This window comes from Pseudomonas sp. RW407, assembly GCF_003176655.1.
Lineage (GTDB): Bacteria > Pseudomonadota > Gammaproteobacteria > Pseudomonadales > Pseudomonadaceae > Pseudomonas > Pseudomonas delhiensis.
On record NZ_QGSL01000029.1, the window covers coordinates 254,956 to 303,016 of the forward strand.

Sequence of the window (48,061 nt, forward strand, 5' to 3'; positions counted from 1 at the left end):
TCCCCGGCGCCGCTTCCATCGGCGGGTGCTCGGCGTTGCCCAGTTCGAAGCTCACCGGCCGGCGTTCGCCCGAGCGCTCCTGGATCCACGCCAGCCACAGCGGCCACCAGCTGCCTTCCTGGCGCTGGGTGTCGTAGTACCAGGCGCGCGGGTCGGAGCTGAGCTTGCCGTTCTCGAAGTAGCAGGCCTTGGGGTTGCCCGGCGGGTTGAGGATGCTCTGGATGTGCCCGCTGTTGGACAGCACGAAGCGGCTGTCGCCGCCCAGCAGCAGGGCCGAGCGGTAGACCGCGTCCCAGGGGGTGATGTGGTCGGTGATGCCGGCGACGTGGAAGTTGTCCACCGCCACCTTCTTCAGGTCGATGGAGGTGCCGCACACCTCCATGGCGCCCGGGCGGGCCAGCGGGTTGTGCTTGAAGAAGTCGAGGAAGTCGCCGTGCAGGGCGGCCGGCAGGCGGGTGTTGTCGTTGTTCCAGTAGAGGATGTCGAAGGCCGGCGGCAGCTTGCCCAGCAGGTAGTTGTTGACCCAGTAGTTCCACACCAGGTCGTTGGGGCGCATCCAGGCGAACACCTTGGCCATGTCCTTGCCCTCCAGCACGCCGTGCTGGTAGGAGCGGCGCTTGGTGCTTTCCAGCGTCTGCTCGTCGGCGAACAGCGCTGCCGGGGTTTCCACCTGGCTGTCCAGCAGGCTCACCAGGTAGGTGGCGCTGGCGATCTTGCGCAGCTGCCGGCGGGCCTGCAGGTGGCCCTGCAGCGCGGCGATGGTCAGGCCGCCGGAGCAGGCGCCCATCAGGTTGACGCTGCGGCTGCCGCTGATCGAGCGGGCCACCTCGATGGCTTCGTCGAGGGCCTTCACGTAGGTCGACAGGCCCCATTCGCGGTGGCGCGCGTCGGGGTTGCGCCAGCTGACCATGAACAGCTGCAGGTTGTTCTTCAGGGCGTACTGGACGAAGCTCTTCTCCGGGCTCAGGTCGAAGATGTAGTACTTGTTGATCTGCGGCGGGATGATCAGCAGCGGCTTGGCGTGCAGGTGCTCGCCCAGGGGCTTGTACTGGATGAGTTCGAGCACCTCGCTGCGGAACACCACGGCGCCCGGCGTGGTGGCCAGGTTGCGGCCGACCTCGAAGGCGTGCTTGTTGACCTGGCTGGGCATGCCGCCGTTGTGCAGCAGGTCGTCGAGCAGGTGGCGGCCGCCCTTGAGCAGGCTCTGCCCGCCGGTGTTGAACAGCTCCTTGACCGCCTGCGGGTTGATCAGGCTGTTGGTCGGCGCCATGGCGTCGGCGAACAACGACAGCAGGAAGCGCGCGCGGGTGCGGTCGTCGCCGTCCAGGTCGCTTTCGTCGACCCATGCCAGCAACTGCTGCTGCCAGGCCAGGTAGGCCTGCAGGGTGCGCCGGTAGAAGGGGTTGAGGCGCCAGGACGGGTCCTGGAAGCGGGCATCCTGGGGGTTGGGCTGCAGCGGCGAGTCGCCCAGCAGCACGTGGCCCATCTGCTTGCCGAAGGCCGCCAGGTGGCGGGCGCTGTGCAGTGGCCGGCGCATGCCCTGGAAGGCCAGTTGGCGCAGGGTGGACAGCATGTCCTTGCCGCGCAGGCCGACCATGGCGCTCTGGGCGTTCATGAAGTCGGCGGGGGCCGGCAGCCTGCCGGTGCTGGAGTTCTCTCGCATGTGCAGCGCTCCCTGGGAAAAGAACCGTCGTGAGTCGGGCGCAGCAAGGCCCGTACCAGAATCGGCGCAGGCGCGTTCCTGACGCGCGCAAGAGCTGAAGCATAGGCACGAATCGACGCGCCTGCCGGCCATCGACGATGAACGTGCACTGTTACGAGGCGATGATCCAGGCCGGGGGTCAGCCGGCCTTGGGGGCGAACGGCCGCGGGTGCATGACCGCGCGCTGCCGTTCCTCGGCGAGGAACTTCATGATGATCGGCGCCACCGTCTCGGCGCGGGTCACCAGGAACAGGTGGCCATCGTCGATCACGTGCAGCTCCGCGTTGGGGATGCGCCAGGCCAGCAGGCGCATGTTCACCAGCGGGATGATCGGGTCGTCGTCGCCGGCCAGCACCAGGGTCGGCTGGCGGATGTGGTGCAGCCAGTGGATGCTGGTCCAGCCCAGGCCGGCGAACAGCTGCCAGTAGTAGCCCAGCTTGCCCGAGGAACGCACCTTGGCGGCGAAGGCCATGGCCAGCTTCGGGTCGCGGCGGAAGGCGCCGCCGTAGATGTCGGGGGCGATGTGCGCGCCGTAGGACGGCTGGATGTAGCGCCGCGGGCTGGCCATGCGCCAGAGCACCTTGGGCTTGCCCGGGACCATCACCGCCCCGGCGGCGGTGGCCGCCAGGATCAGCTTCTTGCAGCGCTCGGGGTAGTCGTGGGCGAACTGCTGGGCCAGGGCGCCGCCCCAGGACACGCCGATGGCGGTGACCTGGCCGTAGTCCAGGTAGTCGAGCATACGCGCCGCCAGCTTGGCCAGGCCGGGGAAACGGTAGGGCGTGCTCGGCGTGGACGAGCCGCCGACGCCGGGCACGTCGAAGGCGATCACCTCCAGGTCCGGGTCCAGCGCGGCGACGAAGGGGAACACCAGCTCCAGGTTGGCGCCGATGCCGTTGAAGATCAGCAGCGGCGTCATGTGGCCCTTGCCCGGCCGCACGGCGGTGCGGATGGTCTGCCCGTCCAGGTCGATGGTGCGGAATATGAAGGGCTGCGGCGCGAGCACGCGTGCGCGGGCCTCGGCCGGTTGCTGCGCTTCGGCTTCCGGGGCGGAGGCGCGTGCCTTGCGGCGACGCGCGGCCGGCGGCGCCGGCTCGGGTTGCGCTGGCACCTGCCGTTCCGGCGTGGCTTCGGGTAGGTTTTCTGTCTTCATCGTTCGTGTACGTAGGTGCCGGGGGATGCTTCGCCAGCCGGGTGGGCCTTGTTGCCCAGGGCGGTCGGCGCCTTTTTCAGCTTGCCCGCGCGCTCGGCCAGCCACTGTTGCCAGTGCAGCCACCAGGAGTCGGCGTGCTTGCTGGAATTCTCCTGCCAGGTCTTGGGATCGACGCTCAGGTCCGGGCCGGTCATGAAGCGTGCCTTGGGGTTGCCCGGCGGGTTGAGGATGCTCTGGATGTGCCCGCTGTTGGAGAGGATGAACTCGCACTTGCCGCCGAGCAGGCGCGCCGAGCGGTAGCAGGCTTCCCAGGGGGTGATGTGGTCGTTGAGGCCGGCCAGGCAGTAGAAGTCGCAGGTGACCTGCTTGAGGTCGATGGGCGTGCCGCCCACTTCCAGCGCACCGGGGCGGGCCAGCGGGTTGGTCTTGAACATCTCCACCAGTTCGCCGTGCAGCGCGGCCGGCAGGCGCGTGGTGTCGTTGTTCCAGAACAGGATGTCGAAGGCCGGCGGCTCGTTGCCCAGCAGGTAGTTGTTGACCCAGTAGTTCCAGATCAGGTCGTTGGGGCGCATCCAGGCGAACACCTTGGCCATGTCCTTGCCTTCCAGCACGCCGGACTGGTAGGAGCGGCGCTTGGCGGCCTCGAGGGTCTTCTCGTCGGCGAACAGGGCGACGGTGGTGTCCAGTTCGAAGTCGAGCACGCTGACCATCTGGGTGAAGGCGTGCACCTTCTCCTCGCCCAGGGCCGCGTAGTGGCCGAGCAGGGTGACGGTGGTGATGCCGCCGGAGCAGGCGCCGAGCATGTTCAGGTCCTTGCTGCCGGTGATGGCCAGGACCACGTCGATGGCTTCCTTGAGCGCCTCGATGTAGGTGGTCAGGCCCCATTCGCGCTGGGCCTTGGTCGGGTTGCGCCAGCTGACGATGAAGGTCTGCACCTGGTTGCGCAGGCAGAAGCGCGCCAGGCTCTTCTCCGGCGACAGGTCGAAGACGTAGAACTTGTTGATCTGCGGCGGCACCACCAGCAGCGGGCGCTCGTGCACGCTCTCGGTGATCGGGCGGTACTGGATCAGCTCCAGCACGTCGTTGCGGAACACCACCGCGCCTTCGGTGGTGGCCAGGTTCTTGCCGACCTCGAAGGCGCCCATGTTGACCTGGCTGGGCATGCCGCCGTTGTTCACCAGGTCCTTGGCCAGGTGGCTGAGGCCGTCGAGCAGGCTCTTGCCGCCGGTCTCGAAGAAGCGCTTGACCGCGGCCGGGTTGCTCAGGGTGTTGGTCGGCGCCATGGCTTCGGTCATGAGGCTGATGACGAACTGGCCGCGGTTGATGTCCTGGGGCGACAGGTCGCTGTTGCCGATCCACTGGTGCAGCTCCTTGCGCCAGGCCAGGTAGGTCTGCAGGTAGCGGCGGTACAGCGGGTTCTGGCTCCAGGCCGGGTCGTTGAAGCGGCGGTCGTCGTCGGCCGGGCGCAGGTCCGAGGTACCGAGCAGGACATTCTTCAGCTCCAGGCCGAAATGGCCGACGTGCTTGACGCTGTGGAAGGGCTGCCTGAGGGCCTGCAGCAGCACCATGCGGGCAGTGGACAACAAATCCTTGCCGCGAATGCCTATCACCGGGTTGAGGTTCAGGGTGTTTTCCGCGGCTTGCTGGGACAGATCGTTGTTCTTCTTTTCGGTCATCGGCGACGCTCCATTGTCCTGAGACGAATACTGGCGGGGCTGCACCTAGGTGACGGGCCAAGTACTGCTCGGGTTAGCGGAACGTGGAGCAGGCTCCACGCATGTCAACACTTGGCGGCATCGCTGGGGGTCCGGGGCCCGCGTCTGCAACGGCGTTGCACTGACTTGGTTACCCGAGATTCTCCCGCCGCGCAAGCTGGTGCAGCGTGGTTCCCTGCGCCCGAGTATGTCGCGAAAGATTAGAAAACGCGCCCTAGAGCGCTCGCTCGTCCGCAGCCCGGACACAGGAAACACGCGGTTTCCAGTGTGCAGGGCGAATGTTGCAAATGACGTGCCCTGATCGGGGGCAGGAGGATGCTGGCGCGGCGGCGGCCGGTAAACCGGCGCAAAGGTGGGTTCAGAGCATCAGCTTGACCACCGACTCGTCGGGGTCGCGGGACTTGCCGGCGGCGGCCAGCTCGGCGAGGTACTCGGCCCACAGCTGGTCCTTGCGGGTGCACAGCTGGTAGAGGTAGTCCCAGCTGTACAGGCCGCTGTCGTGGCCGTCGTCGAAGGTCAGCTTGAGCGCGTACTGCCCGGCCGGCTCCAAACCGACCAGGGCGACGTTCAGCTTGCCGACCTGGAGGATCGGGTTGCCATGGCCCTGCACCTCGGCCGAGGGCGAATGCACGCGCAGGAATTCGGCGGAGAGGTCATAGGACTGCTCGCCGTACTTCAGCGTGAGCGTGCGCGAGGCCTTGTGCAGCTGGATGGCAGAGGGAATGTGCATGGGAAACTCCGGCTACAGGCTACAGGCTACAGGCTACAGGCTACAGGCTACAGGCTACAGGCTAAGAGCGTGGCGAGGCTCTTCGTAGGAGCGAGCTTGCTCGCAAACCGGGTTGGCACGGAGCCGGATTGGGTTCGCGAGCAAGCTCGCTCCTACAGGGGGATCAGCTCGTCGCTCTTGCCTGCAGCGGTGGTGATGGGTATCGCTGCGCTCAACGCCATCCTACGACGGCGAGGGCCACCGGCTCTTGCTTGCAGCTTGTAGCCTGCAGCTTGCCGCCGCTCTTAAAGAATATACCGCGACAGATCCTCATCCTGCGCCAGCTCGCCCAGGTGGCCGTTGACGTAGGCGGCGTCGATCACGATCGGCTTGTCGCTGTGCTCGCTGGCCAGGTCGGCCGCGTCGAAGGAGACTTCCTCCAGCAGGCGTTCCAGCAGGGTGTGCAGGCGGCGGGCGCCGATGTTCTCGGTCTTCTCGTTGACCTGCCAGGCGATTTCCGCCAGGCGCTGGATGCCGTCGTCGGCGAAGGCGATATCCAGGCCCTCGGTCTTCAGCAGCGCGGTGTACTGCTCGGTGAGCGAGGCGTGCGGCTCGCGCAGGATGCGCTTGAAGTCGTCCGGGGTCAGGGCCTTGAGCTCGACGCGGATCGGCAGGCGGCCCTGCAGTTCCGGCACCAGGTCGCTGGGCTTGGACAGGTGGAAGGCGCCCGAGGCGATGAACAGGATGTGGTCGGTCTTGACCATGCCCAGCTTGGTATTGACGGTACAGCCCTCGATCAGCGGCAGCAGGTCGCGCTGCACGCCCTCGCGGGAAACGTCGGCACCGCCGACGTTGCCGCGCTTGGCGATCTTGTCGATCTCGTCGATGAAGACGATGCCGTTCTGCTCCACCGCCTCCAGGGCGCGGGCCTTTAGGTCCTCTTCGTTGACCAGGCGCTGGGCTTCCTCGTCGCGGATCAGCTTCATGGCCTCGGCGACCTTCAGCTTGCGCGTCTTGCGCTTGCCCTTGCCCATGTTGGAGAACAGGTTCTGCAACTGGTTGGTCATCTCCTCCATGCCGGGCGGCGCCATGATTTCCACGCCGGCCGGGACGTCGGCCACTTCCACGTCGATTTCCTTGTCGTCCAGCTGGCCCTCGCGCAGGCGCTTGCGGAACAGCTGGCGGGTGTTGGAGTCCTCGCGCGCCGGCTCGTCGCCGAAGCCCGCGGTGCGCGCCGGCGGCAGCAGGGCGTCGAGGATGCGTTCCTCGGCGGCGTCCTCGGCGCGGTACTTGACCTTCTGCACTTCCTGCTCGCGGAGCATCTTGATCGCGGCATCGGCCAGGTCGCGGATGATCGACTCGACGTCGCGGCCGACGTAGCCCACCTCGGTGAACTTGGTCGCTTCCACCTTGATGAAGGGGGCATTGGCCAGCTTGGCCAGGCGCCGGGCGATCTCGGTCTTGCCGACGCCGGTGGGGCCGATCATCAGGATGTTCTTCGGCGTCACCTCGGCGCGCAGCTCGGCCGGCAGCTGCATGCGCCGCCAGCGGTTGCGCAGGGCGATGGCCACGGCGCGCTTGGCGTCGTCCTGGCCGATGATGTGGCGGTTGAGTTCGTGGACGATCTCGCGGGGAGTCATGGACATTTGTTCGGCTACTCCGGAGCGACAGGGCCTCAGACGGCGCTGTCGAGCTCCTCGATGGTGAGGTTCTGGTTGGTGAACACGCAGATGGAGCCGGCGATGTTCAGCGCGGTCTCGGCGATCTCGCGGGCGCCCATGCTCTCGTCGGTCTTCTGTAGCAGGGCCATGGCCGCGGCCTGGGCGAAGCCGCCTCCGGAGCCCATGGCGATCAGCCCGTGCTCGGGTTCGACCACGTCGCCGTTGCCGGTGATGATCAGCGAGGCGTCCTTGTTGGCCACCGCCAGCATGGCTTCCAGGCGGCTCAGGGAGCGGTCGGTGCGCCAGTCCTTGGCCAGTTCGACGGCGGCGCGGACCAGGTGGCCCTGGTGTTTTTCAAGCTGCTGCTCGAAACGCTCGAAAAGGGTGAAGGCGTCGGCGGTGGCGCCGGCGAAACCGGCCAGCACCTGGCCGTGGTAGAGGCGGCGGACCTTCTTCGCGTTGCCTTTCATGACGGTGTTGCCAAGGGAAACCTGGCCGTCGCCGCCCATGACGACTTTGCCGTTGCGGCGGACAGAAACGATAGTGGTCAAGGGGGAGTTCTCCACACAGCGGGGCATTGGTGCCCGAATGCGGAGTCATATGGGGATGAAGGACGCGGCCTTCAAGGCGGGGTGACGGACGTACCTTTCCGGCGCTGCCCGGCGAGTGCCGCGCGAACCCGCCGGGGGGCGGGCCCGCGCGGGGCTTCAGCGGGTCTGGCGCTGCTGTAACAGCAGGTTGCTGAAACCGTTGGCCGACAGCTGCTTCTGCGCCGCCGAGACCTGGGCGCGGTCGCTGTAGGGGCCGACCATCACCCGGTACCAGGTCTCGTCGCGCACCGCGCCGGATTCCACCCGCGCGCTCTGGCCGAGGAGGATCACCTGGGCGCGTACGCGGTCGGCGTCGGCCTGCTTGCGGAACGAGCCGGCCTGCAGGAAGAACTGGGTGGCGGCCACCGCCGGCGGGGCGATCGGCTTGCTCGCCGGGGCCGTGGCTGTCGCCGGGGGCGTGGCCTTGGCCTGGGTGGCGGGCTGCTGCGCCGTTGCCGCTTGCTGCGGCTGCGCCGGCGGCGTGGCTGGCTTGACCACCGCGGGCGGCGGCGGGACCTGGCCGTTGAGCGCGGCCTGGGCGCGGGCGGCGTCGATCTTCGCCGCTTCCTCCGGGGTGCTGACCACCGTCGGCGTCTGCGGCTTCTCCGGCACGGCTTCCGGCGGCACCACCACTTCCGAGCCCGGCAGCAGGGTGTAGAAGTCGTACTTGGGCTTCACCGCCACCGCCGAGGGCTGCTGCGCCGGGGTGGCCGGCTTGGTGCCCTGGGCGATGCCCGGCTTCTGCTGCTCGGGTTTTTCCCGGCGGACTTCGTTGCGGCCCGGTTCCAGCTTCATCAGGAACATGATGAAGCCGCCGATGGCCAGGCCTGCGACCAGCCAGACCCAGCCGGGGACCGAGGTCTTCTTGGCCGGGGCCTGGTAGCGGCTGGCGCCGCGCTTGGGAGCGGGTTTCTTCTTCGCCATGGAGGGTTACATGCGTTCCAGGGTTTCCAGGCCCAGCAACTCCAGGCCCTGCTTGAGGGTGCGGCCCGTCAGTGCGGCCAGTTTCAGGCGGCTTTCCTGCTGCTCCGGGGTCTGTGCGGTGAGGATCGGGCAGTGCTCGTAGAAGCTGGAGAACAGCCCGGCCAGTTCGTACAGGTAGGCGCAGAGGATGTGCGGCACGCCCTTGAGCGCCACATTGTTGAGCAGGTCGCCGAACTGCGCCAGCTGCGCGGCCAGGGCCTGTTCCTGCGGGGCTTCCAGGACGATCTGGCCGCCGACTTCGTCATAGCCCTTGCCCAGCTTGCGGAAGATGCTGGCCACGCGGGTGTAGGCGTAGAGCAGGTAGGGCGCGGTATTGCCCTCGAAGCTGAGCATCTGCTCGAAGTTGAAGCTGTAGTCGCTGGTGCGGTGCTTGGACAGGTCGGCGTACTTCACCGCGCCGATGCCCACGGCATGGGCGATGTGGCGCAGCTCGTCGTCGCCCAGCTCGGGGTTCTTGGCCTTGACCAGGGTGTAGGCGCGCTCTTCGGCTTCGTCGAGCAGGTCGATCAGCTTCACGGTGCCGCCGTCGCGGGTCTTGAAGGGCTTGCCGTCGGCGCCGTTCATGGTGCCGAAGCCCATGTGCTCCAGGTCCATGCTGGCCGGGACGAAGCCAGCGCGGCGGGCCACCTCGAACACCTGCTGGAAGTGCAGGGCCTGGCGCTGGTCGACGAAGTACAGCACGCGGTCGCAGTGCAGCACCTTGTGGCGGTAGCGCATGGCGGCCAGGTCGGTGGTGGCGTACAGGTAGCCGCCGCCGGCCTTCTGCACGATCACCGGCAGCGGGTTGCCCTCGGCGTTCTTGAACTCGTCGAGGAACACGCACAGGGCGCCGTCGTCCTCGGTCAGCAGGCCCTTGGCCTTGAGCTCGTCGACCACGTTGGCGAGGTCGTCGTTGTAGGCGCTCTCGCCCTTGACGTCGGCCATGGTCAGCTTCACGCCGAGCTGGTCGTAGACCTTCTGGCAGTGCGACAGGGAGATTTCGTTGAAGCGCGTCCACAGGCGCAGGCACTCGGCGTCGCCGGCCTGCAGCTTGACCACCAGCTCGCGGGCGCGGTCGGCGAACTCGGCTGACTCGTCGAAGCGCTTCTTGGCGGCGCGGTAGAAGACTTCCAGGTCATGCAGCTCGGCCTGGGCGTCCACCGGCTGCTCTTCCAGGTAGGCCAGCAGCATGCCGAACTGGGTGCCCCAGTCGCCGACGTGGTTCTGGCGGATCACGGTGTCGCCGAGGAACTCCAGCACGCGGGCCACGGCGTCGCCGATGATGGTCGAGCGCAGGTGGCCGACGTGCATCTCCTTGGCCAGGTTCGGCGAGGACAGGTCGACGGCCACGCGCTGCGCCGGGCCGGCCTTGCGCACGCCCAGGTGGTCGTCGCGCAGGGCGGCGTCGAGGCTGGCGGCCAGCCAGGCCTGGTCCTGGAAGAAGTTGAGGAAGCCGGGGCCGGCGATGTCCACCTTGGCCACCTGCGGGTTGGCCGGCAGCGCGGCGACCAGCTTGGTGGCCAGGTCGCGCGGCTTCATGCCGGCGGGCTTGGCCAGCATCATGGCGATGTTGCTGGCGTAGTCGCCGTGGCTGCGGTCCTTGGTGGTCTCGACCTGGATGTCCGGGGTCAGCCCGGCCGGCAGGGTACCGTCCTCGACGAGGCTGGCGAGGGCGTGCTGGATCAGCTGGCGGATGGTGTCTTTCATGGCTTTTCTCCGTGCTCGCGCGCAACTCGGGGCGGCGACCGCATATCTGGCTCAGAACCGCGCATTATCGGCGCCCGGGGGGCGCAGCGGCAAGCTTCAAGCAGCAAGCTACAAGCAAAAGCCCTTCCGGGCCTTGATTTCCGCCATGCCCACACGCTTTTCGCTTGCAGCCTGTCGCTTGCAGCCTGCAGCCGCTTTCTAAAATAAATCGATCGGGTCGACGTCCAGCGACCAGCGCACCTGGCGCCCGCCGGGCATGGTTTCGAGGATCGGCAGCCAGCACGACAGCAGGCGGTGCAGCGGTACGCGGGCGCTGCTCATCAGCAGCAGCTGGGCGCGGAAGCGGCCGGCGCGGCGTTCCATGGGCGCCGGCACCGGGCCGAGCAGCTCGACCTCGCTGCCCAGCTGCGCCTGCAGGCGCTCGGCCTCGGCGCAGGCTTCTTCGAGGAAGCCTTCGGCCTGGCCCGGCTTGTGCGCCTCGGCGCGCAGCAGGGCCAGGTGGCAGAAGGGCGGCAGGCCGGCGGCGCGGCGTTCGGCGAGGGCCTGGTCGGCGAAGGCGAAGTAGCCCTGCTCGGTGAGCTGCACCAGCAGCGGGTGGTCGGCCAGGTGCGTCTGGATCAGCACCCGCCCGGGCTCCTCGGCGCGCCCGGCGCGGCCGGCGACCTGGACGATCTGCTGGGCCATGCGCTCGCTGGCGCGGAAGTCGGCGGAGAACAGCCCGCCGTCGGCGTCGAGGATGGCCACCAGGGTCACCCGCGGGAAGTGGTGGCCCTTGGCGAGCATCTGGGTGCCCACCAGGATGCACGGCTCGCCCTTGTTGATGGTGGCGAACAGGTCGCGCATGGCGTGCTTGCGCGAGGTGCTGTCGCGGTCGATGCGCAGCACCGGGTAGTCGGGGAAGAGGATGCGCAGGCGTTCCTCGGCGCGCTCGGTGCCGGCGCCCACCGGGCGCAGGTCCAGCTGGTTGCACTTGGGGCACTGGCGCGGCGGGCGCTCGCGGTGGTCGCAGTGGTGGCAGCGCAGCTCGCCGGAGCCCTGGTGCAGCGTCATGCGCGCGTCGCAGCGCGGGCACTGGCTGATCCAGCCGCAGTCGTGGCACAGCAGGGTGGGGGCGAAGCCGCGGCGGTTCAGGTACACCAGCACCTGCTGGCCGGCGCCGAGGGTCTCGCCGATGGCCCTTTGCAGCGGCATCGACAGGCCGGCGTCCAGCGGCAGGCTCTTCACGTCCAGGCGCTGGAACTTCGGCGCCTGGGCGCCGCCGGCGCGCTGCGTCAGGCGCAGCAGGCCATAGCGGCCGCTGGCGGCGTTGTGCAGGCTTTCCAGCGAGGGCGTGGCCGAGCCGAGCAGGATCGGCACCTTCTCCAGGCGCGCGCGCACCAGGGCCAGGTCGCGGGCGTGGTAGCGCAGGCCTTCCTGCTGTTTATAGGAGGCGTCGTGCTCCTCGTCGATGATGATCAGCCCCGGGTTCTTCAGCGGGGTGAACAGCGCCGAGCGGGTGCCGATGACGATGTCCGCCTCGCCGTCGCGGGCCGCCAGCCAGGCGTCCAGGCGCTCGCGGTCGGTCAGCGCCGAGTGCAGCAGGGCGATGCGCGCGTTGAAGCGGCGCTCGAAGCGGCTGAGGGTCTGCGGGCCGAGGTTGATCTCCGGGATCAGCACCAGCGCCTGCTTGCCGGCCTCCAGCACCTGGTGGATCAACTGCAGGTAGACCTCGGTCTTGCCGCTGCCGGTGACGCCGGCCAGCAGGTAGCTGTGGAAGGCGCCGAAGCCGGCGCGCACGGCCTCGCAGGCGGCGCGCTGCTCGGCGTTGAGCGGTAGCTCGGCCTGGGCGAGCCAGCCGCCGTGGTGCTCCGCCGGCACGTGGCGGCGGCTCTCCTGGGTGGCGAGGCCCTTTTCCACCAGCAGGTCGAGGCTGTCCTTGTTGATGTCCAGCTGGCCGAGCAGTTCGTGGAGCACGCCGTGGGGGTGCTGCTGCAGCGTCTGCAGGGCCTGGCGCTGGCGTGGCGCGCGGGCCAGGCGCGGGTCGTCGAGGCGCGCCCCGGGGGCGGCGAGCCAGAAGCGCTGCACCCGCGCCTCGGCCGGCTCGCCCTGGCGCAGCAGGTTGGGCAGGGCCCAGGACAGGGTGTCGCCCAGGCTGTGCTGGTAGTACTGCGCGGTCCAGCGGCACAGCTCCAGCAGGTGCGCCGGCATCGGCGGCTCGCGGTCGAGCACGGCCAGCGCCGGGCGCAGCTTGTCCTCGGGCACTTCCGAGGTGTCCGCCAGCTCCACCAGCACGCCGACGATCTCGCGGCGGCCGAAGGGCACGCGCAGGCGCACGCCGGGCTGCAGGTGCCGGGGGTCCACCCCGCGCGGCGGCAGGTAGTCGAACAGGCGGCGCAGCGGCGAGGGCAGGGCGAGGCGCAGGATGCTGGGTTGGGGCACGCGGCGGTTTCCGAGGCGGCGGGAGCGGGGATGTTAGCATTTGCCGGTGGCGGCGACGGTCGGTCGATGCGCCGGCTTGCGTTGATTCGCGTCTCTGGTATGATCCACGCCCTTAATTTGCGTGCGGTGCCCGGTAAATAGATCCCGCCTGCGGTCCTCGTCGATCGTGGCTCGGCTTCTGACAGAGACTGGGTGGCGGCACCCCTACCTGAGGAAGTTCAAGATGAAACCGGAAATCCATCCCGCTTACGAAGACATCGAAGCCACCTGCAGCTGCGGCAACGTGATCAAGACCCGTTCGACCCTGTGCAAAGGCATCCACTTGGACGTGTGCTCCGAGTGCCACCCGTTCTACACCGGCAAGCAGAAAGTGGTTGACACCGGTGGTCGTATCGACCGCTTCAACCAGCGCTTCGCCATGTTCGGTGGCAAGAAGTAATAGCGATTTCCGGAAAAGCCCGATGGCCTTTCCCGATCTGCTGAAAAAGGCGCCCCTGCGGGGCGCCTTTTTTGTGCTCGCGATTTGCCTGGGCGCGCAGGCGCAGGCGGCCTCCTGCCCGGCGCCCGGCGGTGCCGACACGGTGCGCGTGGCACGGGTGGTGGATGGCGATACGCTGAGGCTGGCAGACGGCCGCAACGTGCGCCTGATCGGCGTCAACGCCCCGGAGCTGGCCCACGGCGGGCGCAGCACCGAGCCCTTCGCCGAGGCCGCGCGGCAGCGCCTGCAGGCCCTGGTGGCGGCCAACGACGGCGAATTAGGGTTGCAGCTCGGACGCCAGGCCAAGGACCATTACGGTCGCACCCTGGCGCACCTCTACGACCGCCAGGGCAACAACATAGAGGCGCAACTGCTGGCCGAAGGCCTGGGCTACCTGGTGGCGGTGGCGCCCAACACCGAGCTGACCGCCTGCCAGCAGGCCGCCGAGCGTGAGGCCCGCAAGGCCGGCCGCGGGCTGTGGAAGCGCCCGCCGGTGCAGGATGCCCAGGCCCTGCGGCAGAGCGGCTTCGCCATCGTCCGCGGGCGCGTCGCCCAGGTGCAGCGCAACCGCGGCGGGCTGTGGCTGGAGATGGACGGCCCGCTGGTGCTGCGCATCGCGCCGCAATTGGTCAGGGCCTTCGACAAGCGCACCCTCGACGCCCTCCCGGGCCGCACCCTGGAGGCGCGCGGCTGGGTGATTGACCGCGCCGCACGGGGCGCAGTAAAACCGGGGCAGGCACGCTGGATGCTGCCCATCACCGACCCGGCCATGCTGGAGCTGCTGCCATGACCCCGACAAGGATGCTGTTGCTGACCTGCCTGTTCGCGCTGAGCGGCGTGCTGGGCGGCTGCGCGGTCAACCCCGCCACCGGCGAGACCGACTTCGTCACCATGAGCGAGCAGGACGAGCTGGCCCTCGGCCGCCAGGCCAGCCAGGAGGCGGCCAAGCAGTACCCGCGCTACGCCGACGAGAAGCTCCAGGCCTACGTGCAGCAGGTGGGCGAGCGCGTCGCCCGGGTCGGCGACCGGCCCACCCTGCAGTACCATTTCACCGTGGTCGACAGCCCCGACATCAACGCCTTCGCCCTGCCCGGCGGCTACATCTACATCCACCGCGGGCTGATGGCCTACCTGAATTCCGAAGCCGAGCTGGCCGCGGTGCTGGGCCACGAGATCGGCCACGTCACCGCCCGTCACAGCGTGCGCCAGCAGAGCCAGGCCAGCGCCTGGAACGTGCTCGGCGCGGCCGTGGCCATCGGCACCGGGGTCAGCGCCGCCGGCGACCTGACCAACGTCCTGGGCACCGCCGTGGTGCGCGGCTACGGCCGCGACATGGAGCTGCAGGCCGACGGCCTGGGTGCCAAGTACCTGGCCCGCGCCGGCTACGACCCCAAGGCGATGATCCAGGTGGTGCGGGTGCTGAAGAACCAGGAGGACTACGCCCGCCAGGTCGCCCAGGCCAAGGGCGAGGCGGTGCAGCCGGTGGGCTACCACGGCCTGTTCGACACCCACCCGGACAACGACCGGCGCCTGCAGGAGGTGCTGGGCCCGGCCCAGGCCCTGGCCGGCGGGCAGCAGGAGGTCGGCCGCGACCGCTACCTGAAGGCCATCGACGGCATGCCCTTCGGCGATTCCGCCGAGTCCGGCATCCGCCGCGGGCAAAGCTTCTACCACGGCGAACTGGGCTTCACCCTCAGCTATCCCACCGGCTGGGGCATGCTCAACCAGCCCACCGCGCTGATCGGCTACCCCGAGGACCAGCAGGCCTACATCGGCATGAAGCTGGTGCCGCGCGATGGCCAGCTGAGCCCGCTGGACTACCTGCGCAAGGGCGCCGGCGGCCGCCTGGCCGACGAGCAGGAACTGAACCAGGCCGGCCTGAAGGGCGCCGCCGCGGTGATCCCCGGTTCGCCCGCGCGGCGCGTGGCGGTGATCTACAAGGACCAGGGCGCCTACCTGTTCGTGGGTGTGGTCAAAGGCCGCGCCTCGCTGGAAAGCCGCGACGCCGAGTTCCTCTCGGTGATCCGCAGTTTCCGCCCGCTGCGCGCCGACGAACGGAAACTGGCCGAGCCGCGGCGCCTGCAACTGGTCCAGGTGAAGGCCGGGCAAGGCCTGGAACAGCTGGCAAAGGGCGGAAACGAGCCGGAATCTGACGCGATTTCTCGTATACGATTGCTCAACGATTTGTATCCAACTGGTCAGCCAAAACCCGGGGAATGGTTGAAAATCGTGCGTTAGCAGCATTGACACCACAGCCCTGAAGCTATCTTGGCAGGCGCTTTCTTCCCGCGTATGCTCGGTCGCCCGTCTGTCCAACAAAGCAATAAAGCGGAAGTGCCAAAAATGTCTGATCTCAAGACCGCTGCCCTCGAATATCACGCGCAACCCCGCCCTGGGAAACTCAGCGTCGAGCTGACCAAGCCGACCGTCACCGCCCGCGACCTGTCGCTGGCCTACAGCCCGGGCGTGGCCGAGCCGGTCCGCGAGATCGCCCGTGACGCCGAACTGGCCTACAGGTACACCGGCAAGGGCAACCTGGTCGCGGTGATCTCCGACGGCACCGCCATCCTCGGCCTGGGCAACCTCGGCCCGCTGGCCTCCAAGCCGGTCATGGAAGGCAAGGGCGTGCTGTTCAAGCGCTTCGCCGGCATCGACGTGTTCGACATCGAGGTCGACGCCGAGAGCCCGCAGGCCTTCATCGACACCGTCAAGCGCATCTCCATCACCTTCGGCGGCATCAACCTGGAAGACATCAAGGCGCCGGAGTGCTTCGAGATCGAGCGCGCGCTGATCGAGCAGTGCGACATCCCGGTGTTCCACGATGACCAGCACGGCACCGCCATCGTCACCGCCGCCGGCATGCTCAACGCCCTGGAAATCGCCGGCAAGAACCTGGAAAGCGCAAAGATCGTCTGCCTGGGCGCCGGCGCCGCCGCCATCTCCTGCATGAAGCTGCTGGTGAGCATCGGCGCCAAGGTCGAGAACATCTACATGATCGACCGCCAGGGCGTGATCCACGCCGGCCGCACCGACCTGAACCAGTACAAGGCGGTGTTCGCCACCGAGACCGACAAGCGCACCCTGGACGACGCCCTCGACGGCGCCGACGTGTTCGTCGGCCTGTCCGGCGCCAACCTGCTGAGCGCCGAAGGCCTCAAGCGCATGGCGCCGAACCCGATCGTGTTCGCCTGCTCCAACCCGGACCCGGAGATCAAGCCGGAACTGGCCCACGCCACCCGCAACGACGTGATCATGGCCACCGGCCGTTCGGACTACCCGAACCAGGTGAACAACGTGCTGGGCTTCCCCTTCATCTTCCGCGGTGCCCTGGACGTGCGCGCCACCCGCATCAACGAAGAGATGAAGATCGCCGCCGCCCTGGCCCTGCGCGACCTGGCCAAGGAGCCGGTGCCCAAGGACGTGTGCGAGGCCTACGGCGTGTCCTCCCTGGAGTTCGGCCGTGAGTACATCATCCCGAAACCCATGGACAAGCGCCTGATCACCGTGGTTTCCGATGCAGTGGCCAAGGCCGCCATCGAGAGCGGCGTGGCCACCCTGCCGTACCCGAAACACTATCCGCTGCAGTCGGTGGAAGACGTGTTCAAGGGCTGACCGGGCCGCTCTCTTCGGCCTGAGGCCGAAGGCAAAAGCGCCGTTTCTTCCGTGAGGGGGAAACGGCGTTTTCGTTTCTGGGCTCTTGTAGGAGCGAGCTTGCTCGCGAAGGGTGCAGGCCGGCAGCCATGTAGTCGGGCTGACCTCCGTACCCTCTCCCCAGCCCTCTCCCTGAAGGGAGAGGGGGCTAGTCCGTGCCGAGAGAAGGCTTGGTTTCAGCCGGTAGTCCCTGTGCTAGCCGGCTAACGCCGAAACATCAGCGCACTCCGAACGGTCCCCTCTCCCTTCAGGGAGAGGGTTAGGGAGAGGGAGCGGAGCCAAGCCAAGGCAGCGGAATCACCGGGGGGCCCCTTCGCGAGCAAGCTCGCTCCTACGAGAAGCCGGCTAGGCGTTCTCCAGCAAAACACCCTGCAACAGCCTGCCACGGGCACCGCGGGCCAGGGGACTATGCTGTAGGAAGGCGCCGTCACTTCATTCGCCGCGGCGCCGCTTCGGCCCTGGCCGGGGAGGCGTGCCATGTCCACGCTGATTCGCCGTTGCGCTTTCTGCCTGCTGCTGTTCGCGGCCGGGGCGCTGGCGGCCCCGCCGGCGGTGGTGCTGACGGTGGACGGGGCCATCGGCCCGGCGACTTCCGACTACCTGGTGCGCGGCCTGCAGCGTGCCGCGGACGAGGGGGCGCCGCTGGTGGTGCTGCGCCTGGACACCCCGGGCGGGCTGGACAGCGCCATGCGCGACATCGTCAAGGCGATCCTCACCAGCCCCATTCCCGTGGTCGGCTACGTCGCCCCCGGTGGCGCGCGGGCGGCCAGCGCCGGTACCTACATCCTCTACGCCTGCCACCTCGCCGCCATGGCCCCGGGTACCAACCTGGGCGCCGCCACCCCGGTGCAGATCGGCGGAGCACCCTCCACGCCGGATACGCCGCAGGGCAAGGATGGCAAGCAGGCCCCGCGCGAGGAAGACACCCTCAAGCGCAAGCAGATCAACGATGCGGCGGCCTACATCCGCGGCCTGGCGCAGTTGCGCGGGCGCAACGCCGAATGGGCCGAGCGCGCGGTGCGCGAGGCGGTCAGCCTGTCCGCCGAGGAAGCCGTGAAGCAGAAGGTGGTCGAGCTCCAGGCCGGCGACCTCGACCAGTTGCTGCGCGCCATCGACGGGCGCAAGGTGCAGGTGGCGGGGCAGGCGGTGACCCTCCACAGCGCCGGCCTCGCCTGGGTCGAACACCAGGCCGACTGGCGCACCCGCCTGCTGGCGGTGATCACCGACCCCAGCGTGGCGCTGCTGTTGCTGATGATCGGCGTGTACGGGCTGATCTTCGAATTCGCCAACCCGGGCCTTGCGCTGCCCGGCGTGCTCGGCGGCATCTGCCTGCTGCTCGGGCTCTACGCCATGCAGTTGCTGCCGGTGAACTACGCGGGGGTGGCGCTGATCGTCCTCGGCCTGGCCTTCATGGCCGCCGAGGCCTTCGTACCCAGCTATGGCAGCCTGGGCATCGGCGGCATCGCCGCGTTCGTGATCGGCGGGCTGATCCTGCTGGACACCGAGGCGCCGGGCTTCGGCATTCCCCTGGGGCTGATCCTCGGCGTGGCCACGGTGAGCGCGCTGTTCATCGCCGGGGTGCTGGGCGTGGCGCTGAAGAGCCGGCGGCGCCAGGTGGTGAGCGGCGCGGCGGGCCTGGTGGGCAGCCTGGCGACCGTGGATGCGGTGGCCGACGAGGATGCCCACGCCGGCTGGGTACAACTGCAGGGCGAACAGTGGCAGGTCCGCTGCGCCCGGACCCTGCGCGCCGGCCAGCGGGTGAAGGTGCTGGCGCGCGACGGCCTGCGCCTGGAGGTGGCGGCCGACGACGAATCGGGAGGTGACTGATGGGTATTCCCTTCGGACTGCTGGTGGCACTGGTCCTGCTGCTGATGCTGGTGGCCAGCGCCCTGCGCATCCTGCGCGAATACGAGCGCGGGGTGGTGTTCCAGCTCGGCCGCTTCTGGAAGGTCAAGGGCCCCGGCCTGGTGCTGGTGATCCCGGTGGTGCAGCAGATGGTCCGCGTCGACCTGCGCACCGTGGTGCTCGACGTACCGCCGCAGGACGTGATCTCCCGCGACAACGTCTCGGTGAAGGTCAACGCGGTGGTGTACTTCCGCGTGCTCGACCCGCAGAAGGCCATCATCCAGGTGGAGAACTTCCTCGCCGCCACCAGCCAGCTGGCCCAGACCACGCTGCGCGCGGTGCTCGGCAAGCACGAGCTGGACGAGATGCTGGCCGAGCGCGAGCGCCTGAACGTCGACATCCAGAAGGTGCTGGATGCGCAGACCGATGCCTGGGGCATCAAGGTGGCCAACGTCGAGATCAAGCACGTCGACCTCAACGAGTCCATGGTCCGCGCCATCGCCCGCCAGGCCGAGGCCGAGCGCGAGCGGCGGGCCAAGGTGATCCACGCCGAGGGCGAGCTGCAGGCCTCGGAGAAGCTGATGCAGGCTGCCGAGATGCTGGCCCGCCAGCCCGGCGCCATGCAGCTGCGCTACATGCAGACGCTGGGCAGCATCGCCGGCGACAAGAACTCCACCATCGTCTTCCCGATGCCCATCGACCTGCTCAAGGGGCTGCTCGAAACAAACGGACAGACTAAGAATTGACTGAAGGCATGTCGGATAGGGCTGAGGCGTCTACCCTCTAGGTTTTCTGAAAATTCGTTACCGTCCCCTTGCGGACGGGTTACGGGGGGAAACCATGAGCTACCGTACCCTCGCGGCCCTGACCCTGCTGTCATCCGCCCTCGTCGCCGGTTGCGCCGGCGCTCCTCAGATGAGCTGGTCGCGCGTCGGCGACTCCGCCCAGCGCGCCGTGCTCGACCCCGGCACCTGGGCGCCGGTGGCCGGCGCCGCGGTGATCGCCGCCGGCAACTGGGACCACAAGTGGCAGAAGTCCGCGGCCAACCACGAATGGCTGTTCGGCGGCGACGCCAACTCCGCCGCCGACCACATGCTCAACGCCAGCACCGCGCTGAGCGTGGTCACCGGCCTGCTGGCCGCGCCCAAGGGCAGCGAGGGGGAGGAGAAGTGGAGCTGGCGCGGGCGCAACCTGGCGCTGCTGGCCACCGACCGCTACGCCGTGACCGGCCTGGTGGAGGAGTGGAAGGAGGTGTCCGGGCGCGACCGCCCCGACGGCATTCCCGACGACTCCTTCCCCTCCAAGCACACGGCCGTGACCGCCGTGCACAACAGCTTCACCCGGCGCAACCTGGACTACATCGACATGGACCCGACCCTGCGCTTCACCGCCAAGGCCGGGCTCTACACGGTGGACGGGCTGACCGCCCTGGCCCGGGTGGAAGGCTCCAAGCACTACCCGACCGATACTTTGGTGGGCATGGCGGTGGGCAACCTCGCCGCCAACTTCACCTACAATCTGTTCCTTGAGGGGTCGCCAGACAGTGCCTATTCCTTCGGTGTCCTGCCTGAAGCGGGTGGAGGGATGAGCCTACGCGCGGCGATGCTGTTCTGAGTCCGCCCGCTCGCCAGCAGCGGGGCGCGGGCCTTGCAAGGAGAGCCATGCTGCTGCGTGCCCTGCTGATCGCCCTGCTCCTGCCGCTCTGCGCCCAGGCCGAGGAGCCGCTGAACCTGGTCGCCGACCGCTGGCCGCCCTACGCCGACGCGCAGATGCCCGGCCGCGGCCTGGCGGTGCATTTCGTCAGCACCGCGCTGACCCGCGCCGGCTACGCCATCCACTACGCCGAGGTGCCCTGGCCGCGCGCCCTGCACGGGGTGCGCAACGGCGAGTACGACGTGCTGGTGGACTCCTGGTACAGCGCCGAGCGCGAAGCCTTCGGGCAGTATTCCGAGCCCTACCTGGTGAACCGCCTGCGTTTTCTCAAGCGCAAGGGCTCGCCCATCGTCTTCGACCGCCTGGCCGACCTCTATCCCTTCCGCATCGCCGTGGTCCGCGGCTACAGCTACACCCCGGAGTTCAACGAGGATCGCCGGCTGAACAAGGTGCCGGTGCTGTCCTTCCCCAACGCCGCGATGATGGTGGTGGCCGGGCGTGTCGAGCTGACCCTGGAGGACGAGTGGACCGCCCGCTACATCCTCGAGCACGACCTCAGGGCCGAGCGCGACAAGCTGGAGTTCCTGCCCCAGCCGCTGGCGGAGAACCCGCTGCACATCCTGGTCAGCCGCGCCAACCCGCGCCATGCGCAGATAGTCGAGGACTTCAATCGCGAACTGCGGCTGATGCGCGAGGACGGTAGCTACGACGCCTTCATGAGCCTGCGCGGGCCCTGAGCCGGGCTCAGGCGGCCGCTTCCTGCTCGGCGCCGATTTCCTTCTTCAGCAGGTGCGCGGCCAGGCTGCGCAGCGGCGCCAGCTCGCGGCAGATCAGCGCCAGCTGGGTCTGGACCAGGCGCTGTGGGTCTTCCAGCTCTTCGGGCACCTGTTCCAGGCGCTTGGCCAGGTCTTCCTCGGCGTCGCTGTGGATGGCCACCGGGCGGCGCTGGGCGAGGCTGGCGGCGATGTCGTCGAGGCTGGCGGTGAGCTGTGCGGCCGCCTCGTCGATCAGCGCGTTGGCCGGCGACTCCGGCAGGCGGTCGCGGTGCGCGCCCAGGGCCGAGAGGTAGCTGAGCAGGGTGTGCGAGAGCACCAGGAAGCGGAAGCCCAGCTCGGCGTCCTTGCGGAAGTGGCCCGGCTCCAGAAGCATGTTCGACAGCGTGGTGGAGAGGGTGGCGTCGGCGTTGTGGGCGTTGCGCCGGGCGGTGCGGTAGGCCAGGTCGTCGCGCTTGCCGCTGGCGTACTGTTGCATGACCTCGCGCAGGTAGCGGGCGTTGCAGGCCAGGGTGTTGCCGACCAGGCTGTGCAGGCGCCGGCCCTGCCAGTCGGGGAGGATGAGGAACACCGCCAGGCCGGCGATGAAGGCCCCCAGCAGCGTATCGAACAGGCGCGGCAGGATCAGCCCGTAGCCGTTGCCCACCTGGTTGAAGCACAGCAGCACCAGCAGGGTGATGGCCGCGGTGGCCAGGGTGTAGCGGGTGCTGCGGGTGGCGAAGAAGGCCACCCCGGCGACCACCGCCAGCAGCGACTGCACCAGCGGGTTGGGGAACAGGTCGATCAGCGCCCAGCCGGCCACCAGGCCGACCAGGGTGCCGAGGATCCGCTGCACCAGGCGGATGCGCGTGGCGCCGTAGTTGGGCTGGCAGACGAACACCGTGGTCAGCAGGATCCAGTAGCCCTGGGTTGGGTGGATCAGGTGCAGCACCCCATAGCCGGCAGTCAGCGTCAGGCCCAGGCGCAGGGCGTGGCGGAACAGCAGCGAGGTGGGCGTGAGCTGCTGGCGGATGCGTTCGAAGGCGTCGCGCAGCGAGCGCGGCGAGCGGTCCAGCAGGGCGCTGTCCTGTTCCTCGGCGAGGGCGTCGGGGTTGCTCGCGCCGCTGAGCTTCTGGTCCAGGGTGGCGAGGTTGGCGGCCAGGGCGCCGAGCGAGCGCAGCAGCGAGCGCCAGGCCGGGTTGCCCTGCTGGCGCAGGTATTCCAGCGAGGCCTGCAGGTCGGCCAGGGCCTGCTCGCTGTCGTTGTAGTCGAACCGCTGGCGCAGGCGAATGGCCCGCGACAGCGCCTGGCAGGCCTTGCCCTGCTGGTTGAGCAGGCGCTGGCAGCGGAACAGCACGTCGCTGTGGAAGAAGGCCTCGGCCAGGCGGTTGTAGGGGTAGTGCGAGGAGCTGGCGCGCTCGTGGACGTCCTGGGCGATGAAGTAGAGCTTCAGGTAGCGGCTCAGCTTGGGCCCCGGGCGGCCGTGGCTGAGGCGGCTGAGGATGGTCTCCTTGGCCTGGTTGAGGGTCACCACCAGGCGGCCGTTCTGCCGCGCCAGGGCCAGGCGCCGGCCCTCGACGTCGAGCTGGCGCAGCGGCTCGAACAGCGTCGACTTGATCTTCAGGTACTCGCCCAGCTCGAAGTAGGCGCGGGCCAGCACCTGCTGCACCGGCTGGTTGGCGAAGAGCGCGTTCCACAGCACCGAGAGCGCGCCGTACCAGGCCGCGCCGGCCACCAGCAGCAGCGGTTCCTGCCACAGGTCGCCGGGGGCGCCGCCGCGCTGGTCGACGCCGATCATGGTGTAGATGGACAGGATCAGCGTGGCCGAGGCGATGGCCGCATAGCGCTCGCCCAGCGCGCCCAGCAGCGTCATGCCGAAGGCCGACAGGGCCAGGCCGCCGACGAACAGCCAGGGGTAGGGGAACAGCAGCTCCACCGCCAGCGCGGCGATGAGGAAGCACACCAGGGTCACCAGCAGCGCCTGCAGGCGGCCCAGCCAGTGGTCGTCGGTCTCGGCCAGGGCGCTGGCGATGATGCCCAGGAACAGCGGGATCACCAGCTCGGTGCGGCCCAGCAGCAGGCAGGCGGCCATGGCCCCGGCCAGGGCGATGGTCACCCGCAGGCTGTAGGCGAACTTGTCCAGCGCCCACAGGCGCCGCAGGGACTCGAACAACGGGGAGGAAAGCATGCGCGTCGGGGACTTCCGAGTGTCTCTGCGCTGAGACTAGCGGATCGCCTGGCGCGCGGCTATCGGTCGCGGGTGGGAAGCGTTTCATAGGAGCGAGGGGGACGCCTAGTTCTTGCTCGCGAATGGTGTCTGCCCCGAAGAGCGCCCTCTCCCTAACCCTCTCCCTGAAGGGAGAGGGGACCGTTGGGCAGAGCTGGGTGTTCTGGAGTTAGCCGGCAACACCGAAGGTTTCCAGCTGAAACCATCACGTCTCTCGGCACGGACTAGCCCCCTCTCCCTTCAGGGAGAGGGCTGGGGAGAGGGGACGGTGGTGACCTCATGCACCGCCATGACCGGGAAACTCCGTTCGCGAGCAAGCTCGCTCCTGCAGAAAGGCGCCGTGTCAGAACGTCGGCGGCGTGATCACCCAGAGCACCACCGCATCCACGTCTCCCGGGTTGCCGTAGCGGTGTGGCTCCTGGCTGGAGTAGCTGAAGCTGTCGCCTTCGTTCAGCTGGAAGTGGCGCTCGCCCACCCACAGCTCGAAGGTGCCGCTGAGCAGGTAGCCGGCTTCCTCGCCGTCGTGGCTGTAGCTCTGCTGGCTGTAGGTGCCCGGCGGGAAGCGCGAGTGGAGGATCTCCAGCTGGCGGCTGGGCTGCGGGCTGAGCAGTTCGTCGACGATGCCGTCCTCGTAGTGCACGCTGGTGCGGGCGTTGCGCCGCACCACATAGCCGGCGTCGGCCGGGTCGGCCTGCACTTCGCTGGCGAAGAACCACTGGATGGTCACCCCCAGGCTGCGGGCGATGTTGAACAGTGCCGGGATCGACGGGTAGGCCAGGTTGCGCTCCAGCTGGCTGATGTAGCCGGCGGTGAGCTTGCTCTGCTCGGCCAGCTCGGCCAGTGTCATGCCGCGCCGCTTGCGCAGGCCGCGGATGCGCGTGCCGAGGAATTGCGCTTCGGGGCTGGCGGGGGCTTCCTGCGGGGCTTTCGGGCTCATGCGGCAAAGGTCCTGGAGAAAAACGGCTACAGGCTACAGGCTTCAGGCGGCAGGCTGAAGCGGCTCTTGCTTTTGCCTGAAGCCTGCAGCCTGTCGCCTGCCGCCGCCCCTATATCGCCCAGGCTGCCTTGAGGCCTTCGTAGATGGCTTCTTCGGCTGTGCGCGGCGCCAGGCAGTCGCCGATGCGGCGGAATTCCACCAGGCCTTCCAGTTCCGCGGCGAGGTCGTCCACCGGCTGGTGGCCCTGGCACAGCACGAGGGTGTCGATGTCTTCGAAGATCATCGGTTCGCCGCTGGCGCTGTGCTGCAGGTAGACGCTGCTGTCGTCGCAGCCGTACAGCCGCGCGTAGGGGGTGATCTCGATGCCCAGGCGGTGCAGCTCGCCGGCCAGGTGGTCGCGCACGTACAGCGGCAGGTTCTCGCCGGCGTGTGTGCCGTTCACCGCCAGGCGCACCTGGTGGCCGGCGCGTACCAGTTGCTCGGCGATGCCGGGGGCGATCCAGTCGCAGCGCCAGTCGGTGACCAGCACCGAGCGGCCGACCTGCACTTCGCCGCGCAGCACCTGCCAGGCGTCCACCACCTGCAGTTCGCCGCCGCGCTCGAACGGCGGCCAGTAGGGCCTGGCGCCGGTGGCGACTATCACCAGGTCGGGTTTCTCGGCTTCCACCAGGGCGCGGTCGACGCGGGTGTTGCGGCGCACTTCCACGCCGGCCAGTTGCATCTCGCGCTGCAGGTTGGTGGAGGCGCCGCCGAACTCGGCGCGGCGCGGCAGCAGTTGCGCCAGGTTGACCTGGCCGCCGAGCTGCGCGCCGGCTTCGCAGAGGATCACCTCATGGCCGCGCTGGGCCGCCACCGCCGCGGCCTTCATGCCCGCCGGGCCACCGCCGGCCACCAGCACGCGCTTGCGCTGCACGGCCGGCTCGATGCGCCCGTACTGCAGCTCGCGGCCGGTTTCCGGGTGCTGGATGCAGGAGATCGGGTAGCCGCGGTGGAAGTGGCCGATGCACGCCTGGTTGCAGGCGATGCAGGCGCGCACGTCCTCGACGTGGCCGCTCTCGGTCTTGCTCGGCATCTGCGGGTCGCAGATCAGTGCGCGGGTCATGCCGCACACGTCGGCCTGGCCGCGGGCGATGATCAGCTCGGCTTCCTGCGGCTGGTTGATGCGCCCGGTGACGAACAGCGGGATGTCCAGGCGCGCCTTGAAGGTCGCGGCGTTGCTGGCCAGGTAGGCGGCCTCGATGGCCATCGGCGGGACGATGTGGATGGCGCCGCCGAGGGAGGCGGAGGTGCCGGCGACTATGTGCACGTAGTCCAGCTCGCCCTGCAGCGCCCGCACGGCCTGCAGCGATTCGTCCTCGGTGAGGCCCTCGGGGTCGCGTTCGTCGGCGGAAATGCGCAGGCCGACGATGAAGTCCTCGGCGGTGGCTGCGCGCACGGCGGCGACCACTTCGCGGGTGAAGCGCAGGCGCGCGTCGAGGTCGCCGTTGTAGCCGTCCTTGCGCTGGTTCACCCGCGGGTTGAGGAACTGCGCCGGCAGGTAGCCGTGGCTGGCCACCACTTCCACGCCGTCCAGCCCGGCCTGGTGCAGGCGCCGCGCGGCGGCGGCGTAGCCGGCGACTATCTCGTCGATCATGCGCTGGTCCAGCTCGCGCGGCATCACCCGGAAGCGCTCGTTGGGCGAGGCCGAGGCGGAGTAGGCCACCGCCAGCAGGCCGTCGCTGGACTCCATGATCTCGCGCCCGGGGTGGAAGATCTGCGACAGCACCACGGTGCCCTCGGCGTGGCAGGCCTCGGCGACGCGGCGGTAGCCGGGGATGCATTCGTCGTCGGTGGCCATCAGCACGTGGGAGGTGTAGCGGGCGCTGTCGTGCACCCCCGCCACCTGCATCACGATCAGCCCCACGCCGCCCTTGGCGCGGGCCTGGTGGTAGGCCACCAGTTGGTCGTTGACCAGGTTGTCGGTGGGCATCGAGGTGTCGTGCCCGGTGGACATGATGCGGTTCTTCAGGCGCTTGCCACGGATTTCCAGCGGGCTGAACAGGTGCGGGAAGGCATTCGTCACGGACTTCGTCCTTTCTTGTCGTTCTGCGGGAGGTCAGGCGTTGCGGGCCTGCCAGTCGACCGGGTAGAGGGCGTAGAACACGCAGGCCTTCTCGCCTTCGTAGGCCAGGGGCGTGCGCTCGGGCACCCAGATCACGTCGCCCGGCGCGGCCTCGATGACGCGCTCGCCCAGGCGCAGGCGGAAGTGGCCTTCCAGCACCACGATCAGTTCGTCGTAGAGCACCGTCCATTCGATGGAACAGCCGTCGAAGCGGGCCAGGCCGGCGCCCATGGTCTGGCTGTCGGCCGGGCCGATCAGGCGGCAGATGGCCGCGCGCTCCGGCGGCTGGCCGGCGTAGGGCTGGAACTGCAGGGCGGACTGCTGGAAGTGGATGACGTCGGGCACGGTGGGGACTCCTGGCGCTGGGTTTTGTTGTTATCCAAGTAACGCCATGGAAATTTACCTTCAGTAAAAAATCAACTTGTTTTTTTAAAAATGACTGGGTAGTTTCGTGTCCATGCCCCGTCGCCGACGGGGCATGCCCAGCGACGTACTCCACAACAACTACAAGAGGAGATGCGCATGAACCGTGCTCCACGGTGTCTTCCCGCGCCGGCTGCCCCACGCCGCAGCGCCCCTTCGCCTCTGACTGCCAGCTGCCATCCGCGAGTTGTTCCGGTACGCCCAACCCACCTCCGCCGTGCCACCGCGGTGGCCACGGTTCGCATTCACAGAGGGTCCGCTCGATGATTTCGCGCAAGAACGCTTTGCAACCCCTGCTGCTGCTCCTGGGACTCGGTCTCGGCAGCGCCCAGGCGCAGGATTCCATGGTCGTGGTCGGCTATGGCGGCACCGGGCAGAAGGCCCAGGACCTGGCCTTCTTCCAGCCCTTCGCCAAGGCCAGCGGGGCGCGCCTGACCCAGGCCGAGTACAACGGCGAGATGGCGCGCATCAAGGTGATGACCGACACCGGCCACGCCGACTGGGACGTGGTGCAGATCGAGGGCCCGGACCTGGCGCGCAACTGCGACCTGGGCATGTTCGTGCCGCTGGACTGGAAGCAACTGGGCGGCGCCGACCAACTGGTGCCCAACGCCGCCAAGGAGTGCGGTTCGGCTGCGCTGGTCTGGGGCGTGGCCATTGCCTACGACGCCGACAAGCTGAAGACCGCCCCCAGCGGCTGGCAGGACTTCTGGGACCTGCAGAAATTCCCCGGCAAGCGCGGAATGCGCAAGCGCGCGGTGTACAACCTGGAGTTCGCCCTGATGGCCGACGGCGTCGCGCCGGCGGACGTGTACAAGGTGCTCTCCACCAAGGCGGGCGTCGACCGCGCCTTCGCCAAGCTCGACCAGATCAAGCCGTCGATCCAGTGGTGGGAGGCCGGCGCCCAGCCGCCGCAGTGGCTCGCCGCCGGCGACGTGGTGATGACCACCAGCTACACCGGGCGCATCGCCGACGCCCACAAGAGCGGGCGCAACCTCGACCTGGTCTGGCCGGGCGCGCTGTACGGCATGGACTACTGGGCGATCATCAAGGGCTCGCAGCACGTCGACCTGGCCAAGCGCTTCATCGCCTTCGCCAACCAGGCCGACGCCCAGGTGGACTACGTGCACAACATCCCCTACGGCCCCACCAACAAGCAGGCCGCCGAACGCCTGCCGCAGGACCTGGCGCGCTGGGTACCGACCGCGCCGGCGAACATCAAGGTGGGCCTGGCCATGGACGACGAGTTCTGGGCCGACCATGGCGAGGAGCTGGAGGAGCGCTTCAACGCTTGGGCGGCGCAATAGGTCAGGAGCGGCTGCAAGCTACAAGCTACAAGCTGCAGGCAAGAGCGAAGAGCCGGTCCCCCTGTAGGAGCGAGCTTGCTCGCGAACCAAACCCGGCACCGTGCCTGCCCGGTTCGCGAGCAAGTTCGCTCCTACGAAGAGCTCCGCACATGCTCTTCCCTGTAGCCCGAACAACAAGAGGAACCCCGGCATGACCATCCCGATGCCCTCCCGTGAAACCTGCTCCGCCGAAGAGTGGAAGCTGCGCGAGGAGCTGGCCGCCTGCTATCGGCTGATCGCCCATTTCCGCATGAGCGACCTGATCTTCACCCACATCTCCCTGCGCCTGCCCGGGCCGCAGCATCATTTCCTGATCAATCCCTATGGGCTGATGTTCGACGAGATCACCGCCTCCAGCCTGGTGAAGATCGACCTGGACGGCAATCCGGTGGAGCCGACGCGCTACAAGGTCAACCCGGCCGGCTTCGTCATCCACAGCGCCATCCATGCCGCCCGCGAGGATGCCCGGTGCGTGCTGCACACCCACACCCGCGCCGGCTGCGCGGTGGCCTCCCAGGCCGGGGGGCTGTTGCCGCTGAACCAGATGTCGATGGAGTTCTACGGGCGCCTGGGCTACCACGACTACGAAGGCATCGCCCTGTCCTTCGACGAGCAGCAGCGCCTGGTGCGCGACCTCGGCGACCACCTGGGGATGATCCTGCGCAACCACGGCCTGCTGACCGTGGGCGAGAGCGTGAAGCAGGCGTTCCTGCGCATGTACTACCTGGAGAAGGCCTGCGACATCCAGGTCGCCGCCCAGGCTGGCGGCGAGCTGGTGATCCCGCCGGACGCGGTGTGCCGGCGCACCGAGCGCCAGTTCAACGAACCGGCGCGGCCGCAGGCCGAGGGCGAGCTGAGCGACCCGGATGGCTACGACCTGGCCTGGGAGGCGCTGCTGCGCATGCTCGAGCGCACCGCGCCGGACTACAGGAACTGACGTAGGGCGTATAACCGTTCGCGGTTATACGCCGCCTGACCGTGCCGGTGTCCACGCCAAGGTCGACCTCGAGCGGTCCGCAACCCCGCCCTGCGCCCCTGCATGGAAATGACGTGGGTGGGGCGGTGTAGGAGCGGATCTCATCCGCGATCCGCGCCGGAACCTCCGGCTATCGCGGACAAGGTCCGCTCCTACGGGGGAGGCATACCGTGCCTCCCAGCAACCTGTAGGAGCGGGCCCTGCCCGCGATTTCGCGCGCAGGGCGCGCTCCTACATGGGCACGGCGTTGGGGCATCCGGTTATCGCGGGCGGAGTCCGCTCCGCAAACAACAAGCCCGGCTTTCGCCGGGCTTGTCGTTCATTGCTGGGTCCGTGCCTTGCTGCTGCTTTCCAGCTGCTGCTCGGCGGCCTTGGCCAGGTCCGGCGGGAGGAAGTCCTTGTCCGGGTTGTAGTCGGCCTTGAGGTAGGTGCCCAGGGCCTGCAGGTCGGCCGGGCTGAGGGTGCCGGCGGTCTGCTTCAGGCGCAGGTTGTCGAGGATGTAGTCGTAGCGCGCGTTGTTGTAGTCGCGCACGGCGCTGTACAGCTGGCGCTGGGCGTCGAGCACGTCGACGATGTTGCGGGTGCCGACCTGGTAGCCGATCTCGGTGGCTTCCAGCGAGCTCTGGTTGGAGATGATCGCCTGGCGCCGCGCCTTCACCGTCTCCACGTCGGTGTTCACCGCGCGGTGCTGGTTGCGCGCGTCCTGCACCACCTGGCGGCGCTGGCTTTCGCGCAGTTGCTCGCTCTGGTTCAGGCGCTGGTACGACTCGCGCACCTGGGAGCTGGTCAGGCCGCCGCTGTAGATCGGGATGTTCAGCTGCACGCCGACGCTGGTCTGGTCCACCCACTTGCCATAGGTGGGGCCGGTACCGCTGTTGGTGAAGCCCAGGGCGTCGTTGTCGCCCTTCTGGTACTGCACCACCGCGTCCACGGTCGGCAGGTGCCCGGCCTTGCGCTGGCGCAGCGTTTCCTCGGCGGCGGTGACCGCGAAGTTGCTGGCCTGCAGGGCGATGTTCTGCTGCACCGAGGTGTCCACCCAGGCCTTGGCGTCGTTGGGCGTGGGCACCACCACCGGCAGCGAGTGGAGGATGCCCTCGATGCCGCTGTAGTCGCGGTTGGTGAGCGTCACCAGGGCCTGGAAGGCATCTTCCACGGCCTGCTCGGCGACGATGCGGTTGGCCCGCGAGGTGTCGTAGCCGGCCTGGGATTCGAGCACGTCGGTCTTGTCCGACAGGCCGACGTCGAAGCGTTCGTTGGACTGGTCGAGCTGGCGCTTGAAGGCCGCTTCCTCGGCCTTGCTGGCGGCCAGGTTGTCCTGGGCGCGGAGCACGCCGAAGTAGGTCTCGGCGGTCTGCAGTATCAGCCGCTGCTGGGTGGCGGAGAATTCCAGCTGGGCCTGTTCGCTGATGTTTTCCGCGGCCTTGAGCTGGAACCAGCGGTCGGCGCGGAACAGCGGCTGGCTGAGGCTGGCCTGGACCAGCTGGCTGCTGCGGTTGAGGGTGGCGTCCGGCGTGTCCAGCGAGGTGCGGGTGTTGCCCAGGCTGCCGCCGGCGTTGATCTGCGGCAGCAGGCCGGAGCGGGCCTGGGGCACGACTTCCTTGCGCGCCAGGTAGTCGGCCTGGGCGGCGGCGAGGTCGGCGTTGTTGTCTACGGCATCCTTGTAGACGTTGATCAGGTCGGTCTTGCTCGGCAGTGGAGCGACGCTCGACGTGGGCTGGGCTGCCCAGACGAAACCTGTGGAGGCGGCCACGGCGACAGCCAGGGAGAGTCTGCGCAGCATTCGTTCGTCCTAGAAAGTGTGCGGGTGGGGCAAGGCTACGGTCGCCCCGATTGGCGGTCAAGGCGCCATCTTGGGGCAATTCGTTGCAGGAGTGTAGTTGCCGGTGTGTGACCGCGAAGTCGCTTCGGATACTTTCGGCCCGGCGGCATTGGCCAAGCACCGAACTCTTGTTTAGACTGCGGACGTTCTTGTCGGGGTGCCCCATTGCGAGGGGCTGAGATCGGATAGTTCCGGATCCCGTTGAACCTGATCGGGTTAGCACCCGCGTAGGGAACAAGAAGTCCGCGTCCCCAGTGCCTTTCCGGCCGGCCCCAGCCCTTCCCGGACGCGTCCTTTCTCCGCAGTGCCTTGCGGCTCCCGCGTCACCCAGGTTCTCCCGACAATCAACCCAGGAGAGCCAGGATGAGCACCCAGAAGAACAACGTCACCCGCCTTGAACAGCTCGACCGCCAATCGGCGCAGCCCTTCCCCAACTCGCGCAAGGTCTACCTGACCGGCTCGCGCCCGGACATCCGCGTACCGGTGCGGGAAATTTCCCTGGCCGACACGCCCACTGCCTTCGGCGGCGAGAAGAACCCGCCGGTGTACGTCTACGACACTTCCGGCCCCTACACCGACCCGGCCGTACGCATCGACCTGCGCAAGGGCCTGCCCGACGTGCGTTCGCGCTGGATCGACGAGCGTGGCGACACCGAGATCCTCCCCGGGCTGACCTCCGAGTTCGGCAAGGCGCGCCTGGCCGACGCCAGCCTCGACGCCCTGCGCTTCGCCCACGTGCGCACCCCGCGCCGGGCCAAGGCCGGGCGCAACGTCACGCAGATGCACTACGCGCGCCAGGGCATCATCACCCCGGAGATGGAATACATCGCCATCCGCGAGAACATGAAGCTGCAGGAAGCCCGTGCCGCTGGCCTGCTCGACGCGCAGCACCCGGGGCAGAGCTTCGGCGCCAGCATCCCGCAGGAGATCACCGCCGAGTTCGTGCGTGACGAAGTGGCCCGCGGCCGCGCCATCATCCCGGCGAACATCAACCACACGGAACTCGAGCCGATGATCATCGGCCGCAACTTCCTGGTGAAGATCAACGGCAACATCGGCAACAGCGCGCTGGGCTCCTCGATCGAGGAAGAGGTGGAGAAGCTCACCTGGGGCATCCGCTGGGGCGCCGACACCGTGATGGACCTGTCCACCGGCAAGCACATCCACGAGACCCGCGAGTGGATCCTGCGCAACAGCCCGGTGCCGATCGGCACCGTGCCCATCTACCAGGCGCTGGAGAAGGTCAATGGCATCGCCGAGGACCTGACCTGGGAAATCTTCCGCGACACCCTGATCGAACAGGCCGAGCAGGGCGTGGACTACTTCACCATCCACGCCGGCGTGCTGCTGCGCTACGTGCCGCTGACTGCAAAGCGCGTCACCGGCATCGTCTCCCGCGGCGGCTCGATCATGGCCAAGTGGTGCCTGGCGCACCACCAGGAGAACTTCCTCTATACGCACTTCGAGGACATCTGCGAGATCATGAAGGCCTACGACGTCAGCTTCTCGCTGGGCGACGGCCTGCGCCCGGGCTCGGTGGCCGACGCCAACGACGCCGCCCAGTTCGGCGAACTGGAAACCCTCGGCGAGCTGACCCGCATCGCCTGGAAGCACGACGTGCAGGTGCTGATCGAGGGCCCCGGCCACGTGCCCATGCACCTGATCAAGGAGAACATGGACAAGCAGCTGGAATGCTGCGACGAGGCGCCGTTCTACACCCTCGGCCCGCTGACCACCGACATCGCCCCCGGCTACGACCACATCACCTCGGGCATAGGCGCGGCGATGATCGGCTGGTTCGGCTGCGCCATGCTCTGCTACGTCACGCCCAAGGAGCACCTGGGCCTGCCGAACAAGGACGACGTGAAGACCGGCATCATCACCTACAAGATCGCCGCGCATGCTGCCGATCTCGCAAAAGGCCACCCGGGCGCGCAGATCCGCGACAACGCCCTGTCCAAGGCGCGCTTCGAGTTCCGCTGGGAAGACCAGTTCAACCTCGGCCTGGACCCGGACACCGCCCGTGCCTTCCATGACGAGACGCTGCCGAAGGACTCGGCCAAGGTCGCGCACTTCTGCTCCATGTGCGGGCCGAAGTTCTGCTCCATGAAGATCACCCAGGAAGTCCGCGACTACGCCAAGGAGAACGGCCTGACCGACGAGCAGAAGGCCATCGAGGCCGGCTTCCAGGAACAGGCCGCGCGCTTCAAGGATGAAGGTTCGGTGATCTACAAACAGGTCTGAAGAATGGCGGCAGGCTTCAGGCGGCAGGCTGCAGGCAGGAGCGAAGCGCTCGCCTGGCACCGCCTGTGGCCTGTAGCCTGCCGCCTGTAGCCAATTTTTCCCTTGAGCCTTGCATCCATCGTGACCAGTTTCCCTACGACCAATTATTCCCCGGCCATCGCCGTTGGCGCCGCCCAGCGCGTGCTCGGCCTGCGTGACCTGTTTTCCCTGTGGTTCTCCCTCGGCATCGGCCTGATGGTGCTGCAGACCGGCGCGCTGCTGGCGCCCGGCCTGGGCCTGGCCGGCTCGCTGCTGGCGATCTTCCTCGGCACCCTGGTCGGCGTGCTGCTGCTGGCCGCCGCCGGGGTGATCGGCAGCGACACCGGGCTGGCCGCCATGGCTTCGCTCAAGCTCAGCCTCGGTGGCCACGGCGCGGCGCTGCCGGCCGTGCTCAACCTGCTGCAGCTGGTGGGCTGGGGCGCCTTCGAGGTGATCGTCATGCGCGACGCCGCCAGCCTGCTGGCCGCGCGTGCCTTCGGCGAGGGCAGCCTGTGGACCAGCCCAGCCCTGTGGACCCTGGTGTTCGGCGCCCTGGCCACCCTGCTGGCGGTCAGCGGGCCGCTGGCCTTCGTTCGCCGCGTGCTGCGCAAGTGGGGCATCTGGCTGCTGCTGGCGGCCTGCGTCTGGCTGACCTGGGACCTGCTGCGCCGTGCGGACCTCGCGGCCATCTGGGCCCGCGGCGGCGACGGCTCGCTGCCGCTGGCGGTGGGCTTCGACATCGCCATCGCCATGCCGCTGTCCTGGCTGCCGCTGATCGCCGACTACTCGCGCTTCGGCAAGCACGCCGGGCAGGTATTCGGCGGCGCCGCCCTGGGCTTCTTCATCGGCTGCTTCTGGCTGATGGGCCTGGGCGTGGCCTACACCCTGGCGTTCGCCCAGGGCAGCGACGCCAACGCCCTGCTGCTGGCCCTGGCCGGCGCCGGCATGGGCATCCCGCTGCTGCTGATCCTGCTCGACGAGTCGGAGAAGGCCTTCGCCGACATCCACTCGGCGGCGGTCTCAAGCGGCATCCTGGTGCCGCTGAAGGTCGAGCACCTGGCGTTGATCATCGGCGTGCTCTGCACCCTGATCGCCTGGTTCGCGCCGCTGGCGCAGTACCAGAACTTCCTGCTGCTGATCGGCTCGGTGTTCGCGCCGCTGTTCGGCGTGGTGCTGGTGGACCACTTCCTGCTGCGCCGCCGCGCCGCCGCCGAGATTCGCCCAGGCCTGCGCTGGGGCTCGCTGCTGGCCTGGGCCGGTGGCGTGGTCACCTACCACCTGCTGGCCAACTACGCGCCGGACCTGGGCGCCACCCTGCCGGCGCTGCTGGTGGCCGGGGTGCTGCAACTGCTGCTGGGGCGCCTCGGCGCCAGGGGCTGACCGGCCTGCCGGCCGGATCGCGGACAAGGTCCGCTCCTACAGTCTGCAATGAGGTACGGCGTTTCCCGTAGGGCGAATAACCGTTCGCGGTTATCCGCCGTTGGCCGGAGCACCGATGCCCGACGACGGCGGCGGATAACGCCTTGGGCGTTATGCGCCCTACAGGTTGACGCCGAGCTTCGCGTTCATGCCGGACTGCCCCCTCTCCCGCTTGCGGGAGAGGGTTGGGGAGAGGGGACGGCATCAACCCGAAGCACGGTGCCGCCGGTGAGCGCCGTTCGCGGACAAGGTCCTACAGTCTGCAATGAGGCACGGCGTTTCCCGTAGGGCGTATAACCGTTCGCGGTTATCCGCCGTTGGCCGGAGCGCCGGTGCCCGACGACGGCGGCGGATAACGCCTTGGGCGTTATGCGCCCTACAGGTTGACGCCGAGCTTCGTGCTCATGCCGGTGAACGCCATTCGCGTCTACCCCACCACCGTTGCCCCATCTGTAGGAGCGCGCCCTGCGCGCGATTCGCGGGCAGGGCCCGCTCCTACGGTTCCAGGGAGGCACTGCCGTAGGAGCGGACTCCGTCCGCGATTGGGCGCCCGGCTACTGCGCCCCACGCCCCGGGAAATAGTAGGGCTTCACGATCCCATTGAGCCGCGGATAGGGAATCTTCAGCTCCGGGTGCCCGACCGAGTGCGGGGCGATGCGGTCGATGTCGTACTTCAGCGTCAGCGCGCCAAAGGTCAGGGCGAAGTGCGGGGTCTTCTGGAACGGCCAGTCCCTGAGGAAGTTCGCGTCCTGCTCCACCAGCTTGTTCTGCACCACCCAGGCCTGGTGGGCCAGGCGCGCGGTGTCCCAGAACGCCTGTTCCTGGCCGGGCAGCAGCACGTCCTGCAGCGTCAGCACCTTGTGCAGGCGGCGGTCGTAGTTGATGAAGGCGCGGCCCGGGCGGCCATACTCTCCACCGGTGAAGACGTAGCTGGACAGTTCGAGGATCACCAGGCCGTCATGCTGCTCGCGTATCTTCGCCTGCAGGTAGCTGCTCCAGCCCGGCTTGGCGCTGGCCAGGAAATCCCGCTCGTAGCCGGCGAGGCTGGCCGGGCGCGGGTCGTCCGGGGTTTCCCGGGTGAGTTCGAGTAGCTGCTGCTCGATGGCGGCGTCGAGCGCGGGTTCGCCGTCGAAGCCCAGTGTGTCCAGGTTGAACAGCGGGCACTGCTCGCCCTGGCAGCCCGGCTGCAGGTGTTCGAAGGTGGTGTGGCGGGCGCTCAGCGGGTCGCCCAGGCCCGGGCCGAAGAGGCTCTGGCAGCCGCCGAGCGCCAGCAGCAGGCCCGCGGCGGCAAGGGTTTTCAGAAAATGCATGGGAGTCCTTCTTTGCGTGTCCGGCGGCGATCGGCCGCGCGGCTTGGAGCGGCGAAGCCGCGCCGGGTTCGCCGCGCCGCCGAGTGTAGCAGTGTCGCGCGGCTCCCCGCCGGGCGGTGGCGGAAAGAGGCTGCACGGGGCACGGCGTCGCGCTAGGATGGCGCGAAGTTCAACCGATCAGCGAGTGTGTGGGATGGCGGATATCTTCAAGGCGGGCCCGGACGATGTGGAGATCACTCGGCGCGAGGAATGCTTCCGCGGCTTCTATCGCATCGAGCGTCTGCACCTGCGTCATCGCCAGTTCGCCGGCGACATGGGGCCGCTGATCAGCCGCGAGCTGTTCGTCCGCCACGATGCCGTCTGCGTGCTGCCCTACGACCCGCACCGCGACGAGGTGGTGCTGATCGAGCAGTTCCGCGTCGGCGCCATGGAGGCTGGGGTCAACCCCTGGCTGCTGGAGCTGGTCGCAGGCTTGATCGACAAGGACGAGGAGCCCGAGGAAGTCGCTCGCCGCGAGGCCGTGGAAGAAGCCGGCCTGCAGCTCGGCGCGCTCTGGCCGATCAGCCAGTACCTGCCTTCGCCGGGCGGCAGCAACGAGCTGGTGCACCTGTTCGTCGGCCGTTGCGACAGCAGCCTGGCCTCGGGCATCCATGGCCTGGAGGAGGAGGGCGAGGACATCCGCGTCCACGTGCTGGCCCTGGAAGATGCCCTGCAGGCCGTGCGCGACGGGCGCGTCAACAACGCCGCGAGCATGCTCGCCCTGCAATGGCTGGCGCTGAACCGTGCCGAGGTCCGTGGGCTATGGGTGTGAACCTGCTGCGCGAGCGCTACCGCGTCGACCTCGCCGGGCTGCAGGCCACCTGCGAGGCCAACTACCTGCGCCTGATGCGGTTGCTGCCGGACATGCGCGAGGTGCAGTCGCAACGCCGCGTGGCGCTGAGCGAGGGCGAACGCCTGCTCGGCGTGCTGGCCCTGGAGGTGATCGAGGCCTGCCCCTACACCACCACCCTGCAGGTGCGCCAGGAGCTGGGCCTGCCCTGGCTGCCCGCGCCGCGCCTGGAAGTGCGCGTCTACCATGACGCGCGCATGGCCGAAGTGGTTGGTGCCGAGCAGGCGCGCCGCCTGCTGGCCATCTACCCTTATCCGAACCAGGCCATGCACCAGCCGGACGAGAAGAGCCAGCTCAACCTCTTCCTCGGCGAGTGGCTGAGCCATTGCCTGGCCTGCGGCCACGAGCTGGAGCCGGTGCTGCAGCGCTGAAACATGGGTAGTGGCACTGCGCCATGATAGAATGTCGTTCGTCTGGCCGACGGCGAGCTTACTGTGAACTGTGACTCTTTCCCGGTTTGCCCGGCACCGGGGCTGTCACCATACTTCCTTCAACGACGACGCCTCGCCTGACAGGAGAAGGCGCATTGCCTGCGAAAGAATTTTCCTCAAATGAGCCGGTGCTGCTGGTGCAGCTCTCCGACAGCCATCTGTTCGCCGAGCATGATGGCCGACTCCTTGGCATGGATACTGCGGACAGCCTGAAGCAGGTGGTGAAGCGGGTTCTCGAGGAGCAGCCGCAGGTCGACCTGGTCCTGGCGACTGGTGATATCTCGCAGGACGGTTCCGTGGAATCGTACCGACGTTTCCTGGATATCTGTTCCAGCATCCAGGCGCCGAGCCGCTGGTTCCCCGGCAACCACGACGAGCTGGCGCCCATGCGCGAAGTCTGCGCCGACAGCGACCGGCTCGACCCGGTGCTCGACCTGGGCGCCTGGCGCATCGTCCTGCTCGACTCCACCATTCCCGGCGCGGTGCCCGGGCAGGTGTCCGCCGAGCAGCTCGCCCTGCTGGACGAGGCCCTGCACGGCGCGCGCGAGCGCCACGTGCTGGTGGCCTTCCACCATCACCCGGTGAGCATCGGCAGCCAGTGGATGGACCGCATCGGCATCCGCAACCCGCAGGACCTGTTCGCCGTGCTCGACCGCCACCGCCAGGTGCGCTGCCTGCTCTGGGGCCACGTGCACCAGGAGATCGACCGCCTGCGCGGCGACGTGCGCCTGCTGGCATCGCCTTCCACCTGCGTGCAGTTCGCCCCGGGCAGCGAGGACTTCGGCGTGGACAGCCTGGCGCCGGGCTACCGCTGGCTGCGCCTGCTGCCCGATGGCGGCGTGCAGACCGGCGTGTCGCGGGTCACCGGCATCGATTTCCAGGTGGACTACAGCGTCCAGGGCTACTGACGCGTGCGGCTTGCAGGCAGCGGCTCGCTGCTTGTAGCCTCCCGCACCATGACCGACATCCTCTATATCCACGGCTTCAACAGTTCCCCGGCCTCGCAGAAGGCCCGCCAGCTGATGGCCGTCATGGGCCGCCTGGGCTTGCAGGCGCACCTGCGGGTGCCCGAGCTGCACCACCACCCGCGCCAGGCCATGGCCCAGCTCGAGGCGGCCATCGGCGAGCTCGACCGGCCCTTGCTGGTCGGCAGTTCCCTGGGCGGCTACTATGCGACCCATCTTGCCGAGCGGCATGGCCTCAAGGCCCTGCTGATCAACCCGGCGGTGCTGCCCCACGGCCGTTTCGACGGCTACCTGGGGCCGCAGAAGAACCATTACAGCGGCGAGGAGTGGGTGCTGACCCAGGAACACGTCGACGCCCTGGCGGAACTCGAAGTGCCGCCGCCGGTCGATGCGGCGCGCTACCAGGTGTGGCTGCAGACCGGCGACGAAACCCTCGACTACAAGGTGGCCGCGGTGTTCTACCGGGCCTGTGCCTTGCGCATCGAGGCCGGCGGTGACCACAGCTTCCAGGGCTTCGCTCGCTGGCTGCCGGCGCTGCTGGCCTTCGCCGGGGTGCCGGCGAGCCGCTGGCACGACCTCGATTTCTCCACTTTCGACTGAATTTGCTGACTGAAAAGGGACCCCATGGCCCAGCAGAACGCCTATACCGCAGAAGCCATCGAAGTCCTCTCCGGCCTCGATCCGGTGCGCAAGCGCCCGGGCATGTACACCGACACCACGCGGCCCAACCACCTGGCCCAGGAAGTCATCGACAACTCCGTGGACGAGGCCCTGGCCGGCCACGCGAAGAGCGTGCAGGTGATCCTCCACGAGGACAACTCGCTGGAAGTGATCGACGACGGCCGCGGCATGCCGGTGGACATCCACCCCGAAGAGGGCGTGCCGGGGGTCGAGCTGATCCTCACCAAGCTGCACGCCGGCGGCAAGTTCTCCAACAAGAACTACCAGTTCTCCGGCGGCCTGCACGGCGTGGGCATCTCGGTGGTGAACGCGCTTTCCACCCAGGTGGAAGTGCGCGTCAAGCGTGACGCCAACGAATACCGCATGACCTTCGCCGACGGCTTCAAGGCCAGCGACCTGGAAGTCGTCGGCAGCGTCGGCAAGCGCAACACCGGTACCACCGTGCGCTTCTGGCCCGACCCGAAGTATTTCGACTCGCCGAAGTTCTCCGTCAGCCGCCTGAAGCACGTGCTCAAGGCCAAGGCCGTGCTCTGCCCGGGGCTGCTGGTCAGCTTCGAGGACAAGAGCAGCGGCGAGCGCGTCGAATGGCACTACGAGGACGGCCTGCGTTCCTACCTGGCCGACTCGGTGTCCGAGCTGCCGCGCCTGCCGGAAGAGCCCTTCTGCGGCACCCTGGCCGGCAGCAAGGAGGCGGTGGACTGGGCCCTGCTGTGGCTGCCCGAGGGCGGCGAGTCGCTGCAGGAAAGCTACGTCAACCTGATCCCCACGGCCCAGGGCGGCACCCACGTCAACGGCCTGCGCCAGGGCCTGCTCGACGCCATGCGCGAGTTCTGCGAGTTCCGCAACCTGCTGCCGCGCGGCGTGAAGCTGGCGCCGGAAGACGTCTGGGAGCGCATCGCCTTCGTCCTCTCGATGAAGCTGCAGGAGCCGCAGTTCTCCGGGCAGACCAAGGAGCGCCTGTCCTCCCGCGAGGCCGCGGCCTTCGTCTCCGGGGTGGTCAAGGACGCCTTCAGCCTGTGGCTCAACGCCAACCCCGAGCTGGGCCTGCAGCTGGCCGAACTGGCCATCAGCAACGCCGGCCGCCGCCTCAAGGCGGGCAAGAAGGTCGAGCGCAAGAAAATCACCCAGGGCCCGGCGCTGCCTGGCAAGCTGGCCGACTGCGCCGGCCAGGACCCGATGCGCGCCGAACTCTTCCTGGTGGAGGGCGACTCCGCCGGCGGTTCGGCCAAGCAGGCGCGGGACAAGGAGTTCCAGGCGATCATGCCGCTGCGCGGGAAGATCCTGAACACCTGGGAAGTGGACGGCGGCGAAGTCCTGGCCAGCCAGGAAGTGCACGACATCGCCGTGGCCATCGGCGTCGACCCGGGCGCCGCCGACCTGACCCAGCTGCGCTACGGCAAGATCTGCATCCTCGCCGACGCCGACTCCGACGGCCTGCACATCGCCACCCTGCTGTGCGCGCTGTTCGTCCGCCACTTCCGCCCGCTGGTGGAAGCCGGGCACGTCTACGTGGCCATGCCGCCGCTGTACCGCATCGACCTGGGCAAGGAAGTCTTCTACGCCCTCGACGATGCCGAGCGCGACGGCATCCTCGACCGGCTGCTGGCCGAGAAGCGCCGCGGCAAGCCGCAGGTCACCCGCTTCAAGGGCCTGGGCGAGATGAACCCGCCGCAGCTGCGCGAAACCACCATGGACCCGAACACCCGGCGCCTGGTGCAGCTGACCCTGGAAGACGCCGAGGGCACCGTCGAGATCATGGACATGCTGCTGGCCAAGAAGCGCGCCGGCGACCGCAAGTCCTGGCTGGAGACCAAGGGCAACCTGGCCGAGGTCCTGGCCTGATGCGCCGCTTCCTGGCCGCCCTGGCGGCCGTGCTCGGCTGCGCCCAGGCCCTGGCGGACGCACCCGCGGTGGGGCAGGGGCCGGCCCTGCAGTTCCTTTCCGAGCACGCGGTGGAAGGCATGCCCGGCGGCAACCTGTCGGGGCTGGCGCTGTGCGGCGGCGAGCTGTGGACGGTATCCGACCGCGACGACGACCGCCTCTACGGCCTGCGCCCGGACGAAGCCCCGGGCAGCGTCTGGCACGCCCGCGCCGAGACCTTCAGCGTGCCCGGGCTGCCCGACAGCGGCCTGTCCTGGGGCGCCCGCGCGCGCACCTGGCTGTACGGCCTGGTGCGCGGTGGCGCCCTGGATTTCGAAGGCGTCAGCTGCGATGCAAAGGGCAACCGCTACCTGGTCAGCGAGGCCTATGCCGGCGTTCTGCGGGTGCCGGAGGCCGGCGCCGCGCAATGGCTGGAGCTGCCGCCGACTCTGCTGCGCCAGGCGCGCGCCAGCGGCCTGCTGATGGTCAACAACGCCTACTACGAAGGCCTGGCCATCGACGCCGACGGCAAGCGCCTGTGGCTCGCCGCCGAACGCCAGCGCCGCGGCCTGCTGCGCCTGCGCAACGACAACGGCAGCTGGAAATGCGACGGCGCCTGCGTGCTGCTCAGCGAGGGCGGCACGGCGCTGCCGCCGCCACAGCTGGAAAGCGACAAGCCGCTGGCCCTGGACTTCTCCGACCTGGCGCTGTACCAGGGCAAGCTGTTCACCCTGGAACGCCTGGTCCACCAGGTCTGCCGGCGCAACGCCGACAGCGGCGCCGCCGAGCGCTGCTGGTCGTTCGCCGACGGCGCCCTGGCCCCGCAGCGCCGCTACGCCTTGCCCTATGGCGTGGCCGAGGCCCTGGTGATCGACGACAAGGGCGCCTGGATCGGCCTGGACAACGGCGATGCGGCGCGCGCCGACGGCGATGCGCGGCCCTACGTGTTGCGCTTCGCCGCCCCGGCGGAGGGCTGGCTGGGTGGCAAATGAGCGAAGCACAACCCGGACGCCGCCTCGGCAAGGCCATGATGCTGCTCGCCTGGCTGGCCGGCATCGGCCTGGCCACGCACTTCTTCGGCCTGTGGGAAAAGCGCCAGCACAACCCCAACGTCCAGCCGCAGTCGCTGCACGGCGACGGCTACGTGGAACTGCGCCTGCTGGGCAACCGCCAGGGCCACTACGTGTTCGACGGGCTGATCGACGGTACGCCGGCGACCTTCCTGCTGGACACCGGCGCCAGCGCCGTGGCCGTGCCGGAAGCACTGGCCCTGCGCCTGCAGCTGCAGCGTGGCGCGCCCATCGACCTGGACACCGCCAACGGCCGCACCCGGGGCTGGCGCACGCGCCTGCAGCGCCTGGAGCTTGGCGACATCCTGCTGCGCGACGTGCCGGCGATCATCGCCCCGGGCATGGGCGGCAACGAGGTGCTGCTCGGCATGAGCGCCCTCAGACAACTCGAATTCTCCCAGCGCGACGGCACCCTGGTGCTGCGCCAGAACACTTCCCCGTGAGGCACGCATGAGCGAAACCCTCGATCTGAGCCTGGAAGGCGTGGAGCGCCGCTCCCTCGCCGAGTTCACCGAACAGGCCTACCTGAACTACTCCATGTACGTGATCATGGACCGCGCCCTGCCGCACATCGGCGACGGCCTCAAGCCCGTGCAGCGGCGCATCGTCTACGCCATGAGCGAGCTGGGCCTGGACGCCGACTCCAAGCACAAGAAGTCGGCGCGCACCGTCGGTGACGTGCTGGGTAAATACCACCCCCACGGCGACTCGGCCTGCTACGAGGCCATGGTGCTGATGGCCCAGCCGTTCTCCTACCGCTACCCGCTGGTGGACGGCCAGGGCAACTGGGGCGCGCCGGACGATCCCAAGTCCTTCGCCGCCATGCGCTACACCGAGGCGCGCCTGTCGCGCTACGCCGAGACCCTGCTCTCCGAGCTGGGCCAGGGCACCGCGGACTGGGTGCCGAACTTCGACGGCACCCTGGAGGAGCCGGCGGTGCTGCCGGCGCGGCTGCCCAACCTGCTGCTCAACGGCACCACCGGCATCGCCGTGGGCATGGCCACCGACGTGCCGCCGCACAACCTGCGCGAAGTGGCCGCGGCCTGCGTGCGCCTGCTCGACCAGCCGGACGCCGGCGTCGGCGAACTGCTCGAGCACGTGCAGGGCCCGGACTTCCCCACCGAGGCGGAGATCATCACCCCGCGCGCCGACCTGCAGAAGATCTACGAAACCGGCCGCGGCTCGGTGCGCATGCGCGCCGTGTACCGCGTCGAGGACGGCGACATCGTGGTCACCGCGCTGCCGCACCAGGTCTCCGGGGCCAAGGTGCTGGAGCAGATCGCCGCGCAGATGCAGGCCAAGAAGCTGCCGATGGTCGCCGACCTGCGCGACGAGTCGGACCACGAGCACCCCACCCGCATCGTCATCATCCCGCGTTCCAACCGCGTGGACGCCGACGAGCTGATGACCCACCTGTTCGCCACCACCGACCTGGAAAGCTCCTACCGGGTGAACCTCAACGTCATCGGCCTGGACGGCAAGCCGCAGGTCAAGGACCTGCGCCAGCTGCTGACCGAGTGGCTGACCTACCGCACCGACACCGTGCGCCGTCGCCTGCAGTTCCGCCTGGACAAGGTGGAGAAGCGCCTGCACCTGTTGGAAGGCCTGCTGATCGCCTTCCTCAACCTCGACGAGGTGATCCACATCATCCGCACCGAGGAGCAGCCCAAGCCGGTGCTGATGGAGCGCTTCGCCCTCACCGACGTGCAGGCCGACTACATCCTCGACACCCGCCTGCGCCAGCTGGCGCGCCTGGAAGAGATGAAGATCCGCGGCGAGCAGGAAGAGCTGGCCAAGGAACGCGCCAAGCTGCTGGCGATCCTCGGTTCCAACGCCAAGCTGCGCAAGCTGGTGCGCGACGAGCTGATCGCCGACGCCGAGGCCTATGGCGACGACCGCCGCTCGCCGATCGTCGAGCGCGCCGAGGCCAAGGCCCTCTCGGAAACCGAACTGATGCCCACCGAGCCGGTCACCGTGGTGCTCTCCGACAAGGGCTGGGTGCGCTGCGCCAAGGGCCACGACATCGACGCCGAAGGGCTTTCGTACAAGGCCGGCGACACCTTCAAGGCCGCCGCGCCCGGGCGTTCGAACCAGTACGCGGTGTTCATCGACTCCACCGGGCGCAGCTACTCGCTGGCGGCCCACAGCCTGCCGTCGGCGCGTGGCCAGGGCGAGCCGCTGACCGGCCGCCTGACGCCGCCGCCGGGCGCCAGCTTCGAGCGCGTGCTGCTGCCCGAGGACAGCGCCCTGTACGTGCTGGCCTCGGACGCCGGCTATGGCTTCGTGGTCAAGGGCGAGGACATGCAGGCCAAGAACAAGGCCGGCAAGGCCCTGCTCAGCCTGCCCAACGGCGCGCAGGTGATGGCCCCGCGGCCGGTGGCCGACGTCGAGCAGGACTGGCTGGCGGCGGTGACCACCGAGGGCCGCCTGCTGCTGTTCAAGGTCTCCGACCTGCCGCAACTGGCCAAGGGCAAGGGCAACAAGATCATCAGCGTACCGGGCGAGCGCGTGGCCAGCCGCGAGGAATACCTGACCGACCTGGCAGTTCTGCCGCCGGGGGCGACCCTCGTGCTGCAGGCCGGCAAGCGCACCCTGTCGTTGCGCGGCGACGACCTGGAGCACTACAAGGGTGAGCGCGGCCGGCGTGGCAACAAGCTGCCGCGTGGCTTCCAGCGGGTCGATGCACTGCTGGTCGAGTCGCTGTCTCAGGACTGAAACGCTCTGCGATACACTCTGCCTCTGGAGCTATGGCGCCGGTTAAGGGATGATAGGTCCCTTTGACACGGGCGCCTTGGCTCCATTGTCGTTTTGGTTAGTGGTTTTTTGTAGCAAGTGACGCCGATCTTCGGCGAATTAACGGTGATTGCACGATGAGCGCCCTGCGCGTCCTCGCATGTCTTTCCCTCGTCGGCCTCCTCGGGCTGGCGGGCTGTACGGTGAATCGACCGACCCAGCTGTACCAACTGGACGCCGGGGCGACCCCGGTGCCCACCCGCGACAACGGTATCGCCGTACTGCTCGGGCCGGTGCAACTGGCCGACTACCTGCAACGTGAGTCCATGGTCCAGCGCCAGGCCGATGGCATCCTCAACCTGTCCACCGAGGCGCGCTGGGCTGGCAGCCTGGAAACCAACGTCAGCCAGTTGCTGGTGCGCCAGTTGTCCAGCAGCCTGGACACCACCCGCCTGGCGCTGTTCCCGGAGCAGCCGGGGTTCACCCCGCAGGTGCAGGTGATGCTGACCATCAGTCGCCTGGATTCCGGTCCGAAGGAGCCGGCGGTGCTGGATGCGCGCTGGCGCCTGCTCGACCAGAAGGGCGCGCTGCGCGACAGCCGCGTGTTCCATGAAGAGGAAAAGCACGACGGCAGCCTGCAGGATCAGGTCCGCGCGCAGAGCGAACTGCTGCGCCGCCTGGCCGGGCAACTGGCCCAGGACGTGCGCCCGGTGGCGGTGGCCGCCGAGCAGCCGGCGGCGCCACGCAAGCCGGCCGCGGCCGCCGAACAGGCCGCCAAGCCCAAGGAAGAAGGGCCGAAGATGCCGTTGGTGGTGCCCATCCACAACAACGCCGAAGTCTTCCGCTTCTGATCGCCGACGGCCCGCGGGTGTCCTGCCCGCGGGCCGCTCTTCGTTGACGAATTCTTGACCATGACGGTGCTAACAAGGCTGCGGTTCTGCCGGCGCCGTTGATCGGAATCCCTTCGGTTGGCGCCCGGCGGGGGTAGGTCCTTGCCACCGTCCATCTCCTTGTCGCCCTTGCCCTCCAGGCTGGCCAGCCTGGGCCCGGCCGCCCGCGCCTGGCTGCTGGGGCTGCTCGCCCTGCTGCTGTTCTGCGCCCAGGCCAAGGGGCGGGCGATCATCGGTTTCGACTCGCGCTTCGTGCTGTTCGCCCAGGAGATGCTGCGCCACGGGCCGAGCCTGTTCCCCACCACCTACGGCGAACCCTACCCGGACTACCCGGGCACTTCGACGTTGCTGATCTACCTGCTGTCGCTGCCTTTCGGCCGCGTCGACAGCCTGGGCGCCTGGCTGCCCTCGGCGCTGGCCGCGGCGGCCGTGGTGGCCCTGGTGTACCGCCTGCTGGAGCCGACCTCGCAGCGCTGGGCGCTGTCCGCCGTGGCGCTGTTGCTGCTCACCGCGACTTTCGTCAGCGAGACCCGCGCGGTGTCGCTGGACCAGATGGTCTCGGCCCTGGCCCTGGGCGCCTTCTACCTCGCCCGGCGCGACCACGGGCGCCCGCTGCCGCCCTTGCTGGCGCGGCTGGGGGCGCTGCTGCTGGGTGGCTTCCTGGTCCGCGGCCCGCTGGGCCTGGTGATTCCCGCCGCGGCGGTCTGCGCCTTTTGGTTGGCGGCGCGGGATTGGCGCCGGCTGCTGGTCTTCGGCCCGTTCGCCGCGGCCCTGCTGGTGCTCGCCTGCCTGGCGCTGCTGGGCGCGGCCCGGCTGAGCGGCGGCCCCGGCTTCGTCCGGGAAGTGCTGCAGATGCAGGTCATCGGCCGTCTCGACGGCAGCGCCGGGGCCAGCTCGCCCTTCTACTACTTCCTTAGTGCGCCCGGCAATTACGCCCTGGCCTTCCCCCTGGCGCTGCCGGCGCTGTTGCTGCTGCCCGGCGCATGCGGGCGGGGTGAAGACGAGGGCACCCGGACCCTGCTGCTGGCCTGTGTCCTGGCTGCGCTGCTGGTGATGCTCGGCCTGTCCGTGCCCCAGGCCAAGAAGGCCCGCTACATCCTGGCGGCGGCGCCCTACCTGGCGATAGTCGCCGCCTACCCCTTCCAGGTGGCAGGCAGCCGCCTGGCTTCGGCGTTGCGCTGGGTCATGCAGGCCCTCTGGGCAATCCTGCCCGGGGTGCTGGCGCTGGCCCTGGCATTCGCCTGGCGGCGACTGGGCGGGCACTTGCAGGGCTATCACCTCGCCCTGTACGGCACCCTGGCCTTGTTGCTGGTCCTGCAGGGCTCTGCCCTGTGGATGCTGCGCCACCCGCGGCTACGGGCGCCGGGGCTGGCCGGCTGCGCCGTGCTGGCGCTGTGGGCGGCCTACATCCTCGCCTTCGAGCCCATGGAGCGCGGGCTGTACGGCACGCGCGCCTTCGCCCTGGCTGCCGACGCGGCCATGGCCGCCAGGCCGGCGCCGGTGGTTTTCGTCGGCCTGGGCAGGGACGCCAAGGCGATCAAGTACCTGGTCAACCTCGACCACGACCTGGCGCCGGGCTTCATCGACCAGGACAGCCAACTGCAGGGGCTGCAGGGTCCGCTCTACCTGGTGATGTCGGCCGCGCGCCGGGATGCCTTGCGGGCGTCGTCAGTGGCTGGCCTGAAGCCCCTGGTAGCGGCGGATTTCGACCATGAGCCCCATGTGCTGCTGTACCTGCCCGCAGCGCAGCAGGCGCACGAATGAAGGGCGGGGTGGGGTAGGGCTGGAGGGCTGCAAGGCCGGCCACCCCGCGGGGCGGCCGGCCTTCGGCTCAGGAGGTGCGCAGGGCGCGCATGCGGGTGAGCTGGCGTTCCAGCATCGACGGGTAGGGTTCCTTCAGCCATTCCACGCAACTGGCCTCGGCCGGGTTGGCGATGGCGCGGACGCGGGCGCGTTGGCGCACCTGCTCGTCCTCGGCGATGACACGCTCGATCAACAGCAGGTTGCGGCTGTGCTGGCTGAGGTTCAGGGCGTTCTGCACGGCGCTTTCCTGCAGCAGTTCGGCCTGGGCCAGTTCCGCCAGTTCGTCGCCCTGGGTCAGGCCCAGTTGCAGTTGCAGGGTGATGCCGCTGTCCACCACCTCGATCTGCAGGGCGTGGCCGAGGGCGCGCATCAGCTCGCCGCAGCACAGGGCGTGGGTGAGGTAGTCGTCGTCGTCGCGGGCGTGGAAGAGGATCAGGCTGCCGCCGTCGCTGAGGGTGAACAGCTGGCCCTTGTACAGGCGCGCGGCCTGCTCCAGGCAGTCGCGGTAGCGTTCCAGCAGGTCCACCAGGCGGCTGCGCGGCAGGCGCCGCAGCTGCTCCTGGTTGCCCAGCTGCACGGCCAGCACGGCGCAGGGGTTGGGCAGCACCGGCTCGGGTTCTTCCTCGGCGGTTTCCTCGGCCTCGTCAGCTTCTTCGGCGAAGTCCTCGGAAAATTCCTCTGCGGCCAGGGGCGCTTCTTCGTGCAGTTCGTCCTCGGCGAAGATGTTCTCGTCGAACTCATGCTCGTCGCGCGGCAGGTCGAGGCGGGGTTCGCGCTTGTCGTCCGGCTCGCCGACGGTTTCGCCCTCTGCGTCCTTCTCGACGGGGTCTTTCGCGGGCTTCGCCGGCGCCGGTGCGGCGGCCTTCGGCGCTGCCTTGCGGGGCGCGGGGGCGGGCGCAGGTTCCGGGGCCGGCGGCTTCTCCGG

General features: G+C 68.7%; 37 protein-coding genes, 1 pseudogene and 1 riboswitch. Of the genes and pseudogenes, 22 read left to right on the forward strand and 16 right to left on the reverse strand.

Annotated elements, in window-relative coordinates; all coding sequences use genetic code 11:
* From phaC (DK254_RS02065) to DK254_RS02105, 9 genes are all read right to left on the reverse strand, one after another.
* On the reverse strand, positions 1-1,663 hold a 1,663-nt coding region (phaC, locus tag DK254_RS02065; RefSeq protein WP_109932929.1), incomplete at its 3' end, for a class II poly(R)-hydroxyalkanoic acid synthase.
* 178 nt (positions 1,664-1,841) lie between these two features.
* Complete coding sequence (gene phaZ / locus DK254_RS02070; protein ID WP_256595777.1) at positions 1,842-2,852, reverse strand: poly(3-hydroxyalkanoate) depolymerase; 1,011 nt, start codon at positions 2,850-2,852, stop codon at positions 1,842-1,844.
* Positions 2,849-4,528: a class II poly(R)-hydroxyalkanoic acid synthase gene (gene phaC, locus DK254_RS02075; RefSeq protein WP_109931859.1), complete on the reverse strand. Its 1,680-nt coding sequence runs from the start codon at positions 4,526-4,528 to the stop codon at positions 2,849-2,851. Before phaC (DK254_RS02075) ends, phaZ begins: the two co-directional genes overlap by 4 nt.
* 397 nt (positions 4,529-4,925) lie before the next feature.
* A complete protein-coding gene (locus DK254_RS02080; protein WP_109931861.1) occupies positions 4,926-5,297 on the reverse strand; it encodes a gamma-butyrobetaine hydroxylase-like domain-containing protein in 372 nt (123 codons plus the stop codon).
* Between the two features lie 284 nt (positions 5,298-5,581).
* Positions 5,582-6,922: an ATP-dependent protease ATPase subunit HslU gene (hslU, locus tag DK254_RS02085; protein WP_109931863.1), complete on the reverse strand. Its 1,341-nt coding sequence runs from the start codon at positions 6,920-6,922 to the stop codon at positions 5,582-5,584.
* Positions 6,923-6,951: 29 nt separating this feature from the next.
* The gene (gene hslV, locus DK254_RS02090; protein WP_089392892.1) at positions 6,952-7,488 is read right to left on the reverse strand and encodes an ATP-dependent protease subunit HslV; all 537 of its coding nucleotides are present in this window, start codon (positions 7,486-7,488) and stop codon (positions 6,952-6,954) included.
* Between the two features lie 156 nt (positions 7,489-7,644).
* Positions 7,645-8,451, reverse strand: a complete 807-nt coding sequence (locus DK254_RS02095) for an SPOR domain-containing protein (RefSeq protein ID WP_109931865.1) — start codon at positions 8,449-8,451, stop codon at positions 7,645-7,647.
* Between the two features lie 6 nt (positions 8,452-8,457).
* Positions 8,458-10,197, reverse strand: a complete 1,740-nt coding sequence (gene argS, locus DK254_RS02100) for an arginine--tRNA ligase (RefSeq protein ID WP_109931867.1) — start codon at positions 10,195-10,197, stop codon at positions 8,458-8,460.
* A 198-nt stretch (positions 10,198-10,395) separates the two neighbouring features.
* Positions 10,396-12,615, reverse strand: a complete 2,220-nt coding sequence (locus tag DK254_RS02105; protein WP_109931869.1) for a primosomal protein N' — start codon at positions 12,613-12,615, stop codon at positions 10,396-10,398.
* Between the two features lie 223 nt (positions 12,616-12,838).
* Here DK254_RS02105 and rpmE point away from each other — a divergent pair, with 223 nt between their 5' ends.
* The 8 genes from rpmE (at position 12,839) to DK254_RS02145 (ending at position 20,979) form a co-directional block, all read left to right on the forward strand.
* Complete coding sequence (gene rpmE, locus DK254_RS02110; protein WP_109931871.1) at positions 12,839-13,054, forward strand: 50S ribosomal protein L31; 216 nt, start codon at positions 12,839-12,841, stop codon at positions 13,052-13,054.
* A gap of 22 nt (positions 13,055-13,076) precedes the next feature.
* Positions 13,077-13,883 carry a thermonuclease family protein gene (locus tag DK254_RS02115; protein ID WP_109931873.1) on the forward strand — a complete coding sequence of 269 codons (807 nt, stop codon included), beginning with the start codon at positions 13,077-13,079 and terminating at the stop codon, positions 13,881-13,883.
* Positions 13,880-15,331 carry a M48 family metalloprotease gene (locus DK254_RS02120; RefSeq protein WP_371921090.1) on the forward strand — a complete coding sequence of 484 codons (1,452 nt, stop codon included), beginning with the start codon at positions 13,880-13,882 and terminating at the stop codon, positions 15,329-15,331. The genes DK254_RS02115 and DK254_RS02120 overlap by 4 nt, the downstream gene beginning before the upstream one ends.
* 105 nt (positions 15,332-15,436) lie before the next feature.
* Positions 15,437-16,705 (forward strand): malic enzyme-like NAD(P)-binding protein, encoded by a 1,269-nt coding sequence (locus DK254_RS02125; protein WP_109931877.1) that lies wholly within the window; start codon positions 15,437-15,439, stop codon positions 16,703-16,705.
* A gap of 516 nt (positions 16,706-17,221) precedes the next feature.
* On the forward strand, positions 17,222-18,571 hold the full coding sequence (locus tag DK254_RS02130) for a nodulation protein NfeD (RefSeq protein ID WP_109931879.1): 1,350 nt from the start codon (positions 17,222-17,224) through the stop codon (positions 18,569-18,571).
* Positions 18,568-19,335: a slipin family protein gene (locus DK254_RS02135; RefSeq protein ID WP_109931881.1), complete on the forward strand. Its 768-nt coding sequence runs from the start codon at positions 18,568-18,570 to the stop codon at positions 19,333-19,335. The genes DK254_RS02130 and DK254_RS02135 overlap by 4 nt, the downstream gene beginning before the upstream one ends.
* Before the next feature lie 94 nt (positions 19,336-19,429).
* Entirely contained in the window at positions 19,430-20,203 is a 774-nt protein-coding gene (locus tag DK254_RS02140) for a phosphatase PAP2 family protein (RefSeq protein WP_109931883.1), read from the forward strand.
* 47 nt (positions 20,204-20,250) lie between these two features.
* Positions 20,251-20,979: an ABC transporter substrate-binding protein gene (locus tag DK254_RS02145; RefSeq protein WP_109931885.1), complete on the forward strand. Its 729-nt coding sequence runs from the start codon at positions 20,251-20,253 to the stop codon at positions 20,977-20,979.
* 7 nt (positions 20,980-20,986) lie between these two features.
* Here the strand turns inward: DK254_RS02145 and yccS are convergent, their stop codons facing one another.
* From yccS to DK254_RS02165, 4 genes are all read right to left on the reverse strand, one after another.
* Positions 20,987-23,182 carry a YccS family putative transporter gene (gene yccS, locus DK254_RS02150; RefSeq protein WP_109931887.1) on the reverse strand — a complete coding sequence of 732 codons (2,196 nt, stop codon included), beginning with the start codon at positions 23,180-23,182 and terminating at the stop codon, positions 20,987-20,989.
* A 382-nt stretch (positions 23,183-23,564) separates the two neighbouring features.
* On the reverse strand, positions 23,565-24,158 hold the full coding sequence (locus DK254_RS02155) for a helix-turn-helix domain-containing protein (protein WP_109931889.1): 594 nt from the start codon (positions 24,156-24,158) through the stop codon (positions 23,565-23,567).
* Positions 24,159-24,267: 109 nt separating this feature from the next.
* A complete protein-coding gene (locus DK254_RS02160; protein WP_109931891.1) occupies positions 24,268-26,220 on the reverse strand; it encodes an FAD-dependent oxidoreductase in 1,953 nt (650 codons plus the stop codon).
* Between the two features lie 33 nt (positions 26,221-26,253).
* The gene (locus DK254_RS02165) at positions 26,254-26,604 is read right to left on the reverse strand and encodes a cupin domain-containing protein (protein ID WP_089389959.1); all 351 of its coding nucleotides are present in this window, start codon (positions 26,602-26,604) and stop codon (positions 26,254-26,256) included.
* Positions 26,605-26,945: 341 nt separating this feature from the next.
* On the opposite strand from DK254_RS02165, the gene DK254_RS02170 reads away from it, so the two are divergent.
* Together DK254_RS02170 and DK254_RS02175 are read left to right on the forward strand one after the other, a co-directional pair.
* Positions 26,946-27,989 carry an ABC transporter substrate-binding protein gene (locus DK254_RS02170; protein ID WP_109931893.1) on the forward strand — a complete coding sequence of 348 codons (1,044 nt, stop codon included), beginning with the start codon at positions 26,946-26,948 and terminating at the stop codon, positions 27,987-27,989.
* A 190-nt stretch (positions 27,990-28,179) separates the two neighbouring features.
* Positions 28,180-28,965 (forward strand): class II aldolase/adducin family protein, encoded by a 786-nt coding sequence (locus DK254_RS02175; RefSeq protein WP_109931895.1) that lies wholly within the window; start codon positions 28,180-28,182, stop codon positions 28,963-28,965.
* A gap of 358 nt (positions 28,966-29,323) precedes the next feature.
* Here DK254_RS02175 and DK254_RS02180 read toward each other — a convergent pair whose 3' ends face one another.
* Positions 29,324-30,784, reverse strand: coding sequence for a TolC family outer membrane protein (locus DK254_RS02180; RefSeq protein ID WP_109931897.1), 1,461 nt, complete (start codon positions 30,782-30,784; stop codon positions 29,324-29,326).
* A 182-nt stretch (positions 30,785-30,966) separates the two neighbouring features.
* Positions 30,967-31,074, forward strand: a riboswitch (TPP riboswitch).
* A gap of 112 nt (positions 31,075-31,186) precedes the next feature.
* Here DK254_RS02180 and thiC point away from each other — a divergent pair.
* Both thiC and cytX read left to right on the forward strand, forming a co-directional pair.
* Positions 31,187-33,067, forward strand: coding sequence for a phosphomethylpyrimidine synthase ThiC (thiC, locus tag DK254_RS02185; RefSeq protein ID WP_109931899.1), 1,881 nt, complete (start codon positions 31,187-31,189; stop codon positions 33,065-33,067).
* Between the two features lie 120 nt (positions 33,068-33,187).
* Positions 33,188-34,465 (forward strand): putative hydroxymethylpyrimidine transporter CytX, encoded by a 1,278-nt coding sequence (cytX, locus tag DK254_RS02190; RefSeq protein WP_177412008.1) that lies wholly within the window; start codon positions 33,188-33,190, stop codon positions 34,463-34,465.
* Positions 34,466-35,058: 593 nt separating this feature from the next.
* On the opposite strand, the gene DK254_RS02195 is transcribed toward cytX, so the two are convergent.
* Positions 35,059-35,814, reverse strand: coding sequence for an RsiV family protein (locus tag DK254_RS02195; protein WP_109931903.1), 756 nt, complete (start codon positions 35,812-35,814; stop codon positions 35,059-35,061).
* A 193-nt stretch (positions 35,815-36,007) separates the two neighbouring features.
* Between DK254_RS02195 and DK254_RS02200 the strand changes: the two genes are divergently transcribed.
* From DK254_RS02200 to DK254_RS02245, 10 genes are all read left to right on the forward strand, one after another.
* The gene (locus DK254_RS02200; RefSeq protein WP_109931905.1) at positions 36,008-36,625 is read left to right on the forward strand and encodes an NUDIX domain-containing protein; all 618 of its coding nucleotides are present in this window, start codon (positions 36,008-36,010) and stop codon (positions 36,623-36,625) included.
* Positions 36,616-37,074, forward strand: coding sequence for a DUF1249 domain-containing protein (locus DK254_RS02205; RefSeq protein WP_009613530.1), 459 nt, complete (start codon positions 36,616-36,618; stop codon positions 37,072-37,074). The genes DK254_RS02200 and DK254_RS02205 overlap by 10 nt, the downstream gene beginning before the upstream one ends.
* 155 nt (positions 37,075-37,229) lie before the next feature.
* Positions 37,230-38,042: a 3',5'-cyclic-AMP phosphodiesterase gene (cpdA, locus tag DK254_RS02210; protein WP_089389968.1), complete on the forward strand. Its 813-nt coding sequence runs from the start codon at positions 37,230-37,232 to the stop codon at positions 38,040-38,042.
* 48 nt (positions 38,043-38,090) lie between these two features.
* Positions 38,091-38,699, forward strand: a complete 609-nt coding sequence (locus DK254_RS02215; RefSeq protein ID WP_089389969.1) for a YqiA/YcfP family alpha/beta fold hydrolase — start codon at positions 38,091-38,093, stop codon at positions 38,697-38,699.
* Between the two features lie 24 nt (positions 38,700-38,723).
* The gene (gene parE / locus DK254_RS02220; RefSeq protein ID WP_089389970.1) at positions 38,724-40,622 is read left to right on the forward strand and encodes a DNA topoisomerase IV subunit B; all 1,899 of its coding nucleotides are present in this window, start codon (positions 38,724-38,726) and stop codon (positions 40,620-40,622) included.
* Complete coding sequence (locus tag DK254_RS02225) at positions 40,622-41,632, forward strand: esterase-like activity of phytase family protein (RefSeq protein WP_109931907.1); 1,011 nt, start codon at positions 40,622-40,624, stop codon at positions 41,630-41,632. The genes parE and DK254_RS02225 overlap by 1 nt, the downstream gene beginning before the upstream one ends.
* Positions 41,629-42,153, forward strand: a complete 525-nt coding sequence (locus tag DK254_RS02230) for a TIGR02281 family clan AA aspartic protease (protein ID WP_089389972.1) — start codon at positions 41,629-41,631, stop codon at positions 42,151-42,153. Before DK254_RS02225 ends, DK254_RS02230 begins: the two co-directional genes overlap by 4 nt.
* A gap of 7 nt (positions 42,154-42,160) precedes the next feature.
* Positions 42,161-44,425: a DNA topoisomerase IV subunit A gene (gene parC, locus DK254_RS02235; RefSeq protein WP_109931909.1), complete on the forward strand. Its 2,265-nt coding sequence runs from the start codon at positions 42,161-42,163 to the stop codon at positions 44,423-44,425.
* A gap of 155 nt (positions 44,426-44,580) precedes the next feature.
* Positions 44,581-45,294, forward strand: coding sequence for a membrane integrity-associated transporter subunit PqiC (locus DK254_RS02240; protein ID WP_089389974.1), 714 nt, complete (start codon positions 44,581-44,583; stop codon positions 45,292-45,294).
* 159 nt (positions 45,295-45,453) lie between these two features.
* Positions 45,454-47,097, forward strand: a complete 1,644-nt coding sequence (locus tag DK254_RS02245) for a glycosyltransferase family 39 protein (RefSeq protein ID WP_256595778.1) — start codon at positions 45,454-45,456, stop codon at positions 47,095-47,097.
* Between the two features lie 67 nt (positions 47,098-47,164).
* On the opposite strand, the pseudogene DK254_RS02250 reads toward DK254_RS02245, so the two are convergent.
* Positions 47,165-48,061 (reverse strand): annotated as a pseudogene (locus DK254_RS02250) (histidine kinase); the annotation flags it as partial.

Bases quoted from the DNA above. Each gene is read 5' to 3' on its own strand.
- phaZ (WP_256595777.1), bottom strand. From the start codon at position 2,852: ATGAAGACAGAAAACCTACCCGAAGCCACGCCGGAACGGCAGGTGCCA.
- phaC (WP_109931859.1), bottom strand. From the start codon at position 4,528: ATGACCGAAAAGAAGAACAACGATCTGTCCCAGCAAGCCGCGGAAAAC.
- DK254_RS02080 (WP_109931861.1), bottom strand. From the start codon at position 5,297: ATGCACATTCCCTCTGCCATCCAGCTGCACAAGGCCTCGCGCACGCTC.
- hslU (WP_109931863.1), bottom strand. From the start codon at position 6,922: ATGTCCATGACTCCCCGCGAGATCGTCCACGAACTCAACCGCCACATC.
- DK254_RS02095 (WP_109931865.1), bottom strand. From the start codon at position 8,451: ATGGCGAAGAAGAAACCCGCTCCCAAGCGCGGCGCCAGCCGCTACCAG.
- argS (WP_109931867.1), bottom strand. From the start codon at position 10,197: ATGAAAGACACCATCCGCCAGCTGATCCAGCACGCCCTCGCCAGCCTC.
- rpmE (WP_109931871.1), top strand. From the start codon at position 12,839: ATGAAACCGGAAATCCATCCCGCTTACGAAGACATCGAAGCCACCTGC.
- DK254_RS02115 (WP_109931873.1), top strand. From the start codon at position 13,077: ATGGCCTTTCCCGATCTGCTGAAAAAGGCGCCCCTGCGGGGCGCCTTT.
- DK254_RS02120 (WP_371921090.1), top strand. From the start codon at position 13,880: ATGACCCCGACAAGGATGCTGTTGCTGACCTGCCTGTTCGCGCTGAGC.
- DK254_RS02125 (WP_109931877.1), top strand. From the start codon at position 15,437: ATGTCTGATCTCAAGACCGCTGCCCTCGAATATCACGCGCAACCCCGC.
- DK254_RS02130 (WP_109931879.1), top strand. From the start codon at position 17,222: ATGTCCACGCTGATTCGCCGTTGCGCTTTCTGCCTGCTGCTGTTCGCG.
- DK254_RS02140 (WP_109931883.1), top strand. From the start codon at position 19,430: ATGAGCTACCGTACCCTCGCGGCCCTGACCCTGCTGTCATCCGCCCTC.
- DK254_RS02145 (WP_109931885.1), top strand. From the start codon at position 20,251: ATGCTGCTGCGTGCCCTGCTGATCGCCCTGCTCCTGCCGCTCTGCGCC.
- yccS (WP_109931887.1), bottom strand. From the start codon at position 23,182: ATGCTTTCCTCCCCGTTGTTCGAGTCCCTGCGGCGCCTGTGGGCGCTG.
- DK254_RS02155 (WP_109931889.1), bottom strand. From the start codon at position 24,158: ATGAGCCCGAAAGCCCCGCAGGAAGCCCCCGCCAGCCCCGAAGCGCAA.
- DK254_RS02170 (WP_109931893.1), top strand. From the start codon at position 26,946: ATGATTTCGCGCAAGAACGCTTTGCAACCCCTGCTGCTGCTCCTGGGA.
- DK254_RS02175 (WP_109931895.1), top strand. From the start codon at position 28,180: ATGACCATCCCGATGCCCTCCCGTGAAACCTGCTCCGCCGAAGAGTGG.
- DK254_RS02180 (WP_109931897.1), bottom strand. From the start codon at position 30,784: ATGCTGCGCAGACTCTCCCTGGCTGTCGCCGTGGCCGCCTCCACAGGT.
- thiC (WP_109931899.1), top strand. From the start codon at position 31,187: ATGAGCACCCAGAAGAACAACGTCACCCGCCTTGAACAGCTCGACCGC.
- DK254_RS02195 (WP_109931903.1), bottom strand. From the start codon at position 35,814: ATGCATTTTCTGAAAACCCTTGCCGCCGCGGGCCTGCTGCTGGCGCTC.
- DK254_RS02200 (WP_109931905.1), top strand. From the start codon at position 36,008: ATGGCGGATATCTTCAAGGCGGGCCCGGACGATGTGGAGATCACTCGG.
- DK254_RS02205 (WP_009613530.1), top strand. From the start codon at position 36,616: ATGGGTGTGAACCTGCTGCGCGAGCGCTACCGCGTCGACCTCGCCGGG.
- DK254_RS02215 (WP_089389969.1), top strand. From the start codon at position 38,091: ATGACCGACATCCTCTATATCCACGGCTTCAACAGTTCCCCGGCCTCG.
- parE (WP_089389970.1), top strand. From the start codon at position 38,724: ATGGCCCAGCAGAACGCCTATACCGCAGAAGCCATCGAAGTCCTCTCC.
- DK254_RS02225 (WP_109931907.1), top strand. From the start codon at position 40,622: ATGCGCCGCTTCCTGGCCGCCCTGGCGGCCGTGCTCGGCTGCGCCCAG.
- DK254_RS02230 (WP_089389972.1), top strand. From the start codon at position 41,629: ATGAGCGAAGCACAACCCGGACGCCGCCTCGGCAAGGCCATGATGCTG.
- parC (WP_109931909.1), top strand. From the start codon at position 42,161: ATGAGCGAAACCCTCGATCTGAGCCTGGAAGGCGTGGAGCGCCGCTCC.
- DK254_RS02240 (WP_089389974.1), top strand. From the start codon at position 44,581: ATGAGCGCCCTGCGCGTCCTCGCATGTCTTTCCCTCGTCGGCCTCCTC.